General features: G+C 48.1%; 44 protein-coding genes and 1 riboswitch (2 of these 45 running past the window's edge). Of the genes, 20 read left to right on the forward strand and 24 right to left on the reverse strand.

Annotated elements, in window-relative coordinates:
- Positions 1–811: the 3' portion of a PAS domain-containing sensor histidine kinase gene (locus DW096_RS05005; RefSeq protein WP_008663734.1), read on the forward strand. The gene continues 503 nt to the left of window position 1, outside the view; only the last 811 of its 1314 coding nucleotides appear in the window; its start codon lies off the left edge, out of view; it ends in the stop codon at positions 809–811.
- Between the two features lie 33 nt (positions 812–844).
- Here DW096_RS05005 and aspD read toward each other — a convergent pair whose 3' ends face one another.
- Positions 845–2479 (reverse strand): aspartate 4-decarboxylase, encoded by a 1635-nt coding sequence (gene aspD / locus DW096_RS05010; RefSeq protein ID WP_117962587.1) that lies wholly within the window; start codon positions 2477–2479, stop codon positions 845–847.
- Between the two features lie 276 nt (positions 2480–2755).
- Positions 2756–4450, reverse strand: coding sequence for an aspartate-alanine antiporter (gene aspT / locus DW096_RS05015; RefSeq protein ID WP_005826770.1), 1695 nt, complete (start codon positions 4448–4450; stop codon positions 2756–2758).
- 188 nt (positions 4451–4638) lie between these two features.
- On the opposite strand from aspT, the gene DW096_RS05020 reads away from it, so the two are divergent.
- The 7 genes from DW096_RS05020 (at position 4639) to DW096_RS05050 (ending at position 12450) form a co-directional block, all read left to right on the forward strand.
- Positions 4639–7176 carry a DUF5686 and carboxypeptidase-like regulatory domain-containing protein gene (locus tag DW096_RS05020; RefSeq protein ID WP_117962589.1) on the forward strand — a complete coding sequence of 846 codons (2538 nt, stop codon included), beginning with the start codon at positions 4639–4641 and terminating at the stop codon, positions 7174–7176.
- 107 nt (positions 7177–7283) lie between these two features.
- Positions 7284–8573 carry an inositol-3-phosphate synthase gene (locus DW096_RS05025; RefSeq protein ID WP_005835961.1) on the forward strand — a complete coding sequence of 430 codons (1290 nt, stop codon included), beginning with the start codon at positions 7284–7286 and terminating at the stop codon, positions 8571–8573.
- 138 nt (positions 8574–8711) lie between these two features.
- Positions 8712–9185 carry a phosphatidylglycerophosphatase A gene (locus tag DW096_RS05030; RefSeq protein WP_005826764.1) on the forward strand — a complete coding sequence of 158 codons (474 nt, stop codon included), beginning with the start codon at positions 8712–8714 and terminating at the stop codon, positions 9183–9185.
- Positions 9170–9697, forward strand: a complete 528-nt coding sequence (locus tag DW096_RS05035) for a GtrA family protein (protein ID WP_005826761.1) — start codon at positions 9170–9172, stop codon at positions 9695–9697. The genes DW096_RS05030 and DW096_RS05035 overlap by 16 nt, the downstream gene beginning before the upstream one ends.
- A complete protein-coding gene (locus DW096_RS05040; RefSeq protein ID WP_005826758.1) occupies positions 9687–10340 on the forward strand; it encodes a CDP-alcohol phosphatidyltransferase family protein in 654 nt (217 codons plus the stop codon). The genes DW096_RS05035 and DW096_RS05040 overlap by 11 nt, the downstream gene beginning before the upstream one ends.
- Positions 10337–11269: a phosphatase PAP2 family protein gene (locus DW096_RS05045; protein ID WP_009036795.1), complete on the forward strand. Its 933-nt coding sequence runs from the start codon at positions 10337–10339 to the stop codon at positions 11267–11269. The genes DW096_RS05040 and DW096_RS05045 overlap by 4 nt, the downstream gene beginning before the upstream one ends.
- Positions 11270–11277: 8 nt before the next feature.
- Entirely contained in the window at positions 11278–12450 is a 1173-nt protein-coding gene (locus DW096_RS05050; protein WP_009036796.1) for an iron-containing alcohol dehydrogenase, read from the forward strand.
- A gap of 80 nt (positions 12451–12530) precedes the next feature.
- On the opposite strand, the gene DW096_RS05055 is transcribed toward DW096_RS05050, so the two are convergent.
- Entirely contained in the window at positions 12531–14105 is a 1575-nt protein-coding gene (locus DW096_RS05055) for an Rne/Rng family ribonuclease (protein ID WP_005826752.1), read from the reverse strand.
- A 235-nt stretch (positions 14106–14340) separates the two neighbouring features.
- Positions 14341–14616, reverse strand: coding sequence for an HU family DNA-binding protein (locus DW096_RS05060; protein WP_005826750.1), 276 nt, complete (start codon positions 14614–14616; stop codon positions 14341–14343).
- 157 nt (positions 14617–14773) lie between these two features.
- Here DW096_RS05060 and mutY point away from each other — a divergent pair, with 157 nt between their 5' ends.
- The 4 genes from mutY to DW096_RS05080 all read left to right on the forward strand — a co-directional run bounded on the left by mutY (position 14774) and on the right by DW096_RS05080 (position 18355).
- Positions 14774–15814, forward strand: coding sequence for an A/G-specific adenine glycosylase (gene mutY, locus DW096_RS05065; protein WP_117867022.1), 1041 nt, complete (start codon positions 14774–14776; stop codon positions 15812–15814).
- A gap of 72 nt (positions 15815–15886) precedes the next feature.
- Positions 15887–16345, forward strand: coding sequence for a single-stranded DNA-binding protein (locus tag DW096_RS05070; protein ID WP_117867008.1), 459 nt, complete (start codon positions 15887–15889; stop codon positions 16343–16345).
- A 23-nt stretch (positions 16346–16368) separates the two neighbouring features.
- The gene (gldE, locus tag DW096_RS05075; RefSeq protein WP_117962591.1) at positions 16369–17715 is read left to right on the forward strand and encodes a gliding motility-associated protein GldE; all 1347 of its coding nucleotides are present in this window, start codon (positions 16369–16371) and stop codon (positions 17713–17715) included.
- A 10-nt stretch (positions 17716–17725) separates the two neighbouring features.
- On the forward strand, positions 17726–18355 hold the full coding sequence (locus DW096_RS05080) for a 4'-phosphopantetheinyl transferase superfamily protein (RefSeq protein ID WP_117962593.1): 630 nt from the start codon (positions 17726–17728) through the stop codon (positions 18353–18355).
- Between the two features lie 5 nt (positions 18356–18360).
- Here DW096_RS05080 and DW096_RS05085 read toward each other — a convergent pair whose 3' ends face one another.
- From DW096_RS05085 to DW096_RS05095, 3 genes are all read right to left on the reverse strand, one after another.
- On the reverse strand, positions 18361–19734 hold the full coding sequence (locus DW096_RS05085) for a tryptophanase (RefSeq protein ID WP_117962595.1): 1374 nt from the start codon (positions 19732–19734) through the stop codon (positions 18361–18363).
- Positions 19735–20006: 272 nt separating this feature from the next.
- Positions 20007–20208: riboswitch (cobalamin riboswitch) on the reverse strand.
- A gap of 327 nt (positions 20209–20535) precedes the next feature.
- Entirely contained in the window at positions 20536–22329 is a 1794-nt protein-coding gene (locus tag DW096_RS05090; protein WP_005826731.1) for an ATP-binding protein, read from the reverse strand.
- Complete coding sequence (locus DW096_RS05095; protein WP_005826729.1) at positions 22304–22993, reverse strand: response regulator transcription factor; 690 nt, start codon at positions 22991–22993, stop codon at positions 22304–22306. The genes DW096_RS05090 and DW096_RS05095 overlap by 26 nt, the downstream gene beginning before the upstream one ends.
- A 287-nt stretch (positions 22994–23280) precedes the next feature.
- Between DW096_RS05095 and DW096_RS05100 the strand changes: the two genes are divergently transcribed.
- From DW096_RS05100 to DW096_RS05125, 6 genes are all read left to right on the forward strand, one after another.
- Complete coding sequence (locus tag DW096_RS05100) at positions 23281–24477, forward strand: hypothetical protein (RefSeq protein ID WP_005826727.1); 1197 nt, start codon at positions 23281–23283, stop codon at positions 24475–24477.
- Positions 24478–25157: 680 nt separating this feature from the next.
- Positions 25158–28367, forward strand: coding sequence for a SusC/RagA family TonB-linked outer membrane protein (locus DW096_RS05105; protein WP_005826721.1), 3210 nt, complete (start codon positions 25158–25160; stop codon positions 28365–28367).
- Positions 28368–28388: 21 nt separating this feature from the next.
- Positions 28389–30236: a SusD/RagB family nutrient-binding outer membrane lipoprotein gene (locus tag DW096_RS05110; RefSeq protein WP_055288657.1), complete on the forward strand. Its 1848-nt coding sequence runs from the start codon at positions 28389–28391 to the stop codon at positions 30234–30236.
- 331 nt (positions 30237–30567) lie between these two features.
- Positions 30568–31374 carry a DUF3805 domain-containing protein gene (locus DW096_RS05115; RefSeq protein WP_022402075.1) on the forward strand — a complete coding sequence of 269 codons (807 nt, stop codon included), beginning with the start codon at positions 30568–30570 and terminating at the stop codon, positions 31372–31374.
- Between the two features lie 63 nt (positions 31375–31437).
- The gene (locus DW096_RS05120) at positions 31438–33327 is read left to right on the forward strand and encodes an ABC-F family ATP-binding cassette domain-containing protein (RefSeq protein ID WP_005826716.1); all 1890 of its coding nucleotides are present in this window, start codon (positions 31438–31440) and stop codon (positions 33325–33327) included.
- A gap of 44 nt (positions 33328–33371) precedes the next feature.
- Positions 33372–34214, forward strand: coding sequence for a histidinol-phosphatase (locus tag DW096_RS05125; RefSeq protein WP_035447995.1), 843 nt, complete (start codon positions 33372–33374; stop codon positions 34212–34214).
- A 73-nt stretch (positions 34215–34287) separates the two neighbouring features.
- Here the strand turns inward: DW096_RS05125 and DW096_RS05130 are convergent, their stop codons facing one another.
- From DW096_RS05130 to DW096_RS05150, 5 genes are all read right to left on the reverse strand, one after another.
- Positions 34288–34716, reverse strand: coding sequence for a co-chaperone YbbN (locus DW096_RS05130; RefSeq protein WP_005826712.1), 429 nt, complete (start codon positions 34714–34716; stop codon positions 34288–34290).
- 9 nt (positions 34717–34725) lie between these two features.
- Positions 34726–35022: a thioredoxin gene (trxA, locus tag DW096_RS05135; RefSeq protein WP_005826711.1), complete on the reverse strand. Its 297-nt coding sequence runs from the start codon at positions 35020–35022 to the stop codon at positions 34726–34728.
- Between the two features lie 71 nt (positions 35023–35093).
- Complete coding sequence (locus DW096_RS05140; protein ID WP_035448000.1) at positions 35094–37253, reverse strand: S46 family peptidase; 2160 nt, start codon at positions 37251–37253, stop codon at positions 35094–35096.
- 139 nt (positions 37254–37392) lie between these two features.
- On the reverse strand, positions 37393–39558 hold the full coding sequence (locus DW096_RS05145) for a S46 family peptidase (RefSeq protein WP_044467893.1): 2166 nt from the start codon (positions 39556–39558) through the stop codon (positions 37393–37395).
- 52 nt (positions 39559–39610) lie between these two features.
- Entirely contained in the window at positions 39611–40846 is a 1236-nt protein-coding gene (locus DW096_RS05150) for an anaerobic sulfatase-maturation protein (RefSeq protein WP_005826708.1), read from the reverse strand.
- A 133-nt stretch (positions 40847–40979) separates the two neighbouring features.
- Here DW096_RS05150 and DW096_RS05155 point away from each other — a divergent pair, with 133 nt between their 5' ends.
- Complete coding sequence (locus DW096_RS05155; RefSeq protein WP_044467452.1) at positions 40980–41729, forward strand: DUF4369 domain-containing protein; 750 nt, start codon at positions 40980–40982, stop codon at positions 41727–41729.
- An 83-nt stretch (positions 41730–41812) separates the two neighbouring features.
- Here the strand turns inward: DW096_RS05155 and DW096_RS05160 are convergent, their stop codons facing one another.
- The 7 genes from DW096_RS05160 to DW096_RS05190 all read right to left on the reverse strand — a co-directional run bounded on the left by DW096_RS05160 (position 41813) and on the right by DW096_RS05190 (position 48185).
- Positions 41813–42571: a 1-acyl-sn-glycerol-3-phosphate acyltransferase gene (locus tag DW096_RS05160; RefSeq protein ID WP_005826706.1), complete on the reverse strand. Its 759-nt coding sequence runs from the start codon at positions 42569–42571 to the stop codon at positions 41813–41815.
- A 49-nt stretch (positions 42572–42620) separates the two neighbouring features.
- Entirely contained in the window at positions 42621–43796 is a 1176-nt protein-coding gene (locus tag DW096_RS05165; RefSeq protein ID WP_044467453.1) for a metallophosphoesterase, read from the reverse strand.
- Positions 43784–44410 carry a hypothetical protein gene (locus DW096_RS05170; protein WP_005826703.1) on the reverse strand — a complete coding sequence of 209 codons (627 nt, stop codon included), beginning with the start codon at positions 44408–44410 and terminating at the stop codon, positions 43784–43786. The genes DW096_RS05165 and DW096_RS05170 overlap by 13 nt, the downstream gene beginning before the upstream one ends.
- Positions 44411–44414: 4 nt before the next feature.
- Entirely contained in the window at positions 44415–44900 is a 486-nt protein-coding gene (locus DW096_RS05175) for an RNA polymerase sigma factor (protein ID WP_005826701.1), read from the reverse strand.
- Between the two features lie 177 nt (positions 44901–45077).
- Entirely contained in the window at positions 45078–45992 is a 915-nt protein-coding gene (locus DW096_RS05180) for a vitamin B12 dependent-methionine synthase activation domain-containing protein (RefSeq protein ID WP_044467454.1), read from the reverse strand.
- A gap of 47 nt (positions 45993–46039) precedes the next feature.
- Positions 46040–47386 carry a dihydroorotase gene (locus DW096_RS05185; protein ID WP_016273385.1) on the reverse strand — a complete coding sequence of 449 codons (1347 nt, stop codon included), beginning with the start codon at positions 47384–47386 and terminating at the stop codon, positions 46040–46042.
- Between the two features lie 43 nt (positions 47387–47429).
- Positions 47430–48185: a polyprenol monophosphomannose synthase gene (locus DW096_RS05190; protein ID WP_005836010.1), complete on the reverse strand. Its 756-nt coding sequence runs from the start codon at positions 48183–48185 to the stop codon at positions 47430–47432.
- Positions 48186–48838: 653 nt separating this feature from the next.
- Here DW096_RS05190 and mfd point away from each other — a divergent pair.
- On the forward strand, positions 48839–52228 hold the full coding sequence (mfd, locus tag DW096_RS05195) for a transcription-repair coupling factor (protein WP_117962602.1): 3390 nt from the start codon (positions 48839–48841) through the stop codon (positions 52226–52228).
- Positions 52229–52247: 19 nt separating this feature from the next.
- Here mfd and DW096_RS05200 read toward each other — a convergent pair whose 3' ends face one another.
- The 5 genes from DW096_RS05200 to DW096_RS05220 all read right to left on the reverse strand — a co-directional run.
- Positions 52248–52892, reverse strand: a complete 645-nt coding sequence (locus DW096_RS05200) for a hypothetical protein (protein WP_005826687.1) — start codon at positions 52890–52892, stop codon at positions 52248–52250.
- A gap of 35 nt (positions 52893–52927) precedes the next feature.
- Positions 52928–54766 carry a YgiQ family radical SAM protein gene (locus DW096_RS05205; protein WP_005826685.1) on the reverse strand — a complete coding sequence of 613 codons (1839 nt, stop codon included), beginning with the start codon at positions 54764–54766 and terminating at the stop codon, positions 52928–52930.
- Complete coding sequence (locus DW096_RS05210) at positions 54763–54981, reverse strand: sulfurtransferase TusA family protein (RefSeq protein WP_005826683.1); 219 nt, start codon at positions 54979–54981, stop codon at positions 54763–54765. The genes DW096_RS05205 and DW096_RS05210 overlap by 4 nt, the downstream gene beginning before the upstream one ends.
- On the reverse strand, positions 54982–55296 hold the full coding sequence (locus DW096_RS05215) for a hypothetical protein (protein WP_120028718.1): 315 nt from the start codon (positions 55294–55296) through the stop codon (positions 54982–54984).
- A 116-nt stretch (positions 55297–55412) separates the two neighbouring features.
- A protein-coding gene (locus tag DW096_RS05220) for a xanthan lyase (RefSeq protein ID WP_118930925.1) crosses the window boundary here: on the reverse strand, positions 55413–57671 show its 3' portion. 672 nt of this gene lie beyond the right edge of the window; the window shows 2259 of its 2931 coding nt (coding positions 673–2931); its start codon lies off the right edge, out of view — the gene reads right to left on this strand; it ends in the stop codon at positions 55413–55415.

The following is a 57671-nucleotide window of genomic DNA, read 5'->3' on the forward strand; positions in this document are numbered from 1 at the left end:
GTCTATTCCCAAAGACGAGACGGCGGTGGTCCGTCTCAATGATGCGAATATTTATAAATGCACCCATTCTTCTTTTATTGACAGAGGGTTCAAACATCCTTTTTTCTTGATAGAGCGTATGACGGAAGAAGTGATGCGTGCCGAGAAGCGTGCCTATGAAAAGGTAATCCGCATGATAGCTCATGAAGTGAACAATACCACTGCGGGCATCACTTCCACACTCGATACAGTGGAGCAGGCACTTTCTACAGAAGATGATATGGAGGACATCTGCGACGTGATGCGCGTCTGTACGGAGCGTTGTTTCTCGATGAGCCGTTTCATTACCCGTTTTGCAGATGTGGTAAAGATACCTGAACCTACCCTGGCACCCGTCCAACTGAATGAGTTGGTGTCCATGTGCAAGCGTTTCATGGAAGGAATGTGCAATGACCGCAATATAGAGCTACGTCTGGAATGCGACCCGGAGGTGGGAATGGTGCGTATGGATGCTTCTCTTTTTGAGCAGGTGCTTGTGAATATCATCAAGAATGCCGCCGAAAGTATAGAGGGGGACGCCGGAGAAAACGGACAGCAAGGTGAGATAATAGTAAGGACCACTGCCCCCGCTTCTGTCGAAGTCGTTGACAATGGTCCGGGGATAAGTAAAGAGACCGAAGCTAAACTCTTCAGCCCCTTCTTTTCCACCAAGCCGAACGGGCAGGGAATTGGCCTGGTGTTTATCCGGGAAGTTTTGAGCCGTCATGGTTGCACGTTCTCCCTGCGTACCTACAGCGATGGATTGACCCGCTTCCGTATACTATTTAATTAAAATTTGAAAGTTTTACCTTTCACCTTTCAATTTTCAATTTTTACCTTTCGCCTTTCCATTTTTAAAGAATTCTTTTGCATACTCCTCCAGTATCTTTTTGATGCCTTGGCCGATGGTTGCATAGTCTTTCTCGTCCAGATTGGCGAGTGAGGCGCGTACGCTCCATTCGGGGCCGTCAAAACCACCGCCGTTCAGCAGCACCAGAGAGGTTTCTTTGGCAAGGCGGAAGACTACGTTCAGCGGGCTGTAGGTACGTTTCAGATATTCTACAAAGTCGTCCCCATAGAACTTCTTTGCCCAAACCAGCATGTCGATTTCTGTATAATAACCTACGCGCAACGGGTCTTCCGTCAGCGTGAAACCGGTATTCTCCCAAAGGGCATGCAATCGGCGGCGGATAATCTCCTGCATCTTTTGCTTGTATTTGTTTTCCTTGTCCAGCAGGGCAAAGGCGGCGAAAAGGCCCATCTGCATCTGTTGTGGCAATGACAGTCCGGCGGTATGGTTCAGTGCCACCTGACGGCTGTCGGCAACCATACGGTCGATAAACTTCAGTTTTTCAGGTTCCAGAGTGAGGGTGGAGTAGCGGTGGTGCAGAATCTCCCGTTTCTCTTTCGGCAGTTTGGCTATCAGCTTGTCGAACAGGTTGAATTCGTGCAGGGCAATGACCGCATTGCGCCATCCGGTGGCACCGAAGTATTTGGAGAATGAATAGACGCAAAGCGTATTGTAGGGAATTTCTGCCATGAACGAACGGAAGTGTGGACTGAATGTACCGTATACGTCGTCTGTAATAATCATCAGATTAGGGTTGTCATTCCTGACGATGCTCACGATGCGCGCCATTGTATCCGGACTGAGTGTGTAGCTGGGCGGATTACTGGGATTGGTGACAAAGAGGGCCTTGATTTTAGGGCTTTTCAAGCGGTCTATGTCTTCGTCGCTGTACTGCCAGAGGTGCATCCCTTCGTTATTCATGCGGTTGGCATGTATTTTGGTCACTCGAAACTGGTAGCGGCTGAGTTGTGGGATTTCAATATAGGGGGTAAAGGCAGGAACCATGAGGACGATGCCGTCCCCTTTGTTCAGCAGGAAGTTTTCCTGCAGGGAGTCGAAGATGTAGCACATGGCGGCTGTTCCACCTTCGGTGGCAAACAGGTCATAGGCACCCCGGGGAGGACGGTTGTCGCACATCTCTTGCGAAAGGTAATCTTGCACAAGGATTTCCGTAAAATGAAGGATGCGGTCGGGCACGGGATACTGATCGCCTACAATGCTTTCGGCCCATTCGTGTACAAGGCTGTCGGGGTCGGCGGCATGCTGCATCAGCAGGTAGTTGTAGGTTTGTTCCAGCAATTTGGCGCCCGGTACGTTATTGTTCTTTTTCAGGAAGGCTTCGAAGCGGGAGGCAATGCCTTTTTTTTCGGGGATGCCTGCAATGCCCTCGGGCAAATCCATGATGCGGCGGCACTCTTCCAGGCCGAAGCTTCCCAATAGGAAGAAGGCTTCGCGTGGAGCGGTTGCAATCCAGTTGGGGTTGCCGCGCCCTGCGTTCAGCATGGTACGGGCGGTTTTCTTCAGACTCTCGTCTGCCATGTCTATCAGGCGGTTCTTCAGTTCGAAAGGACTGATAGATTCCATTTTCTTTTCTAAAAGTTTTGTATCCATAAGCTCAAGTTTAGGTTCGTTATTTATTGTTTTCAGTCATTCGGCGAATAATCTCTGTTCATGCGGTATACTATTTCTTTCCTTGCTTGAAATTAATCGTCCGATATATGTTTCCTTTTCGTCCGACAGTTGTTGAATCATCGTCCGACAACTGTTGAATTATCGTCCGACAGCTGTCGGACGAATAGCTATTAGTGAATGGGTATATAGTCGCTTGCATTTCCGGCAATAATTCTTTGAATGCTCCGGATTAGTAAGCATTGGTACAGAATCGTCTTATATTAGCAAAACGATGACTACACCCCATATTATTAATAAGGTATTGCCCACGGCATAGGTCACGGTGTATCCCAGAGCAGGTGTCTCACTCTCAACGGCATCCTGCACCGCGCCTAAAGCGGCCGTAGTGGTACGTGCCCCCGCGCAGACGCCCAAAGCCAGTGCCGGATGGAACTTGAAAACATACCTTGCCAGCAGCAAGCCGATAATCAGCGGCAGGGTGGTGGCGGCTGCTCCCACCAGGAACAGGCTGATACCTACGTCGTGGAAGCCCTGCACGAAACTGGGACCTGCCGAAATGCCCACTACCGCGATGAACATGTTCAGACCGACATTGTTCAACACCCATTGCGAAGGTTCGGGAATGCGCCCGAAGGTGGGGTGCTTACTGCGGAGCCAGCCGAAGAACAAGCCGGCAATCAATGCGCCGCCGCTTGTGCTCAAGCTGATGGGGATGCCGCCGATATGGACGGAAAGTGCTCCGAACAAACCTCCGACAAGGATACCCAGGCCTACGAATATCATGTCCGTCTGGTTGGTAGGGCGGTCTATATACCCCAGACGTTTGGCTGCTGCTTCCACTTCCTGCCTGGTACCTACCACTTCGATGACGTCGCCGGCATCTACTACCGTTTGTGCCAGCACGGGAATGGATATTCCGGCGCGCTTGATGCTCCGGATACTGACACCGTGCATGAACTTTTCCCTTCGGATAACTGCAACCGTCTTGCCGGCAACCGTCTTGCGTGTGATTGTAACCGGTAACTTTTCGGCAGGAAAATCCAGGAGCTGGGCATCTTGTACTTCCGGCCCTATCCAGCTTTCTTCGCCTATGATGTATTCGCGGCGTCCGCTTAGCACTACTTCGTCTCCCGGCTCTATCTGTATGTTCATGCTGACTTCCACCACAACTCCGGATTTGCGGAGGCGTTCCACAAATAGACGTTTGTCGTGCTGCCGGAAGTAGACTTCCAGGTCAATCACCCGCTTTCCATTCTTGAACCATTCGTTTTCGACCCGGTAGGCACGGAAAGTGACGGGGCGTGCCGCCGGCATGAATCCCGGTTCGTCAGCCAGAGAGCTGCCCATCTTCGCCTCCAGTTCCTTGCAGGCGGCTTTCACCTTTTCCAGCCCGCCTAGCATCTTGGGACCAATGGATGATAGGACCCATGCCGAGCCTGCCGTACCGAAAATGTAGGTGACGGCGTAGGATACGGGAATGATGTTGACGTAACTTTGTCGTTGGGCCTCGTCCAGTCCCATATTGGCCATGGTGTCTTCTGCCACTCCGATGACGGCGGAGATGGTTTGCGAACCGGCCAGCAGTCCGGCAGCTTCACCGGCATTGTAGCCCATCATCAGGGCCAGCAGCCAGGTCACTAACAGTACGGATACACACATCAGTACGGCAAAGCCCACTTGGGGCAATCCGTCCTTTTTCAGTCCGCGGAAGAACTGGGGACCCACTTTATAGCCCACGGCAAAAAGGAAAAGCAGAAAAAATACCGACTTTATCGGACCCGGTACGGCTATATTCAGTTGCCCTACCAGTACGCCTACAAGCAGTACACTGGTCACTGTGCCCAGCGTAAACTTACCGATACGCAGTTTCCCCAGCCAGAATCCCAGGAATATAGTGAGGAAAATGGCAAGTTCGGGGCGTTCCCTGAGCTGGTTGAAAATCCATTCCATAATCAAGTTGTTTAGGTTATATATTGGTTGTTCCGATGCTTTCTGGAGCGTCGTTTCGCTATACAACGGCTTTTAACGGGAAGTGTTTTGTACAAAAGGAGTTTTTTAGAACATTTATTCCGTAAAACCGAACTTTAAGAAAAAGTTTTCTTCCGTACCTTTGCCATCCAAATTAGGTAAAACAAGGTATGAAGTTGTTTTTTAGGGTATTTCTGCTTATCCAGCTGGTTACTCTTCCATTGAGAGCACAATATATGGTGCAAGGCGTTGTCACCGATTCGTTGACGAAGGAGCCGTTGCCTTATACGTCAGTTTATCTGAAAGGAACTACGGAGGGAGGGATGACGGACAATAACGGCCGTTTTTCCTTCAAGACCTATCGCCCGGAGGCCACGCTGGTCATTTCGGCCGTGGGATATAATGAATATGTCCGGCTGATTCATCCTGCAAAGTCTTCTAAGTTCAATATTGCCCTTTCGCCAGCCACTTATGCACTGGATGAGGTGGTGGTGAAGCCGAAACGTGAACGGTATAAGAAAAAGGATAATCCCGCAGTGGAGTTTGTACGCAAGATGATAGAGCATCGGGATGACTACTCGCCCGACGAACGCGACTTCTGGAAACGTGACCGCTATGAAAAGATGACTTTTGCCATCAATAACTTCGACAGCTTGAAGCAACAGAAGTGGCTTTACCGTAAGTTCAAGTTTCTGACGGATTATGTCGATACCTCTGCCGTTACCGGCAGGCCGGTACTGGCCATCTCCAACCGTGAGTTGCTTGCCACAGACTATTACCGCAAGTCTCCGCATAGCCGGAAACAGTGGGTCACCGCCCGCAGGCAGGCAGGAGTGGACGAAATGCTTTCCCAGCAGGGTATGGAGCAGGCTATCAGTGTCACCATGACCGATGTAGACCTTTATGAGAACAACATCACCTTGTTCACCAATAAGTTTGTCAGTCCGCTTTCCTCCCTTGGGCCGTCTTTCTACAAATATTATCTGATGGATACGCTTACCGTTGCCGGAAAGCCTTGTGTTGACTTGACATTTGTCCCTTTCAACTCCGAGTCGTTCGGTTTTACGGGACATTTATACGTCATGCTGGACAGTACCTATTTTGTAAAGCGTACCGTCATGAACTTTCCTCAGAAAATAAATCTGAACTTTGTGGACTACATGAAGATTGAACAGAATTTTGACCGCGCGGAGGACGGTACGAGGCAGTTGCTCAATGAGAGTATCACTACGGAGTTCAAGTTGGTGGACAATAGTGACGGTATTTATGCCAAGCGGGATGTGTATTACAGAAATTATCAGTATGAACCGGATGACAAGGCTCTGCAGGCTTTCCGAAAACCGGAAAAGGTGATTGAAGAGACATCGGCTTCCGGCTATTCGGAAGCATATTGGGATGCCAACCGCCAGGTGGAAGTCAGCAAGAAAGAAACTTCGGTGGACAAGATGATGGCCCAGTTGCGCAGCTATCCCGTTTATTTCTGGACGGAGAAAGTGTTGAAGGTGCTGTTCACGGGGTATATTCCCGCTCCGAAGGAAAAAGAACCTTTGTTCTATATCGGTATGATGAATACCACCATCAGCGGAAATACACTGGAAGGGGTGCGCTTGCGTGCCGGCGGTATGACGACGGCATGGCTCAATCCGCATCTGTTCGGTAGGGGGTATATGGCATACGGTTTTCGCGACCATCGTGTAAAAGGACTTGCCGAACTGGAATATTCTTTTCATAAGAAGAAGGAATATGCCAATGAATTTCCTATACATTCGTTGAAGCTCCGTTACTTGTCAGATGTCAATCAATATGGACAACACTATCTTTATACCAGTCAGGACAATGTTTTTCTTGCTTTGAAACGTCAGAAGGATGACCGTATCGGTTATCAGCGGAAGGCGGAACTGACCTATACCAATGAGTTCCATTCCGGTTTTTCCGTACAGATGACGACGCGTCTGCGTAAAGATGAATCATCCCATCTGATTCCTTTCGTCAAGCAGGACGACCATAATACGTATGTAAAAAGTATTTCGACCAGTGAACTGGAATTGAAGCTGCGCTATGCTCCCAACGAGAAATTCTTCCAGACCCAATGGAACCGTTTCCCCGTTTCGCTGGATGCTCCGGTCTTTTCGCTTACACATACCATGGCTGCCAAAGGGGTACTGGGAGGAGACTATACCTATCACTATACGGAAGCGGGTTTTCAAAAGCGTTTCTGGTTCTCAGCATTCGGTTATACGGACGTTATCCTGAAGGCCGGGAAAGTATGGAACAAGGTTCCTTTCCCTTTGCTCGTCATTCCCAACGCGAACTTGTCCTATACCATACAGCCCGAGTCCTATTCACTGATGAATGCCATGGAATTCATGAACGATGAATACGCTTCCTGGGATGTGACCTATTACTTGAACGGCTGGCTCTTCAACCGTATTCCTTTGTTGAAAAAGTTGAAATGGCGTGAAGTACTTTCCTGCCGCGGCTTGTATGGGAATTTGAGTGATAAGAATAATCCGGCTTTTCAGCAGGATTTGTTCCGTTTTCCTGCTGGAAGTACCACCATGGGACATACGCCATACGTAGAGGCAGGTGTAGGCATTGAAAATATTTTCAAGGTGTTGCGTGTCGATTATGTATGGCGTCTGACTTACCGAAATTTACCGGATGTAGACAAATCCGGGCTCAGAATCAGTCTACACATGACATTTTAACTTAAATCTTACTAATAGGACATTAAATCGGATAAAATGACTAATCCCAATTGAGTAAAATACCCTAAATTTGAGCAATTTTTTAAACTCTAAATAATACAATGGCAATGAAAGAAAACATTAAGCCGGCAACCGGACGCTTGGGCGTGCTGGTAGTCGGAGTAGGTGGTGCGGTTGCAACCACCATGATTACCGGTACATTAGCTGCTCGCAAGGGCTTGGCAAAAGCTATAGGCTCAATCACACAAATGGCTGCTATGCGCATGCAGGATGGCAAAGAAAAACTTATCAAAGACATAGTGCCTTTGGCTGATTTGAATGATATCGTTTTCGGCGGTTGGGACATTTTCCCGGACAACGCCTACGAAGCTGCTATGTATGCCGAGGTTTTGAAAGAGAAAGACTTGAATTTGGTAAAAGACGAACTGCAAGCCATCAAGCCGATGCCTGCTGCATTCGACCACAATTTTGCAAAACGTTTGAACGGTACGCATATTAAGAAGGCTGCTACTCGCTGGGAAATGACAGAGCAGTTGCGTGAGGATATCCGTAACTTCAAGGCAGCCAATAACTGCGAGCGTATTGCTGTGCTGTGGGCTGCAAGTACCGAAATATATATTCCGCTGTCCAAAGAGCACGAATCTCTCGCTGCTTTGGAGCAGGCAATGAAGGAAAACAATACTGAAGTTATCTCTCCGAGTATGTGCTATGCATATGCTGCCATTGCAGAAGGCGCTCCGTTTATTATGGGTGCTCCTAATCTGTGTGTGGATACTCCGGCTATGTGGGAATTCTCCAAGAAAATGAATGTGCCCATTTCCGGTAAGGACTTCAAGAGTGGCCAGACTTTGATGAAGACGGTGCTTGCTCCGATGTTCAAGACCCGTATGTTGGGTGTAAGCGGCTGGTTCTCTACGAATATTCTGGGTAACCGTGACGGCGAGGTACTCGACCAACCGGAGAACTTCAAGACAAAAGAGGTCAGCAAGCTGTCTGTTATCGACAATATCTTCGAACCGGAGAAATATCCTGACTTGTACGGTGATGTTTATCATAAGGTACGCATCAACTACTATCCTCCTCGTAAGGATAACAAGGAAGCATGGGACAACATCGATATTTTCGGCTGGATGGGCTATCCGATGGAAATCAAGGTTAACTTCCTGTGCCGTGACTCCATTCTTGCTGCTCCCATCGCGCTCGACTTGGTTATTTTCAGTGATTTGGCATTGCGTGCAGGTATGTGCGGCATCCAGACGTGGCTGTCCTTCTTCTGCAAGAGCCCGATGCACGATTTCGAGCATGAGCCGGTACACGATTTGTTCCAGCAATGGCGCATGGTGAAAGAGACTCTCCGCAACATGGTGGGTGAAACTGCACCAAGTTATTTGGATTAAAAAAACAGTGATAAGGTGATAGAAATAAGGTGGTAAGGTGATAGAGTGATAGCACTTTACCACTTTATCACTTTTATTACTTTATTGCATTTATCACTTTACCGTTTTTATCGCATTTATCACCTTATTACTTTTTTGATGAAGAAACCCTCCCTCCTCCCAGTCATTATCGGTACGGGCTTTGGCTCGGGCTTTTCTCCTTTTGCACCCGGCACTGCGGGAGCTTTGCTGGCTACGCTTATCTGGTTCGGGTTGTCTTATCTGGTTTCAAGTGCCTGCCTTTTGTGGCTGACAGTAGCATTGATTTTGGTATTTACACTTGCCGGTATCTGGGCTGCCAACCGCCTGGAGGCATCTTGGGGCGAAGACCCTTCGCGCGTGGTGGTCGATGAAATGGTCGGTGTGTGGATTGCCTTGCTTGCGGCGCCCGCCGGACATGTATGGTATGCATTGGGAGCATTTGTCTTGTTCCGTTTGTTTGATATATTCAAGCCCTTGGGCATTCGCCGTATGGAAAGTCTGCCGGGTGGAATCGGGGTAATGATGGACGATATTCTGTCTGGAGTCTACGGATTTATAATTTTGATTGTGGCAAGATGGATAATCAGTTGAAATCAAATGGCAAAGGTGTGTCGTGGCGCCATTCTGTCTGGATCTTCTTCAAGGCCCAGATTTCTGCGCAATTCGCAAGCTTTGTCGATTTTCTGGTGACTATCCTTCTGGTAAAGGCTTTTGCTGTTTTTTATCTTTATGCCACATTCACGGGTTCCGTGGTAGGAGGCATTGTAAACTGTGCCATTAATTACGGATGGGTGTTCCATGCCGAAGACTGTAAGAAAACGCATGTTGCCGTGAAATATCTCTTTGTCTGGGGAGGCAGCATTATACTGAATACCTGGGGCACTTTTGCATTGACCGAGTGGCTTACCGGCATGACATGGGTCAATGGATTGTTGGGATATTATATCGACAATGTATTTATTCTGTCAAAGATAATTGTAGCAGTGCTGGTAGCTTTTTTTTGGAACTACCATCTGCAACGTTTTTTCGTTTATCGTAATCACAATATAAAAGGCTTTCTGAAACATTATTTAGAGAACAAAAAAGACGAATATGAATTATAGAGATTGGTTGCAGCAGGTGATATACAAGATTATCAACCCTGTGGTGCATGGTATGATTAGAATTGGCATTACGCCTAACTTTATTACGACTACGGGGCTGGTACTGAATATCGTGGCGGCTGCCTTGTTTGTGTATGCAGGAGTGTACAAGAGTGGTGAACTGGCCTATGTAGGCTGGGGAGGCGGTATTGTGCTCTTTGCCGGGTTGTTTGATATGATGGACGGACGCGTGGCACGCGTGGGTAAAATGAGTTCTACTTTCGGTGCGCTCTACGACTCCGTACTCGACCGTTACAGCGAGCTCGTGACATTGTTCGGCATCTTCTATTACCTGATGCTGCAAGGCTATTTGTGGGGCTCCATCATTACATTCATTGCGCTGATAGGTTCGCTGATGGTGAGTTACGTGCGTGCCCGTGCCGAAGGTTTGGGGCTGGAGTGTAAAGTGGGTTTCATGCAGCGCCCCGAACGCGTTGTGCTGACTGCCCTCGGTGCCATGTTCTGCGGTATCTTTGGTGATTGTACTTTATTCGACCCGATGCTGATACTGATTGTGCCTATGGCAGTGATTGCAATATTGGCGAATTTGACGGCATTTGCCCGCTTGGCGCATTGCTATAAACTACTGAAAGACAAGGAATGAAAAATAGTTTGTTTCCCTCTGTGAGAGAGGCGGTGCTGGTGATTGTCATCACAGCGTTTTTCCTGATTCTGACAGCGGTCTGTATCGGGCTTCGTCCGGAACATTTCCTGATGGCGGGTGTATTTTTGGTATTGTTCTTTGCCGGACAGATAACCCGTAAGTTGGCAGTGGCGCTGTTGCCGTTTTTCATATTCGGCATTTCGTATGACTGGATGCGCGTATATCCCAATTACCAGGTGAATCCCATTGATGTAAAAGGACTTTATGAGGCAGAAAAATCCCTTTTTGGCTTGTCTGTAGACGGTGCTGTCCTTATCCCTTGTGAGTATTTTGCTTTGAACCATTGTCCTGTTGCCGATTTCTTTGCCGGGATATTCTACCTCTGTTGGGTACCGGTTCCCATTGCATTCGGGTTGTGGCTCTATCTGAAGGGTGACCGTAAGGTATATCTTCGTTTTGCGATGGTGTTCCTGCTGGTTAATCTCATCGGTTTTGCCGGCTATTACATCCATCCCGCTGCTCCGCCCTGGTATGCCATGAATTATGGTTTCGAGCCGATACTCGACACTCCGGGCAATGTGGCAGGCTTAGGGCGCTTTGACGAATTGCTGGGATGTTCCATCTTCAACTCCATTTACGGAAGGAATGCCAATGTATTTGCAGCAGTGCCCTCGCTCCATGCCGCCTATATGGTGGTGGCTTTGGCTTACGCGGTTATGGACCGCAGCAAAAAGTGGTTGATAGCGTTGTTTGCGGTGATTATGGTCGGTATCTGGTGGACGGCTGTCTATTCGGGACACCATTATCTGATTGATGTGATGCTGGGCATCTCTTGTGCATTGCTGGGTATTTTTGTTTTTGAGAAAGGACTGATGAAGTGGGGAGCGTTCGGACGCTTCTTTGAAAGATACAGTCGATACATTAAATAAGGTATACAATGAATAATTTTGTTTTTTATAGTCCTACAGAGTTTGTCTTTGGCAAGAATACTGAAGTGCAAGTCGGTGCATTGGCGCGTAAGTATGGTGCACAAAAAGTGATGATAGTATATGGAGGCGGTTCTGTTGTACGGAGTGGTCTGCTGGATAGAGTGAAGCAATCCTTGCAGGAAGCCGGTGTGGCTTATTGCGAAATGGGAGGTGTCCAGCCCAATCCCATTGACGGGAAGGTATACGAAGGTATTCAGCTTTGCTGTCGTGAGCAGGTGGATATGATGCTTCCTGTGGGAGGTGGTTCGGTCATAGATACGGCAAAGGCCATTGCTGCCGGAGCCCTCTATGATGGTGACTTTTGGGATTTCTTTATCGGTCGTGCCAAGGTGGAGAAAGCGTTGAAAGTAGCCGTGGTGCTGACTATCCCGGCTGCCGGAAGCGAAGGTTCGGGCAATACGGTAATTACCAAGACAGAGACACTCCAAAAACTGGGGCTCTGTGCCCCCGAGCATTTGCGTCCCGTATTTTCCATCATGAATCCTGAACTGACCTACACTCTCCCAGCTTATCAGACGGCTTGTGGTATTGCCGACATGATGGCTCACATCATGGAGCGTTATTTCACAAATACACCGGATGTGGAAATCAGCGACCGGCTTTGCGAAGGCACCTTGACAGCTATCATTAAAGAAGCTTACCGGGTGAAACAGCAACCGGACAACTATGCCGCGCGTGCCAACATTATGTGGTGTGGCACTGTGGCGCATAACGGAACTTGTGGGGTAGGGCGTGAGGAAGACTGGGCATCCCATGCACTGGAACATGAAATCAGTGCTATCTATAATGTAGCCCACGGTGCCGGCTTAGCTGTAATCTTCCCTGCCTGGATGGCTTTTATGGCAGAACATAATCCGGCAAAGATAGCCCAGTTTGCCCACCGCGTTTTTGATATACCCAAGTCCGAAGATTTGGAAGAGATGGCTTTGGCTGGTACCGCCCGCCTGAAACACTTTTTCCGTTACATGGGCTTGCCGGTTAGCTTTAAGGAGTTGGGCATCGAGCATCCCGATATAGACCGTATGCTCGTCAGTCTGCAGCGCAATAAAGGCGAACTGCTTGGCAACTACGTGAAGCTGACCATGACTGATTGCAGGGAAATCTATCGTTTGGCTTTATAGCGGAAGGCATGTTTGGGGAGAGCTCCCCCAAAGCAAGAGATAAAAAAGACGGCGAAGATAAATACCCTTCGCCGTCTTTTTTATTTGATTTCGATTTCTTCCTTCATGTCTATCTCTTCCCCTTGCAGGTCGTAGAATACATATTCCAGGAATGCTAATTTCTGGTTTGGAATAATCTTGATACCGAATCCGTACTTCATCTGCCACTTCCGTTTCAGGGAGACGAGTCCCTGATTGACGTAGGCTGCGATGTACGGGTGGATGTGTAACGAGAATTTCTTTATCTTCAATTTGTTGACCAGGTAGTCAATCTTACTCTCTAAGGTGTCCGTAAAGAGGATGGACGATTTGATGGTGCCTTTACCGAAGCAGGTGGGGCAGGTTTCCGTCGTATTTACATCCATAGCCGGGCGTACACGCTGGCGTGTAATCTGCATCAGTCCGAATTTACTGAGCGGCAGGATGTTGTGACGTGCTCTGTCTTTCTGCATGTTGGCACACATACGTTCGTAAAGCTTCTGTCGGTTTTCGGCTTCATTCATGTCGATGAAGTCCACCACGATGATACCACCCATATCCCTTAGTCTGAGCTGGCGTGCCAGTTCGTCGGCTGCACCCAGATTCACTTCCAGTGCGTTGGCCTCCTGCCCGTTGGCATTCTTGGTGCGGTTACCGCTGTTCACGTCTACTACGTGAAGCGCCTCAGTATGCTCAATAATCAGGTAGGCACCACTTTTGTATGAAATGGTCTTGCCGAATGACGACTTGATTTGTTTGGTGATACCAAAATTGTCGTAAATGGGGAGTTGACCTTTGTACAGCTTCACGATTCCTGCCCGTTCAGGGGCGATGAGGGTTACGTAATCCTTGATTTCGTGGTACACAGCCTCGTTGTTCACGTGGATGTTTTCGAAGGAAGGATTGAACAAGTCGCGCAACAGTCCTACGGCACGGCTGGTTTCTTCGTAAATCAGTGTCGGAAATTTGGTGGCCTTCTGTACTTTTGTAATGGCATCTTCCCAATGTTTCAGTAATACTTTAAGCTCTCCGTCGAGTTCGGCAACACGTTTTCCTTCGGCTACGGTGCGGACGATGACGCCGAAGTTTTTCGGCTTGATACTCATCAGCAGTTGCTTGAGGCGTGCGCGCTCTTCGCTCGATTTAATTTTTTGTGATACGGAAACCTTGTCATTGAAGGGAATCAGCACGAGGTATCTTCCGGCAAAGGAAAGTTCGGAAGTCAGTCGCGGCCCTTTGGTAGAGATAGGTTCCTTGACAATTTGCACCACTACTTCTTGTCCCACCTTGAGTGTGTTGGAAACCGTTCCGTCCTTTTCAAGGTCGGGAAGTATGGTTGCTTTGGTAATGGGATTCAGCTTCTTCTTGTCGCTTAAAGTTTGCTTTACGTACTTCTCTAACGAGTTAAATTGAGGACCTAGGTCCAGATAATGAAGAAAAGCATCTTTCTCGTAACCCACGTCCACGAAGCAGGCATTCAGGCCGGGCATCAATTTTTTGACGCGTCCCAAATACATGTTGCCCACCGAGAAGGAGATGTTTCTTCCTTCGCTCTGGAGTTCCACCAGCTGCTTGTCTTCAAGCAGTGCAATGGATACCTCTTTGGGCTGTACGTCTACAACGAGTTCGCTTGTCACAATAATTGGCTTTTAAATGATTCTATTTACTACTTAAACAAAGAACAAACCCGCGAGACATTTTGCTTCACAAGTTTGTTCTTTATTTTGTCCTTCAGACTAAAAATTACTTTTTGCTTTTATGTCTGTTCTTTCTTAGTCTTTTTTTACGCTTGTGCGTAGACATTTTATGTCTTTTTTTCTTCTTTCCGCTTGGCATAGCTTCAAAATTTTTATGGGTTAATACTATTGTTTATTATTTCTTCACTGAGAGGGTGAACGTTTTTGCAGGCTTAAATGCCGGAATGTTATGTTCCGGAATGATTATTGTAGTGTTCTTGGAGATGTTGCGTGCAGTTTTCTGAGCTCTTTTCTTCACTACAAAACTACCAAACCCGCGGAGGTAAACATTTTCATCTTTGGATAAAGATGCCTTTACTGCGTCCATGAATGCTTCAACGGTTGTAAGTACGGTTGTCTTATCAATTCCGGTGTTCTTTGTAATTTCGTTTACAATATCAGCTTTAGTCATTTTTCTTTAAAAAAAATATTATTACTATAGTTTTCCTAATTTTTTGGACTGCAAATATATAGCTTTTCCGTGGCTCTAAAAAATATATTTCGGACAATTTTCTAAAAAAGTCTTGGCATTAAGCTTTGTTAGGCTGAAAATGAAGTATTTTTGCAGCATGAATATTTTTAGCGGAACATTGTTGGATTGGTATGCGGAGAACAAACGCGACCTTCCGTGGCGAAATACCACGGACCCTTATCTGATATGGATTTCTGAAATCATCTTACAACAGACAAGAGTGGCGCAGGGTTATGAGTACTTTTTGCGTTTCATAAAACGCTTCCCGGATGTGGCGTCGCTGGCTGCTGCGTCCGAGGACGAAGTGATGAAATATTGGCAGGGCCTGGGGTACTATTCCCGTGCCCGCAACCTGCATGCCGCAGCCAAAAGCATGAAGGGTACATTTCCAAAAAACTATGCAGAGGTGCGTGCTTTGAAGGGGGTAGGGGATTATACGGCAGCGGCCATCTGTTCTTTTGCCTATGACATGCCTTATGCGGTGGTAGACGGGAATGTATATCGGGTGCTTTCCCGCTATTTCGGCATTGATATTCCCATTGATTCTACCGAAGGGAAAAAAACTTTTACTGCTTTGGCGAGAGAGATGCTCGATAAATCCCGACCGGCAGATTATAACCAAGCGATTATGGACTTCGGAGCCGTGCAGTGTATGCCGCAGTCGCCCAACTGTCTGTTCTGTCCTTTGTCTGGTAGCTGCAGAGCCTTGTTGGAAGGCAAAGTGCAGCAACTGCCCGTGAAGCAGCACAGAACAAAGACTACCAACCGCTATTTTAATTATATATATGTACGTATGGGTGCGCATACTTTGATACATAAGAGGACGGAGAACGATATCTGGAAAAATCTCTTTGAATTGCCTCTAATCGAAACGGAAAAAGATTTATCCGAAGAGGAGTTCCTGGCATGTCCGCAGTTTCATGCACTGTTTGCAGAGGGAGAGGTGCGGATGGTCCGTACACTACTTCGGGGAGTGAAGCATGTATTGTCCCACAGAGTGATTTATACCAATTTCTATGAGGTCACTCTACCCGATAATTCGGGTTCTTTTTCAGGTTACCAGCAGGTTGCGGTCGAAGATTTGGACCGTTATGCGGTGCCTCGGCTGATACATGCTTTCTTGGAGAAATATATATAAAAGTTGTCTGTATTCTTGCATGGTGTGGATATTCTCGTTAATTTTGGCAGCAAATTAATAAAATAGAAGCTTATGTCAGTAAACAAGGTGATATTGTTAGGAAATGTGGGCAGAGACCCGGAAGTGAGATACCTTGACAGTGGGGTGGCGGTAGCTACTTTTTCTTTGGCTACTACAGAAAGAGGATACACTTTGCAGAATGGAACCCAGGTTCCCGACCGCACTGAGTGGCATAATATTGTGCTTTGGCGTGGACTGGCAGAAACTGCCGAAAAATATGTGCATAAAGGAGATAAACTTTACATTGAAGGCAAAATTCGCACTCGCTCGTATGATGACCAGACAGGAGCTAAGCGCTATGTGACTGAAGTTTTTGCAGATACAATGGAAATGTTGACACCTAAAAGTGCATCGGTATCGGGCAATGCGCCGTTTGCGCCGCAAGCCGGAGCGACAGCCCAGCCGCAACAACCGGTACAACCGCAGGCTGCCCCTGCACAAGATAACCCGACGGACGATCTACCGTTCTGATTGTTTAACTAAAACCAAAATCTTTGGACCCAGACGCTTATTTATGCCAGTTGGCAGATGTTTTTAACGGTATATCCGTACAGACTCCTTCTATTTCGGCCATTGTAGCCATTGTGTTGGCAGGTTTGCTTTTGCTCGTTTCCGGCTTTGCATCAGCTTCCGAAATAGCCTTTTTTTCTCTTTCTCCGTCAGACTTAAATGTAATAGCGGAGAGAAAGCATCCTTCGGATGAGAAAATCAGTAATTTGCTGGATAACAGTGAACGTTTGTTGGCGACGATTCTGATTACAAACAACTTCGTGAATGTAACCATAATCATGCTCTGTAACTTCTTTTTTATGAATGTGTTCCAATTTCATTCTCCCATTGCAGAGTTTCTCATTCTGACAGTAGTCCTTACGTTTTTGCTGTTGCTTTTCGGTGAAATCATGCCTAAGATATATTCGGCTCAGAAAACGCTGGTTTTCTGCCGTTTTGCTGCTCCCGGCATCACGTTTTGCCGTTCCGTATTCTATCCGATGGCATCTATGCTGGTACGTTCCACTTCTTTCCTGAACAAGCATGTGGTCCGCAAGAACCATAATATATCGGTCGATGAACTTTCACATGCACTAGAATTGACCGATAAGGCGGAACTTTCGGAGGAGAACAATATTCTGGAAGGTATCATCCGCTTTGGTGGAGAGACAGCCAAGGAGGTTATGACTTCCCGCCTCGATGTGGTGGATCTGGATATTCGTACCCCTTTCAAGGATGTGGTGAAGTGCATTGTAGAGAATGTCTACTCCCGTATTCCCATCTATGCGGATAACCGTGACAATATCAAGGGGGTGCTTTATATCAAGGATTTGCTTCCCCATCTGAACAAAGGGGATAATTTCCGCTGGCAGTCGCTTATCCGGCCCGCCTATTTTGTGCCCGAAACCAAGATGATTGATGATTTGCTGCGCGATTTTCAGGCAAACAAGATTCATATAGCCATTGTGGTCGATGAGTTCGGCGGTACGTCGGGCATTGTCACCATGGAGGACATTATTGAGGAGATTGTGGGCGAAATTCATGACGAATACGATGATGAAGAACGTACATATGCCGTACTGAATGACCACACTTGGGTATTTGAAGCCAAGACCCAGCTGACCGATTTCTATAAAATAACGAAGATAGACGAGGAAACGTTCGATGAGGTGGCAGGGGATGCCGATACGCTTGCCGGACTTCTGCTGGAGCTGAAGGGGGAATTTCCTGCTCTCCATGAAAAGGTGACCTACGGCCGTTATGAGTTTGAGGTGCTGGAGATGGACAACCGCCGTATCCTGAAAGTGAAGTTTACAGTAAATGCCTCAACTCCTCTAATCCCTAATCCTTAATCCTTGCCTCATGCCCCTCTTCTTACAACATACCGCTCTTCCCTGCCGATGGGGAATTTGGAAAACGGAGGAATCTCCGGAGGAATTGCTGGCCATGCTTCCTCATCAGGAAGTATACCGGGAAGGTATGCGGCGTTTCACCGCAGCACACCGCCGTCTGGAGTGGCTGGCTGTCCGTGTATTGCTTTACACGCTGTCGGGAGAAGAGAAAGAGATTGCCTATCATCCCAGTGGGAAACCTTATTTGGCAGATGCTTCCGCCTCTCTCAGTATTTCGCATACGAAAGGTTATGTGGCTGTTGTTTTGGGATTGCCGGGTCGGGAAGTGGGCATTGACATTGAGCAGTATGGTGAACGGGTAAGGAAGGTGGCGCATAAATTCATGCGCGAAGATGAACAGCCATCCGTGTTTCGCGGAACCGACACTTGGTCACTGTTGCTGCACTGGTCGGCCAAGGAGACCATGTTTAAATGCCTGAATGCTTCCGAGGTTGATTTTCGTGGGCACATGCGCATTCTGCCTTTTGCTGTAAATGAAAGCGGCGTATTCTCCGCCGAAGAGTATCGTACGGTGGAGAAACGCCGGTTCACTATTCATTATTATTTGTTTCCGGATTTTGTCTTGACATTGAGTCTGTAAATTTCTTACAGCCTTTCCAGTTGTACCGTAAAATGTCTCATCAACGGAGCTTCCCAAGTGATGCGAACTCCGCGGGTAATACTTTCCCGCTTGTCATATACATTTTTTAAAGCGGCTGCTACCACATCCATGTGGTTGTCGGTGTACACGCGGCGAGGGATGGCAAGCCGGAGCAAATCCAAGCCGTTGAAGCGGTTTTCGCGGGTCACCGGGTCGCGGTCTGCCAGCAGATAGCCGATTTCACAACCGCGTATGCCTGCTTCTAGATAGAGTTCGGCGGTCAGTGTCTGTGCCGGAAACTCTTCTTTGGGCACGTGTGTCAGCACTTTGGGGGCATCCACAAATATGGCATGGCCGCCTGCGGGACGTTGGTAAGGTATCCCGTACTCATCCAGTTTCATGGCTAGATAGCCCACCTGGTGAATGCGGGTTTCCAGATTGTCAAATTCAGTATTTTCATCCAGGCCGATGGCAAGGGCGTTCATGTCACGTCCGTTCATGCCGCCGTAAGTGAGGTAGCCTTCGAATTGCACGCAGAAGCCTTTGGCACCTTCATACCAGTCTTTCCGGCGGGTGGCTATGAATCCGCCCATGTTGACAATACCGTCTTTTTTGGCACTCATCGTCATGCCGTCGGCAAGGTCAAACATCTCGCGGGTAATTTCCTTTATGCTCTTGTTGCGGTAACCTTCTTCTCTCATTTTGATGAAGTAGGCATTTTCCGCAAAGCGTGCCGAGTCAAAGAGAACGGGCTTGCCGTACTTGTCGGCAATGGCGCGGACTTCGCGCAGGTTCTGCATGGAAACCGGCTGGCCGCCTGCGGTGTTGTTGGTTATGGTGACGATGACGAACGGTATCCGTTCGCTATGTTCCTGTAATGCTTTTTCCAGTTTTTTAGGGTCTACATTGCCTTTGAAGGGAATTTCCAGCTGTGTCTGTTTGGCTTCGTCTATGGTGCAGTCCAGAGCCAGTGCCCGGCGTCCCTCGATATGTCCTTTGGTGGTGTCGAAATGGGAGTTTCCCGGCACAATGTCGCCCTCGTGCACCAGGTAGGAGAAGAGTACATTTTCGGCAGCGCGTCCCTGGTGGGTGGGGATAATGTATCCAAATCCGGTGAGGCGGGTGATGACTTCCTTCAGTCTGAAGAATGAGGTGGCTCCGGCATAGCTTTCGTCGCCCAGCATCATGCCTGCCCATTGGCGGTCGCTCATGGCGCCGGTGCCCGAGTCGGTGATGAGGTCGATATAAACTTGTTCCGATTTGAGTTGGAATACGTTGTAGTGGGCTTCTTTCAGCCATTGTTCGCGTTCCTGGCGGGTACTTTTACGGATAGGTTCCACCATTTTTATTTTCCATGCTTCGGCAAATGGTAATTCCATAGACTCTGTATCTTTAATAATTTGACAATAGGTTAACGGATAAACCGATTATTTCGGTTTAATGTGCCGAATTTAGGTAAAATCTATGTAATAATCAATTTAAATATGACTTTTTGTAATGTAAATGTCCGGACGAAATCACTTCGGCCGGACATCATCAAATAAACTTGGCAGAGTTTATTACCTTCTTTACTTTCTCTGAATTAGGTTTGATGAATGAAATGATGGACGGTTTGTCCGGCTCATTAGACTCAACGCTTTTTCCTCGAAAGCAATGATAAAGTATGCATGGCAGGTCTTCTGACTTGTTTCTGTTGCAGGCGCCTTCCCGGAAGAATATTCCAGTGGCATAGAGTAATTGTCTGCAACGTTGCACGAAACTTACAGCAGCGGGACTGTCCAGGATTTACACCTGATTCCCTTTTAATCGCTTTCCCAGAAGAGGGGGAGCGAACCAATGCATGACAAAGATACGGATTCTTTTTGAGAAAACAATTCTATGAGTGATAAATTTTCTTCCCCGCTCTCTTTCTTTTTGCCGACAAATTGGCAAGGTTTTGCCATCCTCTTGGCAAGACTTTGTCACCGCGTTGGCAAAACTTTGCCATAGGCATGGCAAAAGTTTGCCAAAAACATGGCAATAGGTTGGCAAAATTACTCTCTGATTGATAGTGACTTAAGGCGATTTAAGCAATCCGTCATGTCGGTAAGGTGAAAAGATACCAATACAAGCCACACTTGCCACAAGAACCTTCTCCAGAGGTATGCAAAGCATTTTGTTTGGTGTGGTAAAACGGGCTGTTATCTCTCTTTTGCCAGTGTGAATACAAACTCCAGTCCTCCACCTTGGTTGTTTTTGGCAGAGATGGTGCCTCCGTGAATAAGGACTGCATTCTTCACTATGGCGAGCCCCAAGCCGGTGCCGCCCAACTTGCGCGAGCGTCCTTTGTCTACACGGTAGAAGCGTTCGAACAAACGGTTCAGATGTTCGGGAGAAACGCCGATGCCGGTATCGGCAAAACTGAAATAGTAGTAATTCTCGTCTTCGCGGAAACAACTGATGTTGATGTGTATGTTGGTGCCGGCATAAGCGATGGCGTTGTCCATGAGATTGCGGAAGATGGAGTAGAGTAGAGAGTAGTTGCCCCGCAACTGTATCTTCGGTTTTAGGGAATTGACAACGGTGATTTGCTTCTGTTCCAGTTCCAGGGACACTTCGTTGACGATGTTTGAAACCAGCATGCTGATGTCCACCTTTTCCATATCAATCATGTTGGCGGCTTCGTCCATGCGGGTCAGTACGGATATGTCGCGCAGCAGGCGGCTCAGGCGGTTACTTTGCGCGTAGCAGCGTTCCAGGAAGACCTGCATCTTTTCGGGTGCAATGTTTTCGTTGTTCACGATGGTTTCCAGATAACCTTGTATGCTGCTTACGGGGGTTTTCAGCTCGTGGGCGATGTTCTGGGTCAACTGCCGTTTCAGCCGTACTTGCTCTTCTTCCTGGGTGATGTCGTTGATGGAAATTTCAAAGCTGAGGTCTTGGAAGATGATGCACTCCACGATGAAGGTGCGTCCGTTCTTGTTGATGTGTACGGACATCCTTCGTTCTTCGTTGTAGGAGGGGCGCTTCTGCGCCTTGTTGATGAAATCCGTTATCTTCTGGAATTCGCAGATGGAGAATATCTCTTCGGTAGCCTGCAGGTTGGAGTCTGAAATCAGATTGCCGTATTGGGTGAACAGATTGTTTACCAATATCTCCTTTTTGTCTCTGTTGAATACGCCCAGTCCTTCGCGGGAGGTTTGCAAATGGGTGATAAGCTTTTCGCGCTCAATGTAAAGCGCCTCTTTGGTTTCGCGCAGGCGCTTGTATATCTGTATGATATGCTGCGAAATCTCTCCAAGCTCATTGTGCGGAAAGGCGGCTTGTATGTCCATGTCTATAGGTTCGTTCTTGTCGGCTCTTTTGGCAAACTCGCGCAGGTGGTTGATGGCGCTGCCCAGTTTGGAGGTGAATTTGTAGAAGACGGATATCAGCAGCAGTGATACAATGACCGTGAACCAGATGTAGTGTGGGTCGGCAGCCAGATTGTTCATCAGGTTGACGTTGTAGGGGAGGGCTGAGCGGATGATGCAGCCTTCGTAGGCGGTGGCAGAATAGAAATAGGTCTTGCCGGTGGTTTCGGAGATGCGCCGTAGGTCGTAGCCCTTGCCGTCTTTCAGCGCTTTCTGCACTTCGGGGCGTTTGATGTGGTTGTCCAGTTCATGGCTGTCGTTCTGGGAGCTGTCGAACAATACGTTGCCATGAAGGTCTACCACAGTGACGCGCAATTCCTTGTTCACATGCTTGGAGATGTAGCTGTCCAGCATGGAAGTCCATAGGCTGTCGGGGAGATAACGAAGTTCCTGGTGTAGTCTGTCATTATAGTCTTGCAACTGCGTGTCCAGTAGCTCCACTTTATATTCCTTTTCCCGCTGATACTGGTAGGCGATGAAGCATGCGGCGAATATGAGGAACAGTGAAATGACCGAAAGGAAAAGCTTCCGGCTGAAGGACAGAAAGTGTCTGTCGTTATTCGGCTTCGAAACAATATCCATATCCCAAGCGTGTTACGATGCATTTGCCATAAACTCCGATTTTCTTGCGTAGGCGTGTGATGTTTACGTCGATGGTACGGTCCAGCACATATACTTCATCACTCCAGATGCGGTTCAGTATATCCTCGCGCGAGAATACGCGTCCTTTATTCTGCAAAAGCAGCAATAAGATTTCAAACTCTTTTTTGGTGAGCGGTGCCTCTTCACCGTCAATGCAGACTTTCTTCTTGATGACGTTCAGCACCAGTGTCTTGTAGACAATCTGTTCCGGTGCATGCTCTGTCTCTCCTTGTTGGGTGCGTCTCAGTACGGCTTTGACACGTGCCGCTACTTCGCGCAGCGAGAAGGGTTTGGATATATAGTCGTCCGCTCCCAGGTTGAAGCCAGTCACGGTGTCATTTTCCGTATCTTTGGCGGTAATGAAGATGATGGGTATCTGGGCCGTCTTCTTGTCCTTCTTCAGCATACTTGCCATTTTGAAGCCGGAAATTTCTCCCATCATCACGTCCAGCAGTAGTAGGTTGTAGCTGCCAATGTCCATTCTCAGAGCTTCTTCGGCAGAGTTCGCCGTGTCCACTTCGTAGCCTTCGTTTTCGAGGTTGAACTTCAGAATTTCACATAAGTCTTCTTCATCATCCACTACTAAAATCCGGTAATTGTTCATTGCTTTGTTGTTTATGTATGACAGGAATAAAACAATTTTCTTGTCACAAAGTTAAACTTTATTTCTTTTTATCGGCAAAAATAGTGCAAACCGAATGCAGAATTTTCATGTTTACATGAAAAGTTGTGCCGAGATGCAGGCCATTTCTGCTTTCTGGGTACAAAAGTGAGGCTAATTTGTTACGGAATGATGAAACAAGTGTTACATTTGGGTTACATTAAATTCCCGTTTATCTAAAAGCCCCGTCACATTAAAATATTATCTTTGCTTCGTAAATACTGAATTGTATGAAAGAACTTATGTATATCAGGAGTTTCTCTAAGAGACATTTGTCGGTTATTATGGGAACTCTACTTTTAGTGATAATCGGCTCTGTCTGGCTGAATACGGCTACTTTCCGCTCGGGATTTGAGATTACGGATGAACTGGGCGGTAATATATTCCCTTCCAGTATCCTTTCGGTGGCTACTACCGATGCTCAGGTCATAGTGCCGGTAGACTCCATGTATGTAGGTAATCCGAAGTCCTGCATCGCTGTCCGTGTCCGTTCGAGGAATGCTTATAGCCGGGTGCGGGTAGAGGTTGCAGAGACTCCGTTCTTTTCCCGTTCCGTGTCGGAGTTTGTGCTGGCAAAACCGCGTACGGAGTATATTATCTATCCTGATATCATATGGAATTACGAGGCTCTGAAGAATAACAACCAAGCGGAACCCATCAGTGTGGCCGTTATGGTAGAGATGAACGGCAAGGATTTGGGGCAGAGGGTGCGTACTTTTTCCGTTCGCAGCATTAATGAATGTCTGTTGGGGTATGTCACGAATGGTACAAAATTCCATGATACCGGCATCTTTTTTGCAGCATATGTAAATGAGGAGAATCCTATGATTGACAAGCTGTTGCGTGAAGCGCTGGATACGCGTATCGTCAACCGTTTTTTAGGCTATCAGGGAGGTGCCGAAGTGGTGGACAGGCAGGTTTATGCCTTGTGGAATGTACTGCAGAAGCGTAAGTTCCGTTATAGCTCGGTCTCCAATACGAGCCTTTCCAGCAATGTGGTCTTTTCACAGCGTGTGCGCACGTTCGATGACGCCTTGGAGTCCTCGCAAATCAACTGTGTGGATGGAAGTGTGCTTTTTGCTTCTCTGCTCCGTGCCATCAACATAGAACCTATATTGGTGCGCACCCCGGGGCATATGTTTGTAGGATACTACACGGATTCCAGTCATAAAGACATGAATTTCCTTGAAACGACCATGATTGGTGATGTGGATTTGGATGATTTCTTTCCGGACGAACAATTGGATTCGACGATGGTGGGAAAGTCGCAGAACCAGATGTCGCGCATCACCTTTGACAAGTCCAAGGAGTATGCCAATAAGAAGTATGCCCAGAATAAGGAAGGCATTCATTCCGGCAAACTGAACTATATGTTTCTGGAAATATCCAAAGAGGTGAGAAGGAGAATACAGCCGATAGGGAAATGAGGCGTAGAATGCAAACAGCCGATTTTCACGAACCGGCCGTTCCAATCATCATCTATGAATGAAGACCGTTGAGAGGCTTCAATGAATTAAATCTCACACTCATGCTACGTGCTGTCATGAAATAATCTGTACCATTATATATGTCACCACTACTGATATGGAAATTCCACAACATGGAAAGAGACCAGTTTTTATAAGTGAAACTTGTATATATTAGTATTATGCTGAAAAATAAAATGTTAATGTAGATTATATGTGGAATTTATTATTGTTAATAGTCTAACACTATTTTTTGATGAACTTATGAATCATTTTAACTAATTTGCTTTTTAGAATCCTTATCCATACCAATATCCCCACGTAATCAAGTTCTTTTTATATAAAAAGATTTATGAATATGCTTTAATGCGTAAATCAAATAGTTCAAAACATTGCTATATATAAATGATAAATGTGATGTGTTTTTCGTTTTTTCGCATCATTGAGATATATTATATACAAGTACGGCATTAATATGATTAAGAGTTAATGCTTTGAATAATTACTAAATAGATATTTAAAACTTTGCAAAAATATAAATGCAAATGTTTTAATATTTATTTAGTAATTTTTAATTCGATTGATGATAGAATTTCTAAATTAATTCATATGTTTGCAAACAAATCCAAATAATAGAGCTTATGAAAAGAAATTATTGCTTATCATTAGTGTTGCTTGCATTGTTTGGGGTGTCTGCACCTTTTGCTGCTAATGCAGCTGTTGAAAGTGTGCTAAGTTCCCAAAGTACTCAGCAAGCCAAGAAAATCACAGGTAAAGTTTTAGATGCGGCAGGCGAACCCATCATCGGCGCCAGCGTGTTAGTAAAAGGTTCTGGTACCGGCGCTGTGACGGATATTGATGGAAATTTTTCTGTAGAGGCGCCGGTGGGTAGCACATTGGAGGTATCTTTCATTGGCTACAAAACAGTGACATTGAAGGTGACGAACGCCACTACTTATACTGTGAGTTTACAAGATGACTCGCAAGCGCTGGACGAAGTGGTTGTGACGGCAATGGGTATCAAGAAAGAGCGCAAGGCTTTGGGATATTCAATGGAGGATGTGAAGTCGGATGAATTGATGAAGATGAAAACTGCCAATCCTATTTCATCCCTTTCGGGGAAAGTGGCCGGTGTGAATGTTACTCAGTCATCCGGTGCCGCTGGTGCGGGCGCTCAGATTATATTGCGTGGAGGAACGTCGGGTGCTGAAGGCAAAGACAATCAGCCGCTCTTTGTGGTGGATGGTGTTATTTTTGATAACTCTTCATCAGTGGTGGGCAATTCGGCTTTCGATGGTTCCATGCGTTCTGCCTCTACTACTTCCAATCGTTTGATGGATATAAATCCCGAAGATATAGAAAGTATGTCGGTGCTCAAAGGCCCTGCAGCTGCCGCTTTATACGGTTCACGTGCAGCCAACGGAGTTATTCTTATCACTACCAAGAAAGGTAAAGAGGGCGTGGTTGAAGTGAATATCAATTCTAAGTTTACTGCTTCATGGGTAAAGAGCCTGCCGCAAACGCAACGCCAATATGCCCGTGGATATATGGAAGACCAATATGATTCAAAGAAGAACTATACTGGTACTGTGTTTAATGACTTTGCTTATACTTCGTGGGGAGAGAAGTCGAACGCAGCTACTTATGATAACATAGGTGATTTCTTTCAAGGCGGAAACATTTTCGATGAAAGTGCCAGCGTAGCCGGGGGTACCAAGAATAGTAAATTCTATCTTTCAGGGTCTTACTATGATCAGGTAGGTGTTGTGCCCGAGACCGGATACAAGAAATATGCTTTCCGTTTCAATGGTGAGCAGAAGGTGGGGATTTTTACCTTTAACGCCAGTGCCGCATATAGCGATGCTCATACGGACCGTACTTTGACGGGTGCCGGGCTTTATAATTCGAGTGGTAATGGTGCTCTTTATGGTGTGTACAACTGGTCTCCTTTCGACCGAATGACCCACTATCAGAACGAGGATGGTACCCGTTATCGTTTGTTTGGCGATCGTCTTGATCCATGGGACGAACGCGACAACCCCTATTGGATTGTCAATCGTAACCACATGTATGACGACATCGACCGTTTCAATGGGATGCTCAGTATAAAAGCCGATATTGCCAAATGGTGGTTTGTTTCTTATAAAATAGGTATTGACCGTTATACCCAAACTGCTTCCAACCGTTTGGCTGCCAATGGCGTGCTTAAACAAGTGTGGCAAAAAGGTATGATGAGTGACAACACCCAGCAGTTCCGCTATATGAGCCATGACTTTATGTCGAACATGAGCCATAAGTTCGGTGATTTCGATTTGAATCTTTTGTTGGGTGCCACAATGGACGAAACCAAGACAGACCGTAGCTCGATGATGGCTTGGAACTTTTCCGTTCCTGATTTCTTCTCATACGCCAATGCCAGTAAAGACAATAAGCAATTCACACATGCAGCTACTAAGAAACGTTTGGTAGGAGCTTTTGGAGAATTCCGTGCATCATGGAAAAATATGCTCTATCTCACTGTGAGCGGTCGTAATGACTGGACTTCTACTCTTCCTCTTGAAAACCGTTCGTACTTCTATCCTTCGGTAAGCGGTTCATTCGTATTTACTGAAGCCTTGCAGCGACTCGGTTGGCTGGATGACAGTGTGCTCAACTTTGGTAAATTGCGTGCATCGTGGGCCAAGGTAGGTAAAGATACCGGTGTGTACGAATTGGAAACTGCCTTATGGCCTACGGGTACCTATCTTGACGGTACGGTAGGTGTGGGAAATACTTGGACACGCGGTAATGACAAACTGAAACCGGAAATGACCAAGTCTACCGAAATAGGCGTGGAATTGAGTTTCTTCAAAAACCGCCTGCACATAGACTATGCTTACTATACCAACGATTCATATAATCAGATTCTTGCTCCTCGCGGTCCGCAATCTACCGGTTACATCTTTTGGAGTATCAATGCGGGCAATGTGTATAACAAAGGTATGGAACTCTCTATTTCGGGAACTCCCATACAGACTAAGGACTGGACATGGGACATTGGCTTGAACATGGCAGGTAATCGTGGTACTTTGGACGGGCTTCCCGAAGGTATGGGCGTGATGTATGTTACCGATGTGCAATATGCCGGTATGCAGGCAGCCTCGTTCAGCGGTGGAGATTTTATGGGTATTGCCGGTACCAAATGGAAACGTAATGACGCCGGTGAGGTGATACTCGACAAAAACGGTATGCCTACTTATGACAAAACCCTTGTAGCAGTAGGTAATCGTGAGTCATCGTTTACCGGTGGATTGAACAACACCCTTACTTGGAAGAATTTTACTTTCAATATGCTATGGGAATTCCGTGTAGGTGGCGATGTGGTCAACGGTACTCAATATGCTATGGATAACAGCGGTGTGAGCCAGTTCTCTGCCGATGTACGCAATCGTTCTCTCACTGTAACGGGTGTCAATGCCAATGGTGACCCAGTGACCAATACTTGGGAGGCCGATAAAACCTATACTTTTAATGGAGTACAAATGAGTGGTTACAACATCATTAAGGATTACTATCAGAACTATTATTCTAAGGAGTCAGCCAACTATATTACCGATGTCAACTCTTTGCGTTTGCGTTCTGTTTCATTGAGCTATGAGTTTCCTAAAACGTGGCTTTCCAAGATTGGATTTGTAAAGCGTGCTTCGGTATCGGTAGCTGCTACCAATCTATTGCTCATCACCAATTACGACGGTGATCCTGAAGTGGCTGCCGCTGGTGCGGGTGTAGGTGGCTCATCATCAGTAGGATTTGACTACTGCGGTGTACCTGCCACTTCTACCATGTCGTTTGGCTTGAATCTTACTTTCTAACTCTTAAAAAACAGAAGCAATATGAAATTATTCAAATCTATGATATTATGTAGTGTGGGTGCCCTTATGACTTTGTTCTCGGGGTGTAGTGACTGGCTCGATGTAAATGTCGATCCCGAAAATCCCACAGCCGGAAATGCGACCTATGATTCACGATTGGCACATATTGAATTTTATACCAACAGTGCCACTCAGTTTGCTGCTTGGCGTTCCAGTATGTCTATGGGCGATTGGACACGCTATTATGACGGCGGCACTTATTGGAATATGTCTTATTGGAGTCCTCAGACCGGTGCCGTTACCACTCCCTACCAATGGTGGTTCTGTGGAGCTGCTGTAAATATTCCATTTTTGATTGACAAGGCTACGGCAGCCGAGGCTTGGCATTATGTGGGTGCAGCTCGCGTAATTCGTGCCTATGGTTTTATGCTTATGACAGACCTTTATGGAGAAATGCCTTACAAGTCGAGTGAGGCTGAAGCCGGTGTTACTCCTACCTATAATGACGGAAAAACAATCTATTTGGGCTGTTTGGCCGATCTTGACACCGCTATCGAGATGTTCCAAAAAGAGCAAGGGTCTGCGACAGCTTCGTTGGCTGTAGGCGATATTTGGAATGGTGGTAGTGTAGACAAGTGGCTTAAATTGGCATACTTACTTAAAGCACGTTACATTAACAAGCTTATTAAAAAGGGTGAAGGCAGTTATCTTGAAGGGAAATACGATGCCGCAGAAATCTTGGCTTGTCTTGACAAGGCTCAGCAAAGCAATGCCGACAATACCGTATTCAATCATATTGATGCCAATAATTCGCATGATGTATTGGGATGGGATGAACCGGTTGATTATTCACCGCTCTTTTCTGTATGTGGCATGAATGCCGGCTATATGCCTACCAAGATGCTTTACGATAATCTGACAAATTTTGCCGGAAGTGGAATAGAAGATCCGCGTGCCGATAAGATTTTACCTTGGGCATATTCGAAGCAATCAAGTAATTCACCCGCAGAGGTGAAGTTCAAAAACGGTTGGCGTCGTTCTATGGGTGTAGACATGATTGGCAATGATAGTCCCAGCCTTACCGGCGGACCGTTGCGCTCGAACTTCTCGGCAGCCAAAGGTTGGTGGATTGACAGTGAATCTTCTACCCGTAAGGGGGACACTATTTATGTAGAGTGTACCAGTCAGTGCAAAGCTTATCAAGGACGTCCTGATTTACTTTATCGTCGCGATGGCACTGATGCCTCTCGCGAATCGGGAACTTTCTATACTCGCGTGTCTTCTCCCACCTATATTGGAACCTATGCCGAAGCTTGTTTCATACGTGCTGAAGTACTCTTTAACCAAGGTAATAAAGGAGCGGCTTTTAATGCTTATAAGAAAGGTATTGCAGCCAGTATCGACGGTATGAACGATAAGTTGAAAGTGTGGTGCCGTGAAGATGCCAATTTGGAAGCATGCCCCTCGTTCTCTCCTATGACGCAAACCGATATTGACAACTATTTGAACAATGGTATCGGCACTGAAGAGAATATTACTTTGGGCAAGATTCTTACTCAAAAGCGTTTGGCATTGCATTTTTCCATGGAAATTTGGAACGATATGCGTCGCTACGATTTTAATCCGGAGCTTTTCTTAGGCTGGGGTATTCCTGCACGCTATGGCGTTGATGCTACTGCCCAAAAGAATATTCCGCAAGGTAAACAGTTCCGTCGTTGGCAGCAATGCAGTCATGAACTCAACTACAATACGGCCAATCTGCAAGCTATCGGTGCCACTGTTCCGGGAGCTGATACTTCAATTGCACTTTGGAATGCTGCCGAGGACGTATGGACTTTACCCGTATGGTGGGACAGTGCCCAAAACTAATTTTTCATTGCATTTTATTTTGTGATACAAATTCATTATCTTTACGCCCAAAATGTGGATTTTAAGATATAGTTAAGATATTGAAGGCTCTAATGGTCTTCATTCATAGATGATGATTGGAACAGCCGGTTCGTGAGAATCGGCTGTTTTTTTGTTTCGTTTGTTTGCATATCAACGGCGGTAATATGTTACTTTTGCCCTAAAACCGAAGATAGGCTGCACCTCAGCATAAAAAATGGACAAGTTCATTTTATTTTGCATTCGGTTTGTACTATCTTTGCGAGAAATAGCTGAGATGGTGTGAACTGTCTTTGCAAAGATTAGTCTATATATGGAACAAAGCAAGAAATTTATCTCTCCGGGGGCATGGTTCTCCATGACTTATCCGGTAGACTGGAATGAATTCGAGGACGGGGAAGGCTCTTTCCTTTTTTATAACCCCAATGAGTGGACCGGTAATTTTCGCATTTCGGCTTTCAAAGGGAATGCTACATATGGCAAGGACTCCGTGAAGCAAGAGTTACGGGAAAACTCCTCTGCCATTCCGGTTAGGATAGGCCGGATGGAATGTGCATATAGTAAGGAGATGTTCGAGGAAGAAGGTGCGTACTATACTTCCCATTTATGGATAACGGGCGCGGATGAAGTTGCCTTTGAATGTTCGTTTACGGTGAAGAAAGGAGAGCCGGTTGCAGAAGCGGAGAAGATTATCGCTTCGCTGGAAACGCGGAAGGATGGAGTGAAGTATCCAGCGGAGATAATTCCGGTGCGCCTTTCGGAAATCTACCAGATTAATGAAGCATACGAGTGGGTGGATACTACTATAAAGGAATTGTTGAAGAAGGATTTCCAGGGAGCTGAGGAAGACATTGCCAAGATGCAGCAGATGATGGAAGAAAGCAACATCGGTCCTAAGAAGAAGGATGCATGGCTGGCTTTTGGCATCGCGCTTTGTGTTATTTTCGCCAATGAAGTGGACGGTATGGAATGGCGTACCTTGGTGGACGGAAACCGGGAAGCGCCCATATTGCTGAACACGTCTACCGGTGAATGGATAGACCCCATGAAGCTGGTTTGGAGCAAAGTAAAGGCAGGAGGTAAAGTGAATCTGCCGGAGATATACAGCTCCTTGTTCTAAGGTCCGGTCATCTCGGTACTGTGATTTTCAACTTTCAATTTTCATTTTTCAACTATTAAAGCATTGGCAGCAGTAAATTCAATTCTTCAGGTGGAAAACTTGACCAAGTCGTTCGGTGACTTGGTACTATTCGAAAATATTTCTTTGGGCTTGTCCGAGGGACAGCGTGTCGGGTTGATAGCCAAGAACGGCAGTGGCAAGACGACATTGCTCAATATCCTTTCCGGCAAGGAAGGGTATGACAATGGCACCATTTCCTTCCGTCGTGATTTGCGTGTGGGTTATCTGGAACAAGACCCGCAATATCCCGAAGAGCTGACCGTGCTCGAAGCGTGCTTCCATCATGGCAACAGTACTGTCGAGTTAATCAAGGAATATGAACGTTGCATGGAAACGGAGGGGCATCCCGGCTTGGACGAAATTCTGGTGCGTATGGACCATGAAAAAGCTTGGGAGTACGAGCAGAAGGCGAAACAGATTCTGTCTCAACTTAAAATACGTGATTTCAGTCAGCACGTAAAACATCTGTCCGGCGGGCAGTTGAAGCGTGTGGCACTTGCCAATACCCTTATCACTGAACCCGATTTGCTGATACTGGACGAGCCTACCAACCACCTCGACCTCGATATGACGGAGTGGCTGGAGGAATATCTCCGCCGGAACAACCTCAGCTTGCTGATGGTGACGCACGACCGTTATTTCCTCGACCGGGTATGCTCCGAAATCGTAGAGATAGACAACCGGCAGATTTATCAGTATAAAGGCAATTACAGTTATTATCTGGAGAAGCGCCAAGAGCGTATCGAGGCCAAGACTGTGGAGATAGAACGTGCCAATAACCTCTACCGCACAGAGCTGGAATGGATGCGCCGCATGCCGCAAGCCCGCGGGCACAAGGCACGCTATCGGGAGGATGCCTTTTACGAGTTGGAGAAGGTGGCTAAGCAGCGTTTCAACAACGACAATGTAAAGCTGGACGTTAAGGCTTCTTATATAGGCAGTAAGATATTCGAGGCAGACCATCTGTACAAATCCTTTGGTGACTTGAAGATTCTGGATGATTTCTCCTACATCTTCTCCCGTTACGAAAAGATGGGTATCGTAGGGAATAACGGTACGGGCAAGTCGACCTTCATCAAGATACTGATGGGGTTGGAGCAGGCAGACAGCGGTACGCTGGACATTGGCGAGACGGTCCGCTTCGGTTACTACTCGCAGGACGGCTTGCAGTTTGACGAGCAGATGAAAGTGATTGATGTAGTGCAGGACATTGCCGAAGTCATAGAACTGGGCAACGGCAAGAAGCTGACGGCATCGCAATTCCTGCAACATTTCCTGTTTACTCCCGAGACACAGCACAGCTATGTCTACAAGCTGAGTGGGGGAGAACGCCGCCGCCTCTATCTGTGTACGGTCCTGATGCGCAATCCCAACTTCCTGGTGCTGGATGAGCCGACCAATGACCTCGATATTGTGACGCTGAATGTGCTGGAAGAGTATTTGCAGAATTTCAAAGGATGCGTGATTGTGGTGAGCCACGACCGTTATTTCATGGACAAAGTGGTAGACCATCTGTTAGTGTTCAACGGACAAGGGGACATCCGCGACTTTCCCGGCAACTATACACAATATCGCGACTGGAAAGATGCGAAAGTCCATCAGGAAAAGGAGAAAGAGAAAGAAGCCGCCAAGGCTCAGGAGGACAAGACGGCGAAGGTGCGTCTGAACGAAAAGCGGCGCATGTCTTTTAAGGAAAAACGCGAGTTTGAACAATTGGAGCAGGAGATAGCTGACCTGGAAACCGAAAAGAATGCAATTGAAGAGGCTTTGTGCAGCGGTACTTTGTCTGTGGACGAACTGACGGAGAAGTCGAAACGTTTGCCGGAATTGTCGGACTTGATTGACGAAAAAACATTGCGCTGGCTGGAGCTGAGTGAGATAGAATCGAACTGAAGTTCGAAATTGAAAATTAAGAATTAAAAATTAGAACTGAGAAAGTGGGAAATCTGACGAATTATCATAGCCATAGCCTTTATTGTGACGGGCGTGCCGGCATGGAGGACTTTGTGCGTTTTGCATTGAGTGAAGGTTTTACATCTTATGGCTTTTCATCGCATGCTCCATTGCCTTTTTCTACGGCATGGACTATGGAGTGGGATATCATGGACGACTATCTATCTGAATTCCATCGTCTGAAGGAGAAGTATGCCGGACGTATCGAACTGTATATCGGTCTGGAGATTGATTATCTGAATGAAGCGAGTAATCCGTCCATCGCCCGTTTCAGGGAGTTGCCGTTGGACTACCGTATTGGTTCTGTACATCTTCTCTACAATGACAAAGGGGAAGTGGTGGATGTAGATGTACCTGCGGATACCTTTAAGACCATTGTAGACGGACATTTCTGCGGTGACTTGGAGCATGTGGTCCGTCTCTATTATGGTAGGTTGACGAGGATGCTCGAGCTGGGTGGTTTTGATATTGTGGGCCATGCCGATAAGATGCACTACAATGCAGCATGCTATCGCCCGGGATTGCTGGAGGAGCCTTGGTATGATGAGCTGGTTAGGGCGTATTTCGCAGATATTGCCCGTCGCGGCTATCAGGTAGAGGTCAATACCAAAGCCTATCATGACCTGGGTACTTTTTACCCCAATGAGCGGTATTTCTCCTACCTGCATGATTTGGGTGTACGTGTGCAGGTGAACAGTGATTCGCACTATCCGGAACGGATAAGCAACGGACGTCCCGAAGCTTTGTGTGCCTTGAGGAAAGCTGGATATGAATCGGTGATGGAACTACACGGAGGAGAATGGAAAGAGATGCCTATCGTGTTTTGAGTGAATAGGATACAAAAACTCCTGACTTGCCTTTTTGTAAAGGTAGTCAGGAGTTTTTTCTTTCTATTATGAACTATTCTGTTTTCAGTAAAAAGTCGTCAATCGCCTTTTTGTAGGTAGCCTTATCGGCTGCTCCGCGGAAGAGCTGAGGCTCTCCATTCATAGGGATGAATACAAAAAGAGGGATGCTTGTTGCATTGAACAACGCTGCCAGTTCCTTTTCCTTATCCACATTGACTTTGTAGACAACGATTTTATCGGCATACTCTTTGGCCAGTTCCTTCATAATGGGAGCCACCATGCGGCAAGGTCCGCACCAGTCGGCATATAAGTCTATGATGGCAGGCTTGTTTCCCTTGTATTTCCAGTCCTGGGATTTCTCATAGTCGAACACATCCTTGATGAACATGGCTTTGTTCATGACGATAACTTCTCCGTTTGTTTGAGCATAGGCCAGCATGCAGGAAAACACGAGGGCAACCATTGCTATAATCTTCTTCATTTCTTCTTGTTAAGAGTTTTGTTCTATAACGGCTTTCAAATCCTTACCGCTGATGACACCCGAATGGCGCCATACGGCTTCACCTTTCTTAAATACGATAAATGTCGGTACTGCTTGTATGCGGTAGCGGGCAGCAAGCTCTTCGTGCTGGTCTACATCTATTTTGGCGATACGGGCAGCATCTCCTATTTCGTTTTTGAGTTCCTCCAGTACCGGATGCATGGCCTTGCACGGGCCACACCAGGTTGCAAAGAAATCAACTAAAACGGGCTTTTCTGATTGTATCAATTCTTCAAACTTTTCCATAATTTTTTCCTTTCTGTTTTTATTTATTTGTAATGATAACAAAATAGGAGGAGGATTTGTTCGCTAAATCATTATTTAATCGTCATCTCTTCAATGAGATGCGAAGCTCCCGCGTATTTGTCGATGATGAACAAGGTGTAGCGGATGTCTACACATGCTGCTCGTTGGGAGGACGGACGGAAGGCAATGTCGCCAGTCAGACCTTCGTAATTGCGGTCAAAGCCGGTACCTATCAGTTCTCCTTTGGCATTGAACACTGGGCTGCCGGAGTTTCCACCGGTATTGTCTGTGTTGACAATGAAGCAGATGGGCATTTCGCCGTTCGGCATGGCATAACGTCCGAAATCCTTTGCCTGATACAGCTGTTTCAGTTTGGCGGGGACTACAAACTCCCAATTGTCGGGATCTTCCTTCTCCATAGCTCCTTTCAGAGTGGTGTAGTAATCATATTTCACACCGTCTGCCGGAGCGTAGGGGAGCACTTGACCGTAGGTCAGGCGCAAGGTGGAGTTGGCATCCGGATAGATGGGCTGACCATTGGCAAGTTTCATGTCCATCATTCCCTTTACCCATACCTTGTGGGCGGCATTGTAGTTTTTATTGGCATCCATCATGGCAATGGAGGTCTGAAGCAGGCCGTCCGTGATGGAATATTTCAGCAAGACCATCCAGTCTGTATTAATCTTGTAGAGGCTGGGCTTGCGGATGAACTTGGCAAAGTTCTCCTTGTTGCCGAAGATGGAATGTTCAAAGCAAGCGTCGATGAAAGCGTCGCTGTTGCCCTTGAAACGCTTGTCTATGATTTGGAAAATACCGATGCGTTGTTCGGCAGGGATATACTTCATGTAGATTTTCAGCATTTCCTTGCCAACAATACGTTCCACTTCGGGGAAGGGGACAGAGGCAAAGTAGCGGTCGGCTGCCTTCTGAAGGCTGTCTTTAGCTGCTGCAATCTGTTTTTTGTCCTTGTTCTTCAAGGCAGATACCAGTCCTGCGGTGCTGGGGATACGCATGAAATCGAGTCCCGTCACCAGTGCTTCCTGAATGGCTTGCTGGTGGTAGAGGGCTGGACGGCGTTGCTTTACGATGGCGCGTATCTGGTCGAATGCTTGCTGATAGCTATTGTCGTTCAGCGAGCGTCCGCGTGCCAGGAGTGCCTCTTGCTGTGCACGTTTAGTGTCCAATACTTTCAGACGGACGAGACCTTCGTTCATACCGATGGCATTTTTCCAGTAGTTGGCAGAAGATGCATACTTGCTGGCATAGTGGATGCGTACGGCATCGTCTTGCAACATTTGTTTCATCAGAGCTTTCTGGCGGACATCGCGCACGTGGTGGCGCATGAAGTTGGTGGTTTGCATACGCTCTTCCACCTCGTCGGAAATCATGTAGCGCCAGTTGCGTCCGGGGAAGCCCATGACGAAGGTAAAGTCGCCCTCGCGATAGCCGTCGAGGCTGATGGTGAGGTGTTTCTTCACTTTCAGGGGGACGTTGTCTTTGCTGTAAGCGGCGGGTTTCCCGTCTTTGTCGGCATAGATGCGGAAGATGGAGAAATCTCCCGTGTGGCGGGGCCACATCCAGTTGTCGGTGTCTGCACCGAACTTGCCGATGGAGGAGGGGGGAGCACCTACCATGCGGATGTCGCTATAGGTGGTTTTTACGAATAGATAGTATCTGTTTCCACCGTAGAAAGCTTTCAGTTCCAGTTTGCGGCCGGGTGTCAGGGCGATGCCTTCGGACTTGGCGAAGCGGTCGGCTACTGTTTTTAGGTATTTGGGAGACAGATAATTGGTGCCGTTCGGGTCGTCGTCGGTTTTCAGTTGTTCGTTTACGTAGTCTGTCACGTCCAGTATCCGGTCGATGTAGGTGACGGTGAGTCCCTTGCAGGGAAGCTCCTCTTCGCGGGACATAGCCCAGAAACCGTCGGTCAGGTAGTCGTGTTCCACCGAGCTGTGTTGTTGTATGGCGCCATAGCCGCAGTGGTGGTTGGTCAGTACCAGGCCTTCGGCAGAGATGACTTCGCCGGTACAGCCACCGCCGAAATGCACCACGGCATCCTTTAGGGCAATGCCGTCGGGATTGTAGATTTGGTTGGTGGGGATGAGCAGTCCGAGTTCCGTCATGGCTACTTCGTTCTGCTTTTGCAGGTCGGTGAGCATCCACATACCTTCGTCGGCGTGTGCGGCAAGGACAGAAGATGTAATGAATAATGATAATAGGATTCTTTTCATGGTGATGTGCGTTAGAAGAGCATCTGAGAGGGGGGCTATTCAGTATACGACTGAATAGGGTTAAGTATACGACTGAATGGCATTCACTATACGACTGAATGCCATTCAGTATGGGAGGTAATCTCTCAGAGGCTTTAATTTATTCTATAATGTTCATTTCTTTTATCAGATGACTGCAATTGCCCAGTTTGTCGAGGATGAAGAGCACGTAGCGTATATCCAGTGCAATGCAACGCTGCAGGTCATTGTTGAAGTTGATGTCACCGCTCAGAGATTCCCAGTTGCCGTCGAAAGCAGTACCGATGAGCTGTCCTTCGCCATTGATGACGGGGCTGCCGGAGTTACCGCCGGTGATGTCGTTCGTCGTGAGGAAGCAAACCGGCATGGTGCCGTCTGCCATGGCGTAGCGTCCGAAGTCTTTCTTTTGAATCAGTTCTTTCAGCTTGGCGGGTACCACGAATTCACGGTCTTCGGGATTCTCTTTTTCAAGGATACCGTCGGTAGTGGTATAGTAGTCGTAGTGTACGGCATCGCGTGGGCTGTATGATTTTACATTACCATAGGTCAGACGCATGGTGAAGTTGGCATCCGGATAGGAGGGGACGGGCTGTTTCATTTCACCCAAGCCACGGATGTAGGCCTTGTGGAGCAGTTCCATTCCGCTTTCCAGTTCCATGTATTGCTTTCCGAGTTCCTGCAGCTTTTCGTTCTTGGAGCGCGAGTAAGCCGTAGCAGGGTCTTTCTCGATGGCTTTCACGGTGGGCTTTGCCAGGAATTTATCCAGGTTCTTGCGGTTGGAGAGGATGGAGTTGTCGTAAATGTTGTCTACGTATGCGTTGTAGTCGCCCTTGAACTCTCCGTTGATGGTTTGGTAGAAGGAGGGCAGCTCGTCGGCGTTCAGTGCCTTGGCAAGGGCGGGCAGGATGGCTTTGGCTACGGCGCGGTCCACTTCGTGGTCGTAGTCTTTATTGTGGATACCATCGTATGCATTTTCCAACTGCTTCTTCGAAGCTTGCAGCAATGAGTCGTTCTTCTCTTCGAGCGCTTTCTTTATGTTATCCATAATAAGGTAGGTACTGCCGAATTCGATGGCACCGCGCAATGCTTCGTTGGTATAGTAGAGCTGGCGCAGCGTGGGGGTGCTTTTCTCGATGATGGCATCAATTTTCTCTACCACACCCTCGTATTCGGGTTTTCCTTGGGCAAAGGCGGCATACTTTTTCTCGATTTCGGCTTTGGCGCCCAACACGTCATTGTCGATGATTGCCTTGTTCATACCAATGGAGTTCTTCCAGTAGTTACTGCTTCCGGCAAACTTGCTGGCATACTGGATGCGGGTCTTGTCACTGGCATCCATATACTTGCGCAGCACTTCGAGGCGTACGCCGCGCATATCAATCATTGCCTGATTCACGGCGTTCATGCGTTGCTTCACTTCGCTCTGGGTGAGGTAACGTTCTGTGCTGCCGGGGAAGCCCATAATCATGGCGTAGTCACCTTCGTTCAGACCTTTGATGGAGATGGGCAGGAACTTCGGCGTTTTCAGGGGTACATTGCTTTCACTGTATTCAGCCGGCTCTCCGTTGGCATCGGCATAGATACGGAACATGGAGAAGTCGCCCGTGTGGCGCGGCCACATCCAGTTGTCGGTCTCACCGCCAAACTTACCTACCGAGGAGGGAGGAGCGGCAACCATACGCACGTCGCTGTATACCTTATAATAGAACATATAGAATTTGTTTCCTGCATAGAAGGGGAGTGCGCGCACTTCAATGCCCGGTTTACCCTTCAAATCGCTCTTCTCCAGTTCCTCTTTTGCCAGTTTGTTGAGGAACGGGGAAGTCAGTGCATCGATTTCCGTCACTTCGCCTGCCTTTATTTTAGCGTTGACAAGGTCGGTGATGTCTACAATGCGGTGCACGAAACGGAATTTCAATCCCGGGGTGGGCAGTTCTTCACTGCGGTTCATGGCCCAGAAACCATCTGTCAGATAATCGTGTTCCACGCTGCTGTGCTGCTGTATGGCACCGTATCCGCAATGGTGATTGGTCAGAATCAGTCCTTCCGGAGAGATGATTTCGCCGGTACAGCCACCGCCAAAGATACCTACAGCATCTTTCAGTGACACGCCGTTGGGATTGTAAAGGTCGTCAGCCTCCAGCTTCAGTCCTTGCTTTTTCATCATGTCGATGGAGTTCTGCTGCTTCATCAGTTGCAACAACCACATTCCTTCGTCTGCACGCGCAGAGCAGACTGTCAGTGCGGCAATGGCCGCAAGCAAACCTTTCTTAAATGTAATCTTCATATAATCAATTATTAAGTAATGTCTTTGAATTTCATTGTCATCGCTTGTGGGCTTATGGCTTTATGGCATTGTTTCTTATTGCTTCCATAATGTTTGCAGGCGGACGCCGGTTCATCAGTTCGTTCTTCATAAAGTCCATGTATGGGGCTGCGTGACTGAAGAACTTATGATATCCTGCACAAAGGTAATTCAGTCCCGGCTCTCCGTCGGCTGTACGTGCAAAACGGTTCTTTGGACATTCGCCGTTGCAGGCAAACAGCCATTCGCACTCCCTGCATTGGGTGGGGAGAGATTGTTGCTTCATCAGTCCGAAGGCTTGTTGCCGTTCTCCGTACATCATCTCCACCAGTGTATTCTGATGGATGTTGCCCAGTTTATATTCGGGGAAAACAAAATGGTCGCACGCATATACGTCTCCGTTGAACTCCATGACGCCTGCATGGCCGCAAGTCTTTGCCATGGAACATACACCCGGTTGTTCGCCTATCCAGTTGGCAAGGGTAGAGTCGAATAACTGTATGTAGTAAGTACCCACGTCCTGCTTTACCCATTCGTCGAACAAGGCGCATAGGAAGTCTCCCCATTGTTCCGGCGTGACGGAAAAGTCTGCCAGCTGCGTGCTCTTTTCCTTGTCTGCCAGGGAGGCAAGATGGCGTCCGTCCCCATGAGGGGCAATGCGCTCCACGATGGGGGCAAACTGGATGTAATGGCATCCTATCTCCTTGAAGAAATTATAGAAGTCCAGCGGATAGTCGGCGTTGTAGTCATTGACCACTGCCATTCCGTTCCATTCCACACCGTGCTTTTTCAGCAGGTTGATGCCCTGCATCACCTTGACGAAAGAGGGCTTGCCCTGCTTGTTCTTCCGGTATTCGTCATGGAACTCCTGAGGCCCGTCTATGGAGACACCCACCAGCCAGTTGTTTTCTTTGAAAAACCGGCACCATTCATCGGTCAGCAACGTGCCGTTGGTCTGTATGCAGTTGTCTATGGTGCGTCCGTTGGCATATTTCTTTTGCAGCTCCATGGCACGTTTGTAGAAAGAGAGCGGACGCATCAGCGTCTCTCCGCCATGCCAGGTGAACAGAACCTGGGGCATGGTCTGCGAGTTGATGTACTCCTCGATGAACTTTTCCAGCAGTTCCTCGCTCATCACATGCTTGGGGTTGTCTCTATATAGTTTGGATTTCTCCAGATAATAGCAATAATCGCATGCCAGATTGCATACCGCACCTACCGGTTTCAGCATTACATAGAGCGGTTTGGCAAAAGGTGCATAGGTTGACATGTATATTTTCTCTATTTTTATGATTTATAATTGTGCAAAAATACGTAAACCGAATGAAAAATCCTTTCTTTCTATTCGGTTTATAAGGAATATTAATACCTTTGCTGGGTGTAATTCAAAAATCGTTTCTTGCATGATTAGAATGAGTGTGAACCGCATTTTACCCTTTTTGCTCCTGCTTGTGCTCTTTACTTCTTGCAACCGCAAGTATAAGATAGAGGGCAGTTCCTCGGTAACCAGCCTTGACGGAAAGATGTTGTTCCTCAAGACGCTTCGGGACGGGCAATGGGTGAACGTTGACTCGGCAGAGGTTATCCATGGGCATTTCAAGATGAAAGGCCGGGCCGATTCCGTGATGATGGTGACTCTTTATATGGACCACGAGGGCATTATGCCTTTGGTGCTGGAAGACGGCAAAATCGTGGTTTCCATCTCCAATACTCAGTTGATTGCCAAAGGGACTCCTTTGAATGACAAACTGTACGAGTTCATAGACAAGCGCAATTCCCTGGAAGTGAAGATAGAGGAGCTGGAACGGAAAGAGGCGCGTATGGTGCTGGACGGTGCCAATCTGGATGACGTGCATGGGCAGTTGGCAAAGGAAGGCGAAGTACTTGTGAAGGAGATGAACGACTACGTCCGGCAGTTCATTGTAGATAACTTTGAGAATGTGCTGGGCCCCAGTGTATTCATGATGATGTGCAGCACACTGCCCTATCCGGTGATGACTCCGCAGATTGAGGACATCATGAGGACTGCTCCCTTGTCTTTTAAAGAGAATACTTTGGTGAAGGATTTCCTTACAAAGGCGAAGGAGAACATGCAGCTGATTGAAGAGCAGAAGCGCATGAAGCAAAATGCTTCTGTAGGAGGACAGAAATAAACAGGAATGAGTTGATAATGATAAACGGGAATGCCTGAATATCTTGATAGGATATTCAGGCATTCCCGTTTGTCATTATGTCTTTATCTGTCCTGGTCTTCGTTCTTCACCATCCCTTTATACTTTTCCGGCAATGCACTCTCCACCGCCGCATAAGCCTCGTTCATGCTTGCCTTGATGTTTTCTGCCCCTTTCCCTTTGGGAGGAATAGGTTCATGGATGGTCAGTATCATCCGGTGACGGTGTATCCACTTTCCGGTGCGTGGAAGAATCTCGAACGAGCCGTCTATAGTGACGGGCACCACTTCCAGTTGCAGTTCATCTGCCAACTGGAAAGCACCTCTCTTGAAGTACCCCATGTGTCCCGTGAAGGTACGTGCCCCTTCGGGAAATACTACCAGTGACACGCCGTCTTTCAAAGATGATTCTGCCTGCCGCATGGTGGCAAGCACCTTCTTGGGGCTGGAACGGTCGACGAAGATATGTCCTGCGCTCTCGCATGCCTTGCCGACAAACGGGATTTTGCGCAGGCTCTTCTTCATCATCCATTTGAAGTTCCGTCCCAGGAATCCGTATATCAGGAATATGTCGAAGGCACCTTGGTGATTGGGCACAAACACGTAGGAAGTACGTTTGTGTATTTTCTCCCTTCCATGTACCTCCACCGGAATAAGCAGTATATAGCAGATGAGCTGTGACCAGATTTTACCGGGATAGTAACCCCAGATATGCGCTCCTCCTATCAGCGAACCGATGATGGTGACCAATGCTGTAAGGATAGTCAGTACCAATAAAATGGGCAACGCAAAGCAAACCTGATAAATAATATAAAGTATCTTCATAGGTGTCGGATTTTTTATTGCTACAAAGATATACCTTTTTCTTATTTCGTCACTCTTTCTCTCTTACTAATTTTAGTACTGTAATTTCCGGCCATGCCCCGAACCGGAACGGTAGTCCTACATAGCCGATGCCAATATTTACGTACAAAGCCCTCTTGCCTTCGTAGTACATTCCTCTCCATTCCGGATAGATAAGTTCGGCAAGGGAATGTCCGAACAGGATGCCTTGCATGGCGTGGGTGTGTCCTGCAAGCATCAGTGAAATATCCGATCGGGGCAGTACCTCGCGCCTCCAGTGGGTAGGGTTATGGCTGAGCAATATTTGGAACATCCCTTCCGTACCCTGCATGGCTTGCGGCAAGTCTGCAAATTGGGAGAAAGGAGGCTCCCCGTCGTTTTCCACACCGATGAGGGCTATGCTGTCACCTTTGTGATGAAGGATGTCATGCTCATTGTTCAGCAGTTTCCATCCCATTGCTTTCTGCTGCCGGATTAAATAGTCCAGATTGGCGATTTCTGCTTTCGGGCTTTGCCAGTGATAGTATGAGCCATAGTCATGATTGCCGAGGATGGAGTATACTCCGTCCGGTGCATATAGTTGGGAGAGTATTTCTTGGAAACCATCCAGTTCGTGGCTCTGCTGGTTCACGAGGTCACCGGTGAAGACAATCAGGTCCGGCTTCTGTCCGTTGACTAAATCGACCAACTGTTTGATGGGTTCCGGATTGCCTTGCCAACTGCCGATGTGTATGTCCGATATTTGCACGATGCGGTAGCCGTCGAAACCTTCCGGAATATTGGCAGAACGGTATTCCACTTCTTTTGTATCGAAACGGGTGATGCCTGCCAGGGTACCGTAAAGGATATTGAAGAAGCTGACGACAGCCAAAACCAGTCCTATAGCGGTGAACGGGCTGCGGGGACAACGACGGATGATGAAGTGTGCCAGTACTCCCACCAGCGAGCAAAGCATGAATATGGTTTTTGGAAAGACAAACAGCATGATGGTAATTGCCAGTCTGCCTATGGCCTGCGTATGGTTTGACATCGCATTGTCGCCCGTAAGGAATATGAAGTAAACATAGCCTGCCGCTAATAGCAAGGTGGGAAGCCAATAAAGGCAGTGAAGGACTGCCTTTCTGGTTTTTCTTACTACATAAACCAAGTAAATGTAAAGGTCGGGGATGAGAAGGAAAAGGATGAAAACAAGAGTTACTCGGTGCATATATCTTTCAATTCTTCAATGTTCTTTTTAATATTGTCCAGATGTTTGTAAATCACTTTTTTGTAGAGAATATAGATAATTAGCGCGTCAAATACTACGAAAAGGGTAATCAGTAGGGCTTGTACGCTGGCTGGTGCCAGATGATATTCCATCACCCAATAGTTGAGGATATTGAAAAGGATAATCCAAATGGAGATGCCCATCACTTCATATCTGGTCCATTGGCGGAAGGTGGTCATACGGCGACTGACTTCGGCAACCCCCATTTCATCAATACGCGTGTCCTTGTTCCAGCGGTATGTTTTCCAGTCCCACCACATGCCTATGAGGATGCTTATAGCGATGAATCCCAGTAAAGCGACAATCTTGCCTTGCAGCTGCTCATTGAAGCCGAAGGTGGGCAGCAACAGCCATATAAGCAGAAGGGCTGCCAGACCTACCGCTCCCATTCCGATAGAGAAACGCTGTATGACTACGAGTCGTCCCAGACTTTTGCGGGTATTGGCCTTGTAGCCGGCAATCAGTTCGGTAATCTGCTGTTCGTCAGCAATCGGTTCTTTCTGCAACTGTTCATTCAGTGCGTTCCATGATTTCTTCAGTTCATCCAGTTCCATATATTTATTCCTCCTTATTCATTTTTTTCAATTTGTCCTTGATGCGGCTGAGTTTGGTGGCAACGTTTGTCAAGGTCAGCCCGGTGATTTCGGCAATTTCTTCGTAGCTTTTCTCTTCCAGATAGAGCAGTATGATGGACTTTTCCAATTGTCCCAGTCGGTTTATCATCCGGTAGAGCTGCCGTAGCATGGCTTGTGTCTCGTCGGTTTCTTCAGTCCGGTCGGCTTCCTGGGTGAGGGTGACGATTTCGGGGATGTTCTTTTCTTTGCGGATAAAGCTGATGCACGTGTTCAGTGCGATGCGGTAAATCCATGTGGAAATCTTACACTCCCGCCGGAACTTGGGAAATGCTTTCCATAAGTTGAGCACCACTTCCTGATACAGGTCGTTGAGGGTAGCATTGGGCGTGGTGTACAGATAGCACACCTTATATATCACGCGCTCATACTCCCGTACCACGGATACAAACTCTTGTTCTGCATTTTCCATCTTTTAGCTTCTTTCGAATTGCTTTTGCACTGTTAGTCGCATTGTGTGGCGATAAATCACAGTTCAAAAAGGATTATTTTAATGTGTTAATGTGCCTATATGCTAATGTGCCAATGACCTGCGGCATGGTAGCACAATATACATATAGCGCAGCCAATTGGCACATTAGCACATTATTCATATTGTAGTGGCTAAAAACTTCCGCATATTCCCTATTGGCATTCCCCGGCGGCGGGCGTAGTCTTCCAGCTGGTCTTCTCCAATCTTGCCCACTGCAAAGTATCGGGATGCGGGATGTGCCAGCATCATGCCGCAGACGGAGGAGTGAGGGTGCATGGCTCCATGTTCAGTCAGCGTGATGCCTATCTGTTTCATGCCGAGCAGTTCGTCCAGCAGGAAATTCACGGATTGGTCGGGTAGGGAGGGGTATCCCACAGCGGGGCGGATGCCTTGGTACTTCTCGACCAGCAAATCCGGAATGGACAAGGATTCGTCGGGGGCATAGCCCCAAGCCTCCTTGCGGACATATTCGTGCATCTTTTCTGTGGCGGCTTCGGCGAGGCGGTCGTTCAAGGTTTGTACAAGGAGATGTTTGTAAGGGTCGTTCTTGTAAGTCTCTTCGGCCTCTTCACTGATGGTAGAGGCGAAAAGTCCTACGATGTCGGGCGTGCCCGAAGAGAGGGGACGTACAAAATCACTCAGACAGAGAAATGGACCGCCATCGGGTTGGGGTGTCTGCTGGCGGAGCAGTGGGAAGGTTGTTCCTTCTATCAAGAGGTTATCTCCGTCTGCATTTGCCTGGCAAAGCCTGAAGATGCAATGGATGGAGATTGTTTCGTCCAGTCGGCCGAGCATTCTATTGGCTTCCTTGAAGAGCTGCATGGCTTCGGAAGCTTTGGTACGTTCCTCCTCGGGAAAGGTTGTCAGCCAAAGTGCACGGCAGGAATCGCAGCCATGGATGTTGGCTATAGCCGCAAAGCGAGGCTGGAAGCCCCAGGCATGGAAGAAATAAATCCAGTTGATGTAAGGGGTTACTTCATGAATCCGATACGAAAGCAATTCATGCCCCGGTGCCAGTATTGTCCTTTTCATCCCATTTAATCCTTAATCCCTAATCCCTAATCCTTAATTCCTAGCCTTCACTCCCCAAATCTCAGTTCCTCGCCACGATAAGCGTCGTCCACCATGCCGTCGCTATAAACGGGATGTCCGTTGGCAAAAGTCCTTTCCACTTTCCAGTTGAAGGTATGCCCTTCCAATGGGCTCCAGCCGCATTTGCTCAAAACTTTGTCGGCTGTCACTTCCCACGGGGCATCGGGGCGTACCAGCACAAGGTCTGCCCGGTAACCTTCACGGATATAGCCGCGCTCGTTGATGCGGTAAATTTGTGCGGGAGCATGGCACATTTTTTCAACGATGGTCTCGAGTGTGAATATTCCCTCATCTACCAGTTGCAGCATGCTGACAAGCGAAAACTGTATCATCGGCATGCCGGACATGGCCTTCAAGGCACCTCCTTCTTTTTCGGAGAGCAGATGGGGCGCATGGTCGGTGGCTATAACGTCTATCAGGCCGGAGTTGACGGCTGCACGCAGGGCATCGCGGTCGGCTTGCTTCTTAATGGCAGGATTGCACTTGATACGTGTGCCCAACGTGCGATAGTCACTGAGCGTGAAGAGGAGATGGGCAACGCATGCTTCGGCGGTGATATGCTTCTCGGAAAGTGAATAGTCATTGAACAGTTGCAGTTCCTTGGCTGTGGACACATGCAGAATATGCAGCCGTGCACCGGCAATCCTTGCCAGCCGTACTGCCAGCTCAGAAGATGCATAGCATGCTGCCGAGGAGCGGATGTAGGGATGCTTGCCTATGGGAATATCATTCTCTCCGGCAAACATTTCCTTATACTTGGCAATATTGTTCTTGATGGTTTCCTGGTCTTCGCAGTGGGCGGCAATCAGCATGTCTGTACCGTTGAAGATGTTCAGCAGGCTGTTCATCTTGTCTACCAGCATGTTTCCGGTACTGGAGCCCATGAATAGCTTGATACCGCAGACGCGGTGCTTGTCCAGCTTGCCGAATTCGCTGTAATTGTCGTTTGTTGCGCCGAAGTAGCAGGAATGGTTTACGATACACTTCTCGTTCAGCAAATCAAGTTTGGCGTTCAAGGCATCCAGCGTAGTGGTCACCGGATTTGTATTGGGCATATCCATGATGGAGGTCACACCACCTGCGGCAGCCGCACGGCTTTCGGTGAGGATGTCCGCTTTGTGGGTCAGCCCGGGATCGCGAAAATGTACATGGTCGTCGATGATGCCAGGCAACAGATAGCATCCGGTGGCATCTATGGTCTCGTCACAAGGGGCGGAGAGAGGTTTCCAGTTGGTCAGTACCTCTGCAATGCGCCCGTCTTCTATCACTACGGAACCTTTCACGGATTGTCCTTCGTTGACAATCGTAGCGTTATGTATCAATGTTCTTTTCATATCTTCCTAATATTATAGTAAACCCCTATCACTCTATCACCTATCACTTCATCTCCTTATCTACGGTAGGATATTTATGGAACCAACTGTTCCATTTCAACCGAATCACTCCGAATACGGCTTCACCAAAAATACTGCTGTTCATTTTGGAGGTGCCCAGTTCGCGATTGATGAAGATGACAGGCACTTCCTTTACCTTGAAGCCGCATTTGTAGGCGGTGAATTTCATTTCTATCTGGAAGGCGTATCCTTTGAAGCGGATACCGTCCAGATTGATGGTCTCCAATACCCGGCGGCGGTAACATACAAATCCGGCTGTAGTATCGTGGATGGGCAGCCCGGTGATGAAGCGTACATACTTGGAGGCAAAATAAGACATCAGTACACGTCCCATGGGCCAGTTCACTACGTTCACACCACTCACATAACGTGAACCGATGGCTACATCGGCACCCTCTTCGGAACAGGCGCGGTAGAGTCGCGGCAAGTCTTGGGGATTGTGGCTGAAGTCGGCATCCATTTCGAATACATACTCATAACCTCGTTGCAATGCCCACTTAAAGCCGGCTATGTAGGCTGTACCCAGTCCTAACTTTCCTTTGCGCTCCACCATGAAGAGGCGTTCGGGAAACTCCTGCTGCAAGGTCTTTACAATGGCAGCCGTTCCGTCGGGCGAACCGTCTTCAATGACAAGGATGTGAAAACCATGTTTCAGAGCAAAAACGGCACGGATGATATTTTCTATATTCTCCCGTTCATTGTAGGTGGGGATGATGACAATGCTGTCTGATGTTTGCATACTTATAGGTAATGGGGGTTATAACTGGGAACAAATGTAATACATTTCTTTTTTATCTGGCAGCATTTTCACACAAATCTTGATTTTGCAAAGTTCTGGCGCCACGACTCTTTCATTTATGTAGCTCCTTCTAACTCCTGACTATGAGGAATGCAGGTTAAATCAAAGAACCGTATGCTTGACTTTGAACTTTAGCCTCAATCTTTAGCTATTCCCGTTTCAATCATTAACAGAAAACATTCAAACTATTAAAGAAAAACTTTCGAAGTATAAAGGATAAAGTGGGTAGATATAGGGAGAAAAAGTGCTCTTCAGTCTTGGTCTGTCTATCCCAAGCTTTGGGATAGACAGACCAACCCCTGGGATACATGTCCGCAGGCTGGGGATAAACTTTGTGTAACATAACTCCTGAATAGGGATTGTGTAGGCTGTGTTATTCATAATTGGAGGAAAAGAAGTTTCATTGCCTTCCCCGATAAATAGGGCGATACAGAAAAAAGGTGAAGGATGTGCAGGCTGACAGCAGAAAGATTATTTCAGAGAACATAGTTGCCGACAGGTCAAAGCTAAAGATTATTTGTGTATTTTTGCACCGAATTTATTTCGGTAGGATACCTTATGAGAGGCAATACCGGGGGAAAAAGCGCAAAGCAATGAATATAACTGAACTGCAACAATCTTATGCTTCCCATCCCAATGTAGAGGGGGTGTGCAGGCTTCTGAAAGATAACTCTGTCCGTCACCTATATTGCGGAGGTTTATATGCCTCTGCCGCTTCTTTGTTTTCGTCTGTATTGGTTCAGCGGGCTACTTGTCCGCTCGTTTTCATTCTGGGCGATATGGAGGAAGCCGGTTATTTCTATCATGATTTGACGCAGATATTGGGGACAGAGCAGGTATTGTTTTTTCCTTCTTCATTTCGCCGCGCCATCAAGTACGGGCAGAAGGATGCGGCAAACGAAATACTCCGTACAGAAGTGCTGAGTCGCCTGCAAAAAGGAGAAGAGGGGCTTTGCGTGGTGACCTATCCGGATGCGCTGGCCGAAAAGGTTGTCTCTCGTAAGGAACTGGGAGAGAATACACTGAAACTGCATGCAGGCGAGAGGGTGGATATGAACTTCGTGACGGACGTATTGCGCAGCTACGGTTTTGAATATGTGGACTACGTCTACGAGCCGGGGCAGTATGCCGTTCGTGGCAGTATTATCGACGTCTTTTCCTTCTCTTCCGAATATCCCTTCCGTATAGACTTTTTCGGCGATGAGGTGGAAAGCGTCCGTACCTTCGAGGTGGAAACACAGCTCTCGAAAGAGAAGAAAGAAAGCATCGTGATAGTTCCCGACTTGAGCCATAGCCTGGAAAAAAAAGGAAGCGGCGGCATGGTGTCGTTCCTCGATTTCCTTCCGTCGGACAGCTTGCTTGCCATGCGCGACTTTCTCTGGTTGCGCGAACGCATCCAGACCGTGCACGACGAATCGCTCACCCCACAGGCCATCGCCGCCCGTGAGTCGGAGGAGAATGGAGCCATCACGCTGGAAGGCAAGCTGATTGATGGTGGCGAGTTCACCCTGCGCGCCCTCGATTTCCGCCGGATGGAGTTCGGCAACAAGCCCACCGGAACGCCGGATGCTACCGTCTCGTTCCATACTACGGTACAGCCTATCTTCCATAAAAACTTCGACATGGTGGCGGAGAGTTTCCGCGAATACCTCTCCCGTCACTACACCATCTACATATGCAGCGACAGCCTGAAACAGACCGACCGCATCCGTGCCATCTTTGAGGACCGTGGAGACAACATATCCTTTACCGCCGTGGAACGGACACTGCACGAAGGCTTTGCCGACGACACTTTACGTATCTGTATCTTTACCGACCATCAGCTGTTCGACCGCTTTCACAAGTATAACTTGAAGAGCGACAAGGCACGCAGCGGCAAGGTGGCCTTGAGCCTGAAGGAGCTGAACCAATTCACCCCCGGCGACTATGTGGTGCATACCGACCACGGTGTGGGGCGTTTTGCCGGACTGGTACGTATCCCCAACGGTGACACCACGCAGGAGGTGATGAAGATTGTCTATCAGAACGAAGATGTGGTGTTTGTCTCCATCCACTCTCTGCACAAGGTTTCCAAGTACAAGGGAAAGGAGGGTGAAGCGCCCCGCCTCAACAAGCTCGGCACCGGAGCTTGGGAGAAGCTGAAAGACCGCACCAAGACGAAGATAAAGGATATTGCCCGCGACTTGATAAAACTCTACTCGCAACGCCGCGAGGAGAAGGGGTTCCAATACAGTCCCGACAGCTTCCTGCAACGGGAGTTGGAAGCCTCCTTCATCTATGAGGATACCCCCGACCAAAGCAAGGCTACTTCCGACGTGAAGGCCGACATGGAGAGTGCCCGTCCGATGGACCGCCTGGTGTGCGGTGACGTGGGCTTCGGCAAGACGGAGGTGGCTGTTCGTGCCGCTTTCAAGGCTGTGGCGGACAATAAGCAGGTGGCTGTACTGGTGCCCACTACCGTACTTGCCTATCAGCATTTCCAGACCTTCAAGGAGCGCTTGAAAGGTTTGCCTTGCCGGGTGGAGTATCTGAGTCGTGCCCGCACCGCTGCTCAGGCAAAGGCTGTAGTGAAAGGGCTTGCCGAAGGGGAAGTGAATATTCTTATCGGTACCCACCGTATCCTGGGAAAAGACGTTAAGTTCAAAGACCTTGGTTTGTTGATTATTGATGAGGAGCAGAAGTTCGGCGTCTCCGTCAAGGAGAAACTCCGCCAATTGAAGGTGAATGTGGATACGCTGACCATGACGGCTACACCCATTCCCCGTACCTTGCAGTTTTCGCTGATGGGTGCGCGCGACTTGAGCGTCATCCAGACACCGCCGCCTAACCGCTATCCCATCCAGACGGAAGTGCACACCTTCAACGAGGAAATCATTGCCGACGCCGTCAATTTCGAGATGAGCCGTAACGGGCAGGTATTCTTCGTGAATAACCGTATTTCCAATCTGGTTGAGTTGAAGGCCATGATAGAGCGGCACATTCCCGACTGCCGTGTCTGTATCGGACACGGACAGATGGAGCCTGCCGAACTGGAGAAGATAATCTTTGATTTCGTCAATTACGATTACGATGTGCTGCTTGCCACTACCATCATCGAAAGTGGCATCGACATACCCAATGCCAATACCATTATCATCAACCAGGCGCAGAACTTCGGCCTCAGTGACTTGCACCAGATGCGCGGACGTGTGGGGCGGAGCAATAAAAAAGCTTTCTGTTACCTGCTGGCACCGCCTTTGTCCTCCCTTACTCCCGAAGCAAAACGACGCCTGCAAGCCATCGAGAACTTCTCCGACCTGGGCAGTGGCATCCACATTGCCATGCAGGACCTTGACATCCGTGGCGCAGGCAATATGCTCGGTGCCGAACAGAGTGGTTTCATTGCCGACCTAGGCTACGAGACGTATCAAAAGATTCTCTCCGAAGCTGTGCACGAACTGAAGACCGACGAGTTTGCCGACCTTTATGCCGAAGAACTGAAAGCAGACGGAGGCGTCATCAGTGGAGAACAGTTTGTCGACGAATGCCAGGTGGAAAGTGACCTCGAACTTCTGTTGCCTGCCGATTACGTGACCGGCAGCAGCGAGCGTATGTTGCTCTATCGCGAGTTGGACGGATTGACACTCGACAAGGATGTGGATGCTTTCCGTTCCCGCCTCGAAGACCGCTTCGGCCCGATTCCTCCCGAAACGGAAGAACTGCTGCGCATCGTTCCCTTGCGACGCCTGGCTGCCCGCCTCGGCGTGGAGAAAGTCTTTCTGAAAGGTGGGCGCATGTCCCTGTTCTTCGTCTCCAATCCGGACAGCCCGTACTATCAGAGCCAGGCTTTCGGTAAGGTCATTGCCTACATGATGAAGTACACCCGGCGTTGTGACCTGCGCGAACAGAACAACAAACGGAGTATGTTGGTGAAGGATGTCAAGACGGTAGAAGAAGCTGTCTGTGTGTTGCAGGAGGTAGTGGCAATGCAGGTGGAAGAGTAAACTGTTGCCACTCCTGCCACTAACGTCCGAACTGCAAGGCGAATCCCAAATTGAAGAAAGTGATGTTGTTTTTGAACCAGCTATGGTCTACTCCGTCATCATACCCGTCTGTGTTATAAAGTCGTGCATCGGGGTTGGCAAACCAGTCTGCTGTCAGGAAATCACAGCGAATCATACCCGAGAGTTTACGGCTGATGCGGAACTCATAGCCTGCTGCGAAAGTTATTCCACAATATCCTTTATGGAAAAGGTGTCCGTTCCGTTCACCGCGTTTATATGTCCGTTCCTGATAGTTCATATACCCGATGCCGAACGAGAGGAACAGTCCTTGATTCCCGTTGCTCCACAAGGGCCGGTATGTGATGTTGGGGCGTATGCAGTGCAGATGTGCCTTATCCGGCAGGCGTGCCATGCGTAGATAGTCATATTGAAGTCCTGCGGCAAATAGGGGCGTGATGTAGTAGCGGCCTTCTGTCATCAGGTCATATCCCACCCGGTTGCCATTCTTGCTGAAGAAGTCGTTACGGTTTCCCTCTACATGAGGTAAGGATACACCGCCACCGAAGATGATACTGTAATTTTGCGGCAGGCATTCGCTTTGTGCCAGCAGACCTGTCGCTCCGATGGGGAGTAGGGATAGGCAGAGGAGGAGGAATCGTTTCATGCAGTTGCTGTGAGTTTCTTGGAAATATCGTATTTTTATCGTTTCCCGTATAGCTTGTCTATCAAATCCGTCCGTCCTATCCGGCGCAGTTCGTTTATGATGTTCCTGCGCTCTTCGGGTTTGTACCAGAAGAAGAATTGGCGTTGAGCCAGTTTCTCGCGCTGCGTTTTGGCACTGAATACCGGTTCCAGCGTATAAGGATGGAAGCCCGTGTACCATGCTTCGGTGGCAACGGTCATGGGAGTAGGGGTAAAGTCTTGCACTTGCTCCAGATGGAAGTCCAGTCGCTTGGTGATGACGGCAAGTTCCGCCATATCTTCCTCCTTGCATCCGGGATGGCTGCTGATGAAATAAGGAATAAGCTGCTGGCGTAGTCCTTCTTCATGGTTAATCCTGTCGAATATCTTCTTAAACTCACCGAACTGGCTGAACGGAGGCTTGCGCATGATGTTGAGCACGCGGTCTGACGTATGCTCCGGTGCTACCTTCAGGCGACCGCTGACATGGCGGGCAATGAGCTCGCGGGTATATTCCTGCGTACTTTTGTTAGTGTTCGGGTCCTTGCTCTGGTGCAGCAGCAGGTCATAGCGTACACCGCTGCCAATGAAGGACTTCTTGATGCCGGGCAGGGCATCTACGGCATGATAGATGTCGAGCAGCGGACGGTGGTCCGTATTCAGGTTGGGGCATACCTTGGGGTAGATGCACGACGGGCGTTTGCATTTCCTGCAGACGGCCTCATCCCGTCCCTTCATGCGGTACATATTGGCCGACGGGCCTCCCAAATCGCTCAAATAACCCTTGAAGTCTGGCAGCTCCGTGATGGCTTTCACCTCTTTCAGAATGCTCTCCTTGCTGCGGCTTACGATGAATTTGCCCTGGTGTGCGGAGATGGTGCAGAAGGCACATCCTCCGAAACATCCGCGATGCAGGTTGACGGAGAACTTTATCATGTCGTATGCCGGAATACGTTTTCCCTTGTATTTGGGATGGGGCAGGCGCGTGTATGGCAAGTCGAAAGAACGGTCGAGTTCAGCTTCCGTCAAAGGGGGATAGGGAGGATTGACTACTACCGTCAGCTTGCCGCTCTTTTGCAAGATGCGGGATGCTGTATATTTGTTACTTTCCTCCTCGATATGACGGAAGTTGGCAGCTTCTTTCTTTTTATCTTTCAGACATTCTTCATGGGAAAAGAGGGTGATATCCCCTTCTTGTACCACTACTTCCTTGTCAAGGTAAACCATTTGGGGAATATCAGCGATGAGCTTTTTGAAGCTTGGGGCGTCCATCTGTGTCTGTTGGCGTTTCAGCCTTTCCGCAAGTTCCACCACCGGTTTCTCTCCCATACCGTAGATGAGTGAGTCGGCTCCGCTGTCGAGGAGGATGCTGGGGCGTACACGGTCCTGCCAATAGTCATAGTGCGTCAGGCGGCGCATGCTTGCCTCGATGCCGCCCAGTACGACGGGGACATCGGGGAATAGCTTCTTTAATATCTGGGTATATACAATGGAAGGGTACTCCGGACGCATATCCGGACGTGCATCCGGGGTATAGGCGTCATCACTGCGCAAGCGTTTGTTGGCAGTATATTTGTTGACCATCGAATCCATACAGCCGGGACTGATGCCGAAGAACAGACGGGGACGTCCCAGTTTTTTGAAGTCGCGCAAGTCGTCGCGCCAGTTGGGTTGGGGGATGATGGCTACGCGCAATCCTTCTGCTTCGAGGATGCGGCCTATGACAGCGGCTCCAAAAGAAGGGTGATCCACGTAGGCGTCACCGCTGAAAAGTATTACATCCAATTCGTCCCAACCACGTAGTTCCACTTCTTTCTTGGTAGTAGGAAGCCAGTCTGTAAGGCGATATTCTTTCATTTGCACATTAAAAACTGTAATGTCATCCGTTCTCCGTCGTAAATCTCACGGAAGCCTATCTGCTGTTCGGAAAGATACTCTTTCATGTCATTGAAGGCAGCAGCGTCGTCCATGATGATTTCCAGCTTCTCGCCTTTTCCGGCCTCGCACATGGCCTTGATGGCAGGGATTAAAGGGCTGTAATGCTGTTGTCCGCAGGTGTCGATGGTTTTCATTTATTCTTCTTCTATGGTGTCTTGTTGGGAAAGCCATTGCAGATAGAGCTTGATGAGCTGTTGTAGTCCGAAGGCCTTCATGTTGTTGTGATAGATAACGTCGATACAGAGGTCGAGCAGGTCTTTGCTGTCTTCCTCTTGCGCGGCGATGAGGGAGCGGATGTTCAGTTTCAACTTGTCGAGCACGGTTTCGTCCACAATACCGTTGCTGTCGATGAGATGGCGGAAGAGGCCGTATTTCTCGATGGTGACAAGATTCTCTTCAGAAACTTCTAAACTACGGGTTCCGCTGGGGTTGGCTTGTATAGTGTACATGATGTTTAATGTTTAGTGGTTAATGTTTAATGATTAATGGAAGCAAAGATAGTTTTTTCACTACAGATTACACAGATTTTCACAGATTATTTATAGGGATTGCTATTTTGTCTGTGTTAATCTGTGTAATCTGTGGTGAGAAAGCGGAGTATGGATGCCATAATTACATTTCTGGATGTTTCTTCCCGGATGCTTTCAAAAGGGAATCCCATGACAAAAGTGCGATAATCACTGCCTTGATAGGCTACGGCGGCGGGTGTGTTGCCGATGGCATAGGTCATGACTGGAAAAGCGGGAGACATGGGCAGGATGCAATCAGGGGAAGTGACCGGATAGCTTTGCTCATTCGGCAGGCGGGGAAGGGTGAAGGTATGCCCCAGTCCCCGGACAGCGATTTTGTCCCCGTCTGTTTTCAGAGAGTTGCCATGCCGGTACTTCAAGATATTCTGAATAAATTCTTTATTGCCCTGCGAGCTGTCCATATCGCTGCCTACATAGGCACCGCTGACCAGGAGATGACCTCCCGACTGGCAATAGGAAGTCAGTATGCGCTGCATGGGCGAGGAGAATGTTTTGTAGTAGGTATTGCGTGCCGGATTGCTGGAATTGTCTTCTTTCTCAAGTCCGAGGATATAGTCCACTATCGGATAATCCTCTAATGAGAGGATGCCCTTTTCCACAGCCTCGTCGCTGCATGAGACGAAGCTGTAATTTCCGGCTGCCTGGATGGCTTTGCCATGTACGAAGGGGTAATCGAAAGTGTTTCCGATGATTTTCATGCCTTCGTATTCGTCACTGCTCTCTCCCAGACGTCGTCCTGCTTCCTTCCGGCTAAAATTCTGCTGGGCGCCGCAGAGGGAGATGTCATAGAGATAGGGTACGCCGGGATCTTGTGACAAGTCGAAGCCTGCCGCATCGGGGGTGTCTATAACGGCAGGCCCGCTGATGCGGTCGAATCCGTTGACGATAAGTATCTGTCCTTTTTCACGCTTTGCCTTGTAGGCGGCAAGAATTTCCGAAGGGAAGCTTTCGCCACCCCGGTTTACGGCGGTTACTTTAAAGGAATAGACGATGCCCGGTTCTATTTTTACGGTGTGGGATGAGGAGCTGACGCGTACGCCATTGTCAAATCCTCCACGACCGATACGTGTATATACAATGTATTCACGTGGTTTGGCAGTCGGCTCCAACGGGTCTTCCTCTCCTTGCCAGGAAAGCTCTAAAGTATTCTTCTTTTGACCGAAGCGGATGGCAAAGTGGCTGACGGGAAGGGGTTGGACAACGTAGTCTCTGCCGTGCTGGCTGCATATGTATTGCAGAATGGCTTTATAGAGCGCACGCCCGACGGTGAACTTGAAGTTAGGGTCATGTCCCAAGCGCATATCTGCGAAGTTCTGGTGCGACAACAGTTCTACGATGGTGGAAGGGACGGCGGGCAGGCGTGTTTCACTGTAGTTGCGGTTCCATAGGCTGCGGCGTGTCCAGTCTACGTTGAAGGTAGAGCGGATATCACGCTGCAACTGCGTTAGCAGAATGTCCGAAAGGTCACGGGAGGCATGGCGGTCTGTACCGGCATGCAGTCGGCCGTTGTTGAAGTTGGTGGTATAAATGCCGAGAGTGCCTATAATCTCATCTTCCTTACTGAAACCGGCATCGCTATGCAGGGCCATACTCATTTCAAAGGGGATGCCCAAACCTTCTTCCGTCGGGTTGAATAGTGATTTTCCTGCAAGGTAATTCACTGTACGGGAACGTACGTTGATGTCGTCGTTCATATCATTCTTTCCCTCATAGCCTCCATAGACGGGATAGGGCATGCCTGCCCATTGGGCAAAGTAGCGTGCGCCTTCCAGGTATCTGGGCAAGCCGCTGGTTTGTCCTCCGCGGGCAATGTTGCCCATGCCTCCTCCAAAGCGGACGGCATCGGCACAGACCACGCCTTTCTCTTTGCTTTCGTTGCTCAATACCACCATGCCATAGTCATTCCGGCCTTTGTCGAAAGTGAATGTGCCGAGGTACACCCATGTGCCGCCTCCTATTTGCTGGTTCACCTTGAACTCCGTGACGCCTCCATTGTGAAATACAAGATATTTGGCATCGCTTACGCTGCCCGGCAGTGTTTGGTAAGATACGTATACAGCATATTCTCCCGTTTCCGGAATATCGGGTACCCATTCGGCAAAAGCCTTGTCTTTCTTCTTTTCAGTTTTGGCAAAGCGTGCCGTGCCGGAGAGGAAAGGGTTTTCATTGTCTTGATAGACTCGTTTCCGTTGGGCAAATCCGGGTCGGGAGGTCTGTTCCCAACGTGCTTTCCGGCTTTTCACGTCCAGATAAAGGGAACCTTGTCCTCCATGTCCGCTCAGGCTACCGTCATT

It is taken from the genome of Bacteroides sp. AM07-18 (assembly GCF_003602695.1).
Lineage (GTDB): Bacteria > Bacteroidota > Bacteroidia > Bacteroidales > Bacteroidaceae > Bacteroides > Bacteroides uniformis.

What these genes read in the sequence shown, in the direction of transcription:
- aspD (WP_117962587.1), bottom strand. Translation starts at nt 2,479, where the DNA reads ATGGATACAAAACTTTTAGAAAAGAAAATGGAATCTATCAGTCCTTTC.
- aspT (WP_005826770.1), bottom strand. Translation starts at nt 4,450, where the DNA reads ATGGAATGGATTTTCAACCAGCTCAGGGAACGCCCCGAACTTGCCATT.
- DW096_RS05020 (WP_117962589.1), top strand. Translation starts at nt 4,639, where the DNA reads ATGAAGTTGTTTTTTAGGGTATTTCTGCTTATCCAGCTGGTTACTCTT.
- DW096_RS05025 (WP_005835961.1), top strand. Translation starts at nt 7,284, where the DNA reads ATGAAAGAAAACATTAAGCCGGCAACCGGACGCTTGGGCGTGCTGGTA.
- DW096_RS05030 (WP_005826764.1), top strand. Translation starts at nt 8,712, where the DNA reads ATGAAGAAACCCTCCCTCCTCCCAGTCATTATCGGTACGGGCTTTGGC.
- DW096_RS05035 (WP_005826761.1), top strand. Translation starts at nt 9,170, where the DNA reads ATGGATAATCAGTTGAAATCAAATGGCAAAGGTGTGTCGTGGCGCCAT.
- DW096_RS05040 (WP_005826758.1), top strand. Translation starts at nt 9,687, where the DNA reads ATGAATTATAGAGATTGGTTGCAGCAGGTGATATACAAGATTATCAAC.
- DW096_RS05045 (WP_009036795.1), top strand. Translation starts at nt 10,337, where the DNA reads ATGAAAAATAGTTTGTTTCCCTCTGTGAGAGAGGCGGTGCTGGTGATT.
- DW096_RS05050 (WP_009036796.1), top strand. Translation starts at nt 11,278, where the DNA reads ATGAATAATTTTGTTTTTTATAGTCCTACAGAGTTTGTCTTTGGCAAG.
- DW096_RS05060 (WP_005826750.1), bottom strand. Translation starts at nt 14,616, where the DNA reads ATGACTAAAGCTGATATTGTAAACGAAATTACAAAGAACACCGGAATT.
- mutY (WP_117867022.1), top strand. Translation starts at nt 14,774, where the DNA reads ATGAATATTTTTAGCGGAACATTGTTGGATTGGTATGCGGAGAACAAA.
- DW096_RS05070 (WP_117867008.1), top strand. Translation starts at nt 15,887, where the DNA reads ATGTCAGTAAACAAGGTGATATTGTTAGGAAATGTGGGCAGAGACCCG.
- DW096_RS05080 (WP_117962593.1), top strand. Translation starts at nt 17,726, where the DNA reads ATGCCCCTCTTCTTACAACATACCGCTCTTCCCTGCCGATGGGGAATT.
- DW096_RS05085 (WP_117962595.1), bottom strand. Translation starts at nt 19,734, where the DNA reads ATGGAATTACCATTTGCCGAAGCATGGAAAATAAAAATGGTGGAACCT.
- DW096_RS05090 (WP_005826731.1), bottom strand. Translation starts at nt 22,329, where the DNA reads ATGGATATTGTTTCGAAGCCGAATAACGACAGACACTTTCTGTCCTTC.
- DW096_RS05095 (WP_005826729.1), bottom strand. Translation starts at nt 22,993, where the DNA reads ATGAACAATTACCGGATTTTAGTAGTGGATGATGAAGAAGACTTATGT.
- DW096_RS05100 (WP_005826727.1), top strand. Translation starts at nt 23,281, where the DNA reads ATGAAAGAACTTATGTATATCAGGAGTTTCTCTAAGAGACATTTGTCG.
- DW096_RS05105 (WP_005826721.1), top strand. Translation starts at nt 25,158, where the DNA reads ATGAAAAGAAATTATTGCTTATCATTAGTGTTGCTTGCATTGTTTGGG.
- DW096_RS05110 (WP_055288657.1), top strand. Translation starts at nt 28,389, where the DNA reads ATGAAATTATTCAAATCTATGATATTATGTAGTGTGGGTGCCCTTATG.
- DW096_RS05115 (WP_022402075.1), top strand. Translation starts at nt 30,568, where the DNA reads ATGGAACAAAGCAAGAAATTTATCTCTCCGGGGGCATGGTTCTCCATG.
- DW096_RS05130 (WP_005826712.1), bottom strand. Translation starts at nt 34,716, where the DNA reads ATGAAGAAGATTATAGCAATGGTTGCCCTCGTGTTTTCCTGCATGCTG.
- trxA (WP_005826711.1), bottom strand. Translation starts at nt 35,022, where the DNA reads ATGGAAAAGTTTGAAGAATTGATACAATCAGAAAAGCCCGTTTTAGTT.
- DW096_RS05140 (WP_035448000.1), bottom strand. Translation starts at nt 37,253, where the DNA reads ATGAAAAGAATCCTATTATCATTATTCATTACATCTTCTGTCCTTGCC.
- DW096_RS05145 (WP_044467893.1), bottom strand. Translation starts at nt 39,558, where the DNA reads ATGAAGATTACATTTAAGAAAGGTTTGCTTGCGGCCATTGCCGCACTG.
- DW096_RS05150 (WP_005826708.1), bottom strand. Translation starts at nt 40,846, where the DNA reads ATGTCAACCTATGCACCTTTTGCCAAACCGCTCTATGTAATGCTGAAA.
- DW096_RS05155 (WP_044467452.1), top strand. Translation starts at nt 40,980, where the DNA reads ATGATTAGAATGAGTGTGAACCGCATTTTACCCTTTTTGCTCCTGCTT.
- DW096_RS05160 (WP_005826706.1), bottom strand. Translation starts at nt 42,571, where the DNA reads ATGAAGATACTTTATATTATTTATCAGGTTTGCTTTGCGTTGCCCATT.
- DW096_RS05165 (WP_044467453.1), bottom strand. Translation starts at nt 43,796, where the DNA reads ATGCACCGAGTAACTCTTGTTTTCATCCTTTTCCTTCTCATCCCCGAC.
- DW096_RS05170 (WP_005826703.1), bottom strand. Translation starts at nt 44,410, where the DNA reads ATGGAACTGGATGAACTGAAGAAATCATGGAACGCACTGAATGAACAG.
- DW096_RS05175 (WP_005826701.1), bottom strand. Translation starts at nt 44,900, where the DNA reads ATGGAAAATGCAGAACAAGAGTTTGTATCCGTGGTACGGGAGTATGAG.
- DW096_RS05180 (WP_044467454.1), bottom strand. Translation starts at nt 45,992, where the DNA reads ATGAAAAGGACAATACTGGCACCGGGGCATGAATTGCTTTCGTATCGG.
- DW096_RS05185 (WP_016273385.1), bottom strand. Translation starts at nt 47,386, where the DNA reads ATGAAAAGAACATTGATACATAACGCTACGATTGTCAACGAAGGACAA.
- DW096_RS05190 (WP_005836010.1), bottom strand. Translation starts at nt 48,185, where the DNA reads ATGCAAACATCAGACAGCATTGTCATCATCCCCACCTACAATGAACGG.
- mfd (WP_117962602.1), top strand. Translation starts at nt 48,839, where the DNA reads ATGAATATAACTGAACTGCAACAATCTTATGCTTCCCATCCCAATGTA.
- DW096_RS05200 (WP_005826687.1), bottom strand. Translation starts at nt 52,892, where the DNA reads ATGAAACGATTCCTCCTCCTCTGCCTATCCCTACTCCCCATCGGAGCG.
- DW096_RS05205 (WP_005826685.1), bottom strand. Translation starts at nt 54,766, where the DNA reads ATGAAAGAATATCGCCTTACAGACTGGCTTCCTACTACCAAGAAAGAA.
- DW096_RS05210 (WP_005826683.1), bottom strand. Translation starts at nt 54,981, where the DNA reads ATGAAAACCATCGACACCTGCGGACAACAGCATTACAGCCCTTTAATC.
- DW096_RS05215 (WP_120028718.1), bottom strand. Translation starts at nt 55,296, where the DNA reads ATGTACACTATACAAGCCAACCCCAGCGGAACCCGTAGTTTAGAAGTT.